Origin of the sequence: Pantoea sp. S62, from assembly GCF_016658625.1 — a bacterium.
In the GTDB taxonomy this organism is placed as follows: Bacteria; Pseudomonadota; Gammaproteobacteria; order Enterobacterales; family Enterobacteriaceae; genus Pantoea; species Pantoea vagans.
On the sequence record NZ_JACVVI010000019.1, the window covers coordinates 55,648 to 108,800 of the forward strand.

The window sequence follows — 53,153 nt, forward strand, 5'->3', positions numbered from 1 at the left end:
CCCGGTGAAAAACCCGCCTGCAGGTCTGTTCCGGAACAGGAAAAAAAAGGCAGTGTAAAAAAAAGCAGACAGAAAAGATTTGTTTTTTTCATTATTTATTCATCCTGTTTAATTAGAAGTTAATAATACATCTGACGAGATCAATAAATAAACAAATTATTTTCACAGCTAAAGAATTTTAATAACTTATAACAATTATCGACTGAAGTAATGAATCCCCGCTCCGATAATCTGAACAACAGATACGGAGAGGATAATATGAACCAGTTTCATGAAATTAATTTACTGACATCACGTGGTGATATTAATGGTGCGCTGTCGCTGATAAATGGCTGGAGCGAAAGTGTTGCGCGCAAGATCATGAAAAAGGCCGGATATCCTGTGCCCTCAGAAAAAGGACGTGCTTTCTGGTTGTGGGTCCAGCAGACGCTGATGCAGGCCGCACGTAATAAACGCTGTGGCTACCAGCACCGGTTCTCACATTCGTTCAGCCGTGTAAGGTCTGAGGCAGAAACTCACTACGAAGATTATGCGAGGATGATGGCTGAACTGAGCGGGAAAAATGAACCTCAATCCCTCTCAGAAAGTCAGCTTCCCGCGAAGGGAAGTGTAGTGCCCGTCGATACAGCTCCGGAAGTAGGCATCCGGATCTCTGGCCCTGCAGAAGGTGTGGTAAACTTTGACCGGAACGCCCAACCAGCGGCGACTGCTTCCGTTAATGTACTCCAGTTCGAGAAGGCCACTGGTTGCATCGTAACGCACAAGACTGAAAATCGAAGAATCAATAGAATGCGGTTTCATGTTACGGCGGATTCCCTCCTGTCATGTCCGGGATTGGTCAAGCGCTCTCAGGACTTTGAAACACAGGCCCGTTCTCGTTTGTCCGTATTACGAATCATTTTAAACGTTGCAGTTATTTCACTCAGCAAATTTCTTTTTGTTTATGGCACATCCCGTGTCACGAGCTCTCACTTATTTAAGGCAAGGTATGACAAAAACAGACTGGTTGATGAAATTCAGGCGTTGCCGTTCGATGGACACGCTGGAGACCGTGTACGAACACCTGAAGTACGAAGGCGATCCAAAAGAAGACTATGCGATGACTTCAGCATACGATCACCGTAAAGCTGAACTGACAGTGGGTAAGCTGTTTGACCGCGTGCCGGTTCATGTCTGGAAATTGGTAAGCTGATAATTCTAAACGGTTATGAGTAAGCCTTTACCGGTAACGGAAATCGCATTCGCAAATTTTTTGCGTGTGCGATTTTCGTTGAACAAGCCGAAGGCGCGTTAGAAAAAACACTTATCCACATATCCACTGGATAGATCAATTCTTTAGTTCATATATAGATCACTTTAAGATCAAATAAGATCACAGAGTCTGTAAGTTACTGTCTTTACTGTCAAAATGTAACTTTTAGGCGGTCACTTTCATAATAAAAGCGGTTATATTCATAAAAAAGGCGTTTACTTTCATAAGTAAGGCGGTTACTTTCATAAATCTGAGGCGGTCACTTTCATAAAACCGGATGTCATTATCATTTTAGGTGTGAGTAAATGGAAAAAGAGCAGGAAAACATACACATAGACAGTCCTTTTTCTATTGTAAAAAAAGAATCAAACACAAGTTATGAACTGGTGCCTACCAGTAATAAATCAGTTCAGCCCGTTGCCCTCCTGCGTTTGAGCGTGTTTACACCGGTTGCTCCAAAAGAAAAGGGGAAACGCGACTTTTTAATAGATGCTTCAGAAGAACTCTCCAGCCTGGAAGTAGCACGGCAGGAAGGGTACACAGACATTAAAATTCAGGGTGCTAAGCTCAGTATGTCAACGGACTTCAAGACTTGGGTTGGAATAATTTCTGCCTTTTCCAAATACGGCTACAACAGTGAAAAGATTACATTACCGTTCTCAGAGTTTGCTCGCATGTGTGGTCTGAAGCCTACTGATATCAACGGCCGTGCCAGAGCGCGTTTACACGATTCACTTTTTAACCTATCCAGTGTAACCCTATCTTTTCGTGGAAAAAATGCAAAGAAATCCCTCGTAACTCACCTTGTACAGCGAGCTGTGCTCAACTATGAAACCGATCAGGTTGAGATAGTTGGCGACAGCAGTCTGTGGGAACTTTATCGGTATGACCATAAAGTTTTGCTTGGTTTGAAAGCTCTCTCAGAACTGTCAAGGAAAGAGGCTGCTCAGTCTCTCTACGTATATCTTGAAAGTATGCCTGGAGGTACGCTTTACATATCAATGAGAAGATTTCGCGAACGCCTGGCGCTTGAATCTCAGATAAAAGATCAAAACGCTATCATACGGCGTGCTTTAGCCGATTTAGTCAGAATTGGATATCTTGATTTCAATGAGTACAAAAAAGGCCGTGAAATCATGTTTGTAATCAATAGCAGGTCACCAAAGCTACAGCGCCTGGCGTTGAACAGCGCAGATTAGGCGGTTACTTTCATAACCAGATTCATTCAGGCGTCTACTTTCATAAGTATCATCTTGCTGGATAGGGTTCTTCCATAAAATTACCCTGCTTTCAGCCCATGTAAGGTGCACTGATTATGAAAGTAGACGCTTATTGCTCTGTCTTTATGAAAGCAGACTACCCTTACATGACATTTGAGCACTGGATTATGAAAGTAGCCACCTGAGCTGAAGGATCTGGGCATGTGAATGCCATAAGTCTCTCTGGCAAGCTAACTGTGGGGGTTGTTATGTGCGGACGATTAGCCCAGTACAGTAGCAGAGATGAATATATAGTAGGAGTAAACGTTGGAAAAACCACCTGAAGAACTCAGCGTATCGCACTTGAGCCATTTGATGGCCGAAGCCGCACGAGCTTTTGCTGATTTAAAGTTCACCCTCGATACACAAGCAAGGTACTCTCGTGGATGTATTCCCGATGATCTTCACGGGCCAATGCCATACGGTGAATATGGCCCGCACTCTGCTACAGATTTCTTTTCAGCTATCATGCCTTTTCTGCCCAGAGATCTGTCATCAAGAAAAGGAAAAATCTGCAAAGTACCGGTCGCAAATACACTGGGCTGCAGCTGGAGATGGTGGCCCGGATCTGATATGTCCGCAGAGGAGGAAGAGAGGATCAGATTGTATATATCTTCTAAACACGATATCAACGACACTGCATACATGTGGATTCCAGAGTTAGGTATCTGTCTTCCCAGCGAGGGGAAAAACCGCGTAAATTTTTGCCGATATCATCGTATCGAAACTATTACTGCATGTATTTATGTTAACCACTATCCTCAACCGGACAGGATCAAGATTTATGACCTGAAAATTGCAGGCGGAAGAGAAACATGGGCAGTTCTTGATGAACAATATGTTCAAAAAATAAGTCACTTTGTTTATGCGCTTCCCTTGCTCCGTGCGTATGGTGTCAAGATTGAGAGCGAGTGGCCGGTAACATCACCTCCGTTGTATAAAGTTCTTAAGTTTGCAAAAGACTGCTCAATTACATCGAAGTTCCACCGCGAAGTGATTGATTTGGTTGCCGTACGTGAAAAGCTTAATGATGCAGCTAGAAAATTAGCTCAGGGTGAAGAATGGGTGAGGGGGAGTATCCTGGATTTGCCTGTCTACAGGAAATATGTATATTTCTCAGCTTTATCTGTAGTTTTAACTGTGTTTTCAGTTTTTGTAATTATCTTCAGACAATCTAATTATTCTGGCGTTTTTGTTTCTATCTTCATGATTTTATTCAGCGTTATTATGTTCTTTATAGTGCCTATATTTAAATTTCGCAGGAAAAGCTTAGCGGGTAAGTCCTGACAATCTGATAGGGAAGGTCTGTTTTAAAAGGAACTTATATTGCAGCTTTTAGTATGATACATAGCCCTAATTCTTGTCCCAAAGCAGCCAGAACGTAACGACTATGACTGTGACCGCAAATATTGCTGTTGAACCCCACGCGTAAGCAGGCCAGTAATTCACAGCAAGTACTCCGAAACCGATAATGAGTATTGCCGGAATAAGCGTGCTTGCAAAGTATGTCAGCTGCGTGCGCAACCATCTTTTAAAAAAACTAATCATCTGATAATCCGTACAATGTCGTCAGCTATGTCCTTGTCTGTTCGCGAGGAATTTATGCTGTGCGCATTTCGGCTTATAACCGGTTCAACAATAAAATAGAACATCTCCAGTTTTTCAGCATAGAGAGCAGAGTAGTATCGCGGATTTTGGTTTTTAAGACGGTTTGCTGCATCTGCGGCCATCTGCACATACCCGTAATAGCTCACCAGGGTTATACTTGCAGCGGAAACTTTTGCGAGGTTTCTAGTTGCGCTCATCCTGATCCCAATACTGTAGCTGGCGGCCATCGCGATAGAATAGGCCAGAGCCTGGTTTGTCAACGAACCTGAAGCTATTGTGACTCCCATACCGATCAGTATCTTCCTGATACGGGTTATGCGTTCTGACGTCAATCCCTGAAGCAGCTGGTTGACGTAAATCTCAAGCATTTTTCTGACAACGTGGTGCTCTTTAACCAGCTGGCCAATGGCTTCCATAAACCGGACATCTTCGTGTTTCTGATCTTTACACACGTCCTGATAGTTATCAGTAAAACATGATGTGTAAAATACCAGACGTCTGGCTCCGAGCTGAATGCGGTTTGCCTGTTCAAGTACTTCATCTTTCACGCCACTCAGAGCCTTATCGAGACGCACTCCGAAAAGACTGTCTGCCTGCATTTTATTGATAATATCTGTGTTGCTGATCATTTAGTCTTTTGCCAGAAGTTATTATGAAATAAAGTCCATTAAAACGTATTTTAGCAGGCAAGAAAAATCTGGCTTAAGTTGGTGGGTCCATCATCTGCTCGATGGCAAAGATGAGAGCGGGTTCAACCTCAGCATCCCGCTCCAGCCGTGTCCTGAGCAAAAGCATAAGATCACGTTTGATCTCTTCGCGGCTGATTACGTCGCCATCACTCGCTTTCCTCAGACAAACCATGCCGGTGAGTCTGCAAGCTTCCCGGTAAGTAGACTGAACTTCGTCATCATCAACGCTCTGCATGAGGATATCTCCTGCACTGAATCAGGTTTTATGCGCGACAGCGCATGAAGGCGCCAGCTGATGCCCGCCGGGGTGAACTGGCCACATGGCGCCGGTAGCCCGGCGAAGCCGGTTACGGTTTGATAGATTCTGCCTGTCGGGCACTTCGTCCTGCAAAGCCAAACCCGCTTCCCGTCGCACGAAAGCCACTGTACGCCGTCGGAGTGGTCACGACAAGGCGAAGCCGCAGTCGGGGCGTATCTCCGCGTCAGCGGGCCGTGAGGGCCGCTTACGGGCGTGTTCACTGTACCCTGAAACGAGACTACACACAGCGACACAAAAGCCATTAGTTACAACACCCATTAATCAGCCACGCCTGTTCCGGCCCGAAGGGCCGGGCGGGGGCGGCTGGTCAGTGGGGGCGATGGGTTGTCAGGTACGTCTCCGATCCCTGCCTGGAGGGGCACGAAGGTCGCAGAACTGCGCCGGTACTGTTTACAGTGAATTAATGTATGCTGTAACTAAAATGACTGAGTTTTGGGGCCCGCTTCAGCGGGAGCTATCTCATAATCTGAGCGGCGCGGCCGCCTATGGCCGCTGCAAGCGAAGGCCTTATTTATCCACACACGAGGTCTGCATGAACACCTTATTTTACTTATGAATATTTCTTTCTGACGTAAGTCAGGAATGTTTTGCGGGTATCTCATGAGTCATGTGCGGCTAACAAATTTTTCACGATTGCGGGTAAATGTGGATAAACATTCCGGCGGTCGTGTTTCTGGCCAGCGCCACTGAATTCAGCGATAAAAACGGGGTGTAGTGTGCGCAAACGTTGCCGCTTTTGCTGCCGGCACAAACGACTTTACCGCCAGTTAAGGCGGTTAAAATGTGGGGGGTGTGTCAGTGTACGACGTCGGGCGGCGCCGGCTCATAGCCGAGGCCCAGCTCCAGCTGGTTGAGGCTCTGCCACACCAGACGGTCGAAGCCGTCAGCATCGAGGTTAAAAAGCTCGTGGTTCGGACGGGAACGGATCAGCCAGCTGGCCATCGTCTGCCGGCGTTCGTCCAGCGGCAGACGACTGAGGCGTTTTCTGCGCTTCTCCTTCACGGCCTTTTCACGCCGGTGAAGCAACGTGGCCATACGCATATTTTCGTACCAGCGTTTACGCGCTGCGCGCACGGATTCATGCGTGCCCGGCTCGATGATGCCTTCCGCCTGGGCTTCAAGGCGAACGTTACGCTGATGAAGCAGCTTATCCATGTTGACGCCGGAGAGCTTCCAGAAGCGATCGGTGAGGATGATGTGCCGGGGCATCCAGTATTTCTCAACCGGGTCCCACTCCAGGCTGGGAAGCTCTATCAGGCCAAAACGTGCCAGTTCCTGAAAAAGCCTGGACAGACGGCACGGCTCAACCCGTGTTTCCGGAATGACGTTGCCGTTTTCATCTTTCGAGCTCAGCTCTCTGGCCAGCCCGCTGCCGTGAACGGTGACAACCGACGTGGCCATGTCAGCCCGCTGAACAAGCAAAGGTGCGATCGCATCGATGAGGTTTCTGCGCTCCGGCCGGAAATCGCGTTCTCGGCCTGCGGCCTTACGGAGTTTCACAAAATAGGGGTGACGGGAAAGGCGCTGGCGCAGCCGCCACTGGCCGGTAACCTTGTCTTTAACGACGTAGTTACGCATGGCATGGCCATACTCGCCCGGCAACGGGCGGTAGTTTTCCGGCGCGAACCAGACGGGTTCAGGGCACTTGCAGGCAACAGAATGGTCGCCACGGCGACGTCTGTCTTCTTTGGGAGTCGGGCAGTTTAACCCGATTAAAATCTGGTCATTCACCCTGTCCCGGACTTATGGCGGGCAGGGCTTGTCTTATGAAATGCATGCGTTATAATCCATCACAGGCCAGCGCCTGCTTTTGACCCCCTGATATCTGACGCCTTCCGCCAAGTTGATGACAGATTTCGGGGGGTTTTTGCATTCAGAGTCCGGTAAATTACCTCGCTCTGTACCCTGGACGTTTTTACGGATACGTCCTATCCGGATAATTCTTTGCCCTAACCGCGCATGACCGGCTCGGGGTAACACTCTACCTGCCATCGACCACCACAGTACCCGGCAAGGACCATACTCGATCGCCGGAACCACCCGGCAAAGTCTGAAAAGCATAACCGCAGCCAACTGCTAAATCCAGTACAGAATGAGCAGTAAGACTTCATGATGGATTTGTAAAGCTCATATTTTGAGCATTCAACTATTTTGATGGCGCAAGCTTTGTACTTGCAATCATAAGACGCATGGCGGAGCGTCCGGGGTTGGAAAAAAATTAAGAACATTAACAAACATGATCGTCATTGAGCCAAAATTGACTAAATCACTGATGAATAAAGCAAGACATATGAAGAAAATAATTCTTCATATGTCATTCCTACAAACTTAAGACCTTCTTCCTAATTCTGCACTTGCACCGGCCGAATTCTCTATTAGAATGATGCAGCAGCAATAAACACATAAAACTCTATCTATCATGGACTTACCTTATGGACGACTTACAGAAATATTTCATTCAATATGCGATTCGCATAGCTTCTGCACCTACACCTCAGTCAAGAGAAGATGAACTATCCAAAATACTGCACGAATTTGATGCAGAAATTGAGGGAAGACCCAAAGTCGTTCAGGATAATTTAAAGAAAAAATTTCTACGCGAACTGAGAAAAGCGCTCATTGAGCACGGTTTTTCGTTTGAAGGCTTTGGACTTGAAGAACGTGGTGGTTTGGAATGGCTTACCAAATCTACCACTGTGGGTAATGAAGAAGTAATTGCCTTGATGAAAATGGTAGCAAGAGGACCCGGTAAATGAGTACAACTAATTATAATGACATAGCAACGCTTTCAATCTCCATTCTAGCTCTAATCGTTTCGGGATATGCAGCCTATCAATACCGTAAGGCAAATACTCTGGCAAAAGATGCGCTTGATAAATCGGAGCAGGCTTTGAATGTTCAGAAATCTTCACTGTCTTTGGCAGAAGCTACTCTGGAAAATCAGCTTCAGGTAAGTATTTCTTCGGCTTTGGATAAGATTCAACAGGCCGTTCTTGCGCTCTCCAACAAAAAAGAAGATGATCCAGATTATGAAATTTTCAGGCAGTCGCTTCGTGTTGCTCAGGAAAACTGGCTTAATGCTCATGATCAGGCTTGTATGAGCTATCTGGAAGGTAAGATCAACAAGGCTACATTTAAAAGAACCTACCATGTCCCTATCAGAAACATAATGAAAGAATTCGGTGATACTAAATTTTTTCTTCCTGCGAATCTCTCACCATACCAATCCATGCTCAAATGCTTTGATGAATGGGAAGTAAAACATCAATGAAAATTCCCCACCGTTTCGTCAGGTTTCATGTGAGCTAATAATTAAGAGAATAGAAATGTCATTTATCTCAAGAGTGAGACTCGACGCAATGATAGAGCGAGACAAAAAGGTAGCGAGTTCAATTGGTGTGGTCTGTGGACGATGTAACACAGCATTCTATTTCAAAACACTGACAAGAGACTTTAATCTTAAAAAAACATGCCAGATATGTGATAAAGAGACTGAAAACGGGGTCCTCATCGAGGATTTCGTTAACTCACTTGTCAGAAATGTTCGTAATCACTACTATCATTCCGATAATAGCTCCTATGGACTTCATCTCAGTGATGTACTTAAGAGATTCACATACAACAACGATTCTTTTATAGAAAAACTTGCTCCTTTAGTATGTGAAGAAGACTCATTCTTTGATGCCCATAGAAAGTACATTGATTATGTAGACGATCAATTCATTAAAGAGTGCATTAAAGGTTCTCAAGAATTATGGGATAAAATTGCATATGAACTCAAACATCAAAAAAGATTTTCAAACAGCTTTGCGGTAGATACCTTTCAAAATATTATCAGCCTATGCCGTATGGAAATTATGGATATAGACGGAAATCCAGTAATACTAAACAGGGCACTGACCATTCAAGTTGAAGACTCTGAAGTTTTTAGAGCGAGAGTTTTGAAAGACGAAGACTCAAAAAAGCTTATTTCTGAAAATCCGGAAAAGCAGCTTAATGCTCCGCCAGAGAAATTCTCACAAAATAACAGAATGAGCCCTAGTGGAATTTCATTCCTTTATGCTGCTGCTAACAGACACACTGCCATTTCTGAAGTTCATCCCTTCGCAGGTGATGAAGTTGCTATTGGCACTTTTAACCTTGAGAAGGATATGCATTTCTTTGACTTCACATTGTTAAGTAGTTTTGATGTACCACAAGCAGATTTATTGACTAAACCCCTTAAAGATAAATTTTTTAAACTTCAGTTTCTTATTAAATACCTTCATGACCTGATAGCCAAACCGTTCAGGTCATCTGATATAAGTTATATTGAAACTCAAGTTTTTGCTGAAGTCATTCGAAATCATCATCATAAATATGACGGAATAATATTTAATTCCACTCAAACCAAAAATAAAAATTTTGTAATCTTCGGGCGTGTGGACGAAGTAACTAACAATAAGACTTATGATGTGAAATTCAACAAAAAAACAGGTGTCGAATTCTACAGAATCAAATCAGTATCAGTAGAAACTGATTAAATAGTACAATCTAAGTTTTTAAGCAAACCCACTAACTAAGGCATAAAAAATGATGAGCACAAATCGTCTCTGCATACATAACAATGATATTTACAAAATAATAAAACGCTTTTACTCATTTAACTTCCCTTTCCCGGTCAAATTTTCAGCTATAGATGCAATTAATATCGTTCTTAAAGATAAAGGCACACTGGGGGCGCCGGGAAAATTTGAGTTGGACCCTAATGGAAATGTTATTTTCATAATAGAGTCTTCTGTAGCACAAGCTCATAACAAATTTAAAAATCCATCTGATTGCCAGGCACTAGTTAAAGATGTCGAACAGTTACAACAGTGGCTTGAAAAATATGGCTTTATAGATGGTATGGTAGCCACCCCAAAATTTATTTCTACTACAGATTTAAATTTCTGATTACTACTGTCTACTTAACATTTTTAATTTTTTTACAAGTACTATTAACCTCCAGGCTTACTAGCTCAAGACCTAAATATGAAGCTAGAAGCCTGGTAGGTCAGGCATGGTTAATGATTTATATTTTCTGCACGGTTCACGATACTGATGTAGTTTCATAAGCTAGTTAATTTCCATATTTGTTTGCCTCCCGGTAGTACAATATCGCATACCGTGTCTTTTCACTTACTTGATGCTTTATTAATAGCCTGCTGCATGACCGCTTCGCTGACAACGCCAGGTATAACGGTTGTGTTCTCCGGGCTGGCATTCTCTGTCGGCATGACAATGATGCCTGGTGTACCCGTCAGCCCCAGCAGCTCTGCCAGAGAATCATTGTTAGCAATCAGACTATCTGATTTTGCATAATCCTCCTGCTTTTCAGGCCCTGCACCCGCTGTTTTTGCAGCAGTTTCTATGTCTTCAGCAGTCAGCTTTCCCTCATTGTGCCCTGTCCGGTAAATGCCGTTGTGATAAGCCATATAGGCCGCAGCGCCCTTCTGCCGGAACACGTCAAGACCACGTCGGGAGGCCTTAGTGGACTCCGGAAAACGGGAGGCAAAGATCGTCCAGTCACGGAATGCAAACCTGACATCCGGATTACTGGCCATCACCTTTTCCATCACCGGCGACATCATGCTGCAGGCAATGCATTCGTAATCAAAAAACTCCGTCACGATCACCTTTGAGTCAGCCGGGCCTGTCACCGGCACGCCGTCGAGTTGCATCAGCAGCCGGTGGGCTTTAACCGCCGCACCGACATAGGCCTTTTGCTTCATCTCTTCCTGGCGCGCCTGAAGTTTTTTACTGACTTCAATCAGGACATCCGGATGCGCAACCAGATAGTCAGCCGCAATTTCGCCGATTCGGGCCTGCTGCGCAGGCGTAAAGTCCTCTGCTGCAGACGCCGGTGCCGCCTGGGCGGCGCTGGAAATGCCGGTGGCCAGCATCACTGCCGCCAGTTTCAGGTGTTTTTTCATAAGATTCTGTTTTCTCTTTCAGGAATTCAGGGAAGTTAATGGCTGGCTGTTTCGCCAGATTTCGGATGCTGCAGGGCTGTGATACTGCCCTGCATGTGTATCAGCGCTCTTTCTGAATGTTGCGGGTAATCTCAGGCACGGGTTCTTCTCGCTCCCGGCCACGTCCTTCTGCCGGCAGAGTCGGCTGACTCTGTCTTTCAAGCTCACGCGCTGCACTGGCAATGGCGCGCTCCGACAGCTCGGCTTGCGACCTGACAGGAGCCTGCACAGACCGGTCCAGTTCTTCTGTCGCCTTCCGGATGACAGATGCCGGTATGGCACCCGCACCGCCCGTCTCAGCAGGCAGACGAATATCACCAGGCAGGCCTCCGCTCGCCAGTGCACTGAGCACCGCACTGGCTGAAGCCGCAGTCAGACCGCCCTGCGACGAAAGCTCACCTGCAGCCTGACCGATAAGGCGTGCGTAGTCAGGTTCCTTTTCCCCTGGCAATGCCGGTATTTGCTGTTTAACCGACTCCACTACGCGTGTCAGAAGTCGTGAATTCAGCGTCTCCTTTTCAGCATCAGTTTCAGGCAGTTTCACCGCAGCCTGAGCCTCAGCCATCAGCTGCTTCGCAAGCTTCTGCATCTCCGCCATTCCGTCCGGCTCTGTTTTTTCGGGTAGCTTTATGTCTTCCCTGGCGGCTTCGGTAGCCAGCTTTCTGGCCAGCGCTTTCATATCGGGCTCTCCTGCCCGCTCTGACCGGTCCGTTTCGGGCAGTGAGAGCGACGCACCCTGCGATTTTTCGAGCGCCGCGAGGGCCGCCTGCAGCAGGGCTGACTCGTCGCGGACGGGACCATCCGGAGGCAGATTTCTGAGCATATCCGTTAACTCGTGCTGCACAAGGCTCACCAGCGCAGCGTCGGATCGGTATGCCCGTTCTGGCTGGCCACCGGCGACTTTCAGCATCCTGTCAGTCGGTGTTTTACGGCCGGTCTGAAGGATAATACCGGTATGTGGATTCGTCCTGGCAGCGTCAAGCCCCTGCCCCAGTGACGTGACTATCATCGTTTCTCCGTTCCGGCTTTTCTGCAGCACAGCTGCCTGCGCTTCGCGGGTGGCCAGCTCCCTGCCCGCACCTGTTGTCATCTGACCAGCGTCTGCACTGATCGGGTAGAGACTGACGCCGGCAGTCTTGCCATTGCCGTCAAAGACGGGCAGGGCCAGGTGGGGTTCCGGATACTTTTTAGTGGGGGGGATAATTCGCACGGTTAACGGACTGTTTTTAAGCCCCTGTTCCCGCAGAAAGGTCCGGCCTATGGCCGTTTTTGACGCCGGTTTTCCCATACCCCAGATGAGTCTCGCCTGAGAGCGTTCAGGCTGAGGATCGATGGCGTCGTGCGCCGTTTCAGGCCCGTTATCCCTGTTGCGAAGCGTGGCCATCCAGTCTGCCATTCCGTCCGTGTAAATCTGCACGTGGTCAACCGCACGGGAGATGCTGATGTAAAAGGCGCGCATACCGCTCATGCGCTGTCGTGCCCCCTCAGTACCTTCGAGCGCAATGACGTACTCTGCACTGGCCCCCTGAGCACCGTATCCCGTTACCGCCCACGCATAGTCAATATGCTGATCTGCAGTTACCTTCCCAGGCTCTATGACCTTTTCCCCTGCTGCACTCCTCAGTACCACCTCGCCATTATCCCGTAGCGCCTGTACCCGATACTGTTCATGCGCAGTGTGTCCGGCCTGTTTCTGCGTTTTGGTCATGCGCAGACTGTCGCCAACCCGCAACTCCAGGCTTTTGCGTTCAAAAACCTCGATCTCCGTGGCATTGAGTTCAGCCGGTGAATAAAACTTTGTCCTGCCGTCTTCATCCCGTAACACGATGCGGTTAATACCCGAATCAACAGCCGTTACACTGAGATAGCTGTCGTTCACCATAACCACCTGCCCTGACTTCCAGGATGACGTGCGGTTAAAGTCATGCCTGCCGCCCGTGACACGCTCCAGAACAGGAACGTTTACGGCTTTATTACCCAGCTCCTTCGCCTCAGACAGCCTGTCATGAATGCCCTGATTGATTGCCCGCCTGTCTTCGTTCAGCTGTGCGATGATCAGGGTCTTTTCCCTTGCCCCTGCCGTTCGCCCCATGTAGTCCGCAACGATGGCCTCCACCGGCGCTTTGGTTTCAGTAACAGAACGTTCCGGCTGTACCACGCCGGCTGCACGCGGAACCGCAGAGGGCTGGACCTGCATGATTTTCTCAATCGCAGCCGCTGCCTTGTTCTCGATAACGCTGTAAACCGCAGACTTGATGTTTTCATCACGCTGACGGACGATTTCTTTCATCACGGCGACGTCGATGGGGCTGCGCTCCTGAACCAGCCTGAACGGTGCGCCACTCTCGGGCGATGTGAACTGCGCGATGTCCCCGACCGACACCGCCCGGCCGTTGCCGGTCGATATGGCCTTGTAAGCCACGGCCGAGTCCTGGTTTCCCAGCATGGAAGACTCATCGATGAGGAAAAGTGTGTTTTCAAAGCGGACGCTTTCACCCGCAGCCGTGCGCTGCTGCCAGTCAACGATGAAAGATTTCAGGGTCTGTGCCTCGATGCCGACGCTTCGCATTTCCTTCACCGCCCGGTGCGTAGGCGCCAGCCCCACTATCTGCGGTCGGGAGCCCTCCGGGAGCGTATCCAGCCCAGCTTTAACTGCCCTGAACTGGGTGGTTTTACCCGTACCGGCATAGCCCTGGATGGCGGTGAACCTGTCCTTACTCTCAAGAATGAGTCGCGTGGCGTCGGTCTGTCCTGCCGTCAGTCCCGCCGTCACCGAACCACTGACGTTCTCCATAAGGGCAGGTACAGCATTTTTTCCGTCCGCGATTTCCCTGACGATGGTTTTTTCCATTTCCCAGGTAGCGCGGGCGACGTAGCGAAACTCACCTCCAACCTGAACACGTATCAGATCCCTGTCGGCTACCTGCTGTTCAAACTGCTTCTGCAGATCGGGAACGCCTGGCCCGAACTTCATTGCCTCTTTGAGCAGTTCGACTTCAGTAAAGGCCACATCACGCATCTGCTCAACCGCGCGCGAAAACGCCTTCTGAACGTCTGTCTGCAGGCCGCTTTTAAGAGCAGTCAGTGCATCTGCTGCGTCATCCCTGCCGCTGGCCTGACGGACCAGAGACAACGGAGAACGGGTTGCTCGCATCCGTGCGATCCGGTCCTCTGCCCGGACAAGAGGCTCTCCCGTAAACACCTCGGCTTCGTGGCCAGAGCGGGCGAGACTGTTCATCATGTTGGCCGTCAGATCGCGACCATTGAGGCTGGCCAGAACCATTCCACGGTCATTGTCCTGGCTTCCCGGGGCGGACACATAGGCATGGGTCAGATAAAGCGGCCGACCGGTTTCAACCCGTACCGGCTTTTTCTGTCCGTCACGCAACAGTGTTATCTGGCCGTCGCTGACGGACTCAACCGTCAGCCGATCGCGCGCCTTAATTCCTGCCGGCTTGTCGCCGGCTACGGCAAAGAGCCGCTCGCCGCCTGCGACCTGCAATGATTCACGCTCAAAGAGCCGCCAGTCACCAGTGAGCTTCCGGATGTCCTGTACCGTCTCAACACCATCGGAGTCAACCAGTGACAGTTGGCGGCTTTTTTCATGAACCCGGTCGATGACGTAATGACGTGTTTCGTTTTTATCCGATCTGTCCTCCAGTACCTGCCCGGGTCGGTAGGTATTGGCAAGTTTTCGGGTTTTAGCGGACGTAAAAACAGGGATACGCGCCTCTACGGTCACCTCTTCCTGGCCGAGTTTACCGACATCTTTAAGCGCCGAGCGGATCTGATCGTTCAGCTGCTGCTGTTCACGTTCGCCGACGACCGTCGCCGTCAGTGCGGTTTCCGGACCGCTCAGTTCTGCATAACGCGTGGCCAACGCCTGATAGCGATCGCGCTTGTCCGCGATACTGATAACGCGGGTTTCCAGGCCGGACGACGTTTCGCTCAGGGAGAGTCGCGGCACACCGGACTGTTCAAGAACCGACAGTGCGCTGGTTGCCGACGTGCGGCCTGCTCCGTCCAGGAACAGCAGCTGCGCATTCTTCTCCAGAGCTTCGCCGGTCAGCACGAGCATTTCTTTCAGGCCCAGTCGCTCGGCCCCCTCAACCACAAGCGTGCTCTGTGGCGTAAGGGTAAAGCTGCTGTCCAGAATTCGGCTGCGATGCATCAGGTTATCTTTCAGTAAATCCGATTTACCGAGTGACAGCGCACGCTCTGCAGAACTGGCCATGACCATCACATCTCGTCCGTGGGCACGTGACAATGTCACCAGCTGTTCAGCGGTTTCACGCTGACGCAGGGCAGATGAGGGGGAATTCAGGATAGCCACCGGTGACTGGAGCGCCTGAACGAAATGCTCAGGTGTTTCACTTTTAGGCGTCCGGAAGCTGGCCACCACGTTTTCTTTGACCGCATCGGCAGCCACAGACTGTAATGACAGCTCGTCCAGCAGGTGGATACGCGACGTAAACACGCCCTTTTGCGCATCCAGAGGGACAAGTTCGCCGCTGCTGATCACCTCATCAAGCGCGCGTTTCAAATCCGGTATTTTTTCTTCGTATTCGCCTGCGCTGAACGCGGTCACCAGAAGGTCGCCGTAGGTAAAACGCGTCTGACTGTCGCTCAGAACTGAAATTGCTTCCTGAACTGACCAGATGGCATTTTTGCTGATATCCGCCTCGGGTTCAGTCTGCTGCACCTCGCGGGACTTCGCCTCACTGATGACTTCCTGAATGTCAAAACCCAGCTTCTCCATCTGGATTTTCCAGCGTTCCTGAAGACGGCTGCGGCCCCGTTCAGTTTCGGGCTTGGCAATGGGCTCCTCATCCTGAACCGGTGTCATGTCGTGGTTCTTTGCATTGCCCGTTCTGCCATCTGACAGCGCGGGTTTAGTCAGCAGAAGTTCGGTTGAATCTGTAATGAAACGTTCTGGCCCGGACGCCTTCTCAGGAGAATCGTTCCTTCTGGCCAGATCGTCGTTAAGCGTGCCTGTAACCTGCCGTTCTTCATTGCCGGCAACCTTATCAGGGAGGCCTGAACCGGAGACGTCCGGCCCGCCGGAATGGCTGATGACTTTACCTGCAGTTTCCGGAGAGACACTGTCAGCTTTTTTAATACCGCCAGCCTCCTTTAAGGCGTCGGCCTTAACCTGCAACGGCGTCCGCTCATCCCGAACGGCCGGTGTGCTGTTTTCAGGCACCGTTTTCGTGTTTACGTCATCCTCACCATAGCGATCGAGAGACTGTTTTCTCTGGCGGGTATCGAGCGCCGCCACATCGCGGCTTTTCAGGCTGGCTTCCTCACCTACACTTTCGTAAATTTCCCTGTGCCGTGATGAGAATTCTTCCAGCACAGTTTCAGTAAAGCCTTTAACTTCCCAGAGATCATGAGGCCCGCCAGTCAGTTCAGTCTCATACCCCAGCGCTTCGGTTTTCCCTTTAAGCGAGCTGCGGTAAATCTGGCCAAACTTCACCTGGTGTTTGTAAATCGTCTCAATAAATCCTGTCCCGTGAATATAATCGGTGGACAGAGCCTTCCATTTGCCGTCCAGCTCAGTGGCGTTAACAATGACGGCGTGGGTATGTATCTGCGGATCAAGGTTACGGGACGTGTCATGGGTAAACAGTGCCGCCACCATTTTTTCTGTGGGTACAATGCGCGTTATGCCGTCCTTTGTATCCCTGGCGCTGATCAGGTTTTCAATCACCCCCAGCGCATCTTTTACTGCCTCATGGTGAGCATCCAGCAGGCGCTTGTCGCCACCGGCCAGAATGAGCATGGATATGCTTTTGGGTGCGGAAAACGTCAGATCATGGCCGGGCCGGTGGACGTGGGAACCCTGAACCTCTTTGCCCAGTTCGACGCCGTTCGGCAGCTTACCGTGCAGGACGTCTGTGAACGTCTGCAGGTCAACCGGTCCCTCCAGTCCCAGCTCTTTAGCCCCCTCGCCCAGCCACTGACTTTCCAGGTCATCAAGAAAATAATAGTTATCTTTGCTGCTGTAGTAGCTGGCAGCATCGGCGGCCGAAGCCACCGGCGCAACGGTCATCATCTTTCATACCCTCCGGGTTCATGATGTTCTCCCATTTCCTGCCAGGCCTCGTAATCTTCACGGTGGCGCAGGATGTTCTTTTCATCGTCAGCCATTTTGTAGTTGGCCTGCCGGTACTGATCCGCGTAAGCCTCTTCCCTGCTGTCGGGACCGGTTTTCTGATGGCCAGCCATATGCACAATCAGCTGACCGGCATCGTCTTTTTCTGCCAGCATTTGCAGATCGGGTGCCTCCCCCTGAGCAGCCTCATCAGACGTCGCTGATTCATCACCTGTCGCAGGCTTGTTTGAACGCTGTGCAAGCAATTCAAGCGCGCTCGCCGTTCTCACCGGTGATTTAGCATTTGCAGGAGAAACGGAAGATTTTGCGGCAGGCAGGACGGTTTTTTCAGCGGCCGGAACGGACGACTGCGGCCTGTCATCGGGACGTTTGGCCGCGCTCTCTGCGCTGACCGGCGCCTGCGGGATACGACCAGGAAAAGCCCTGACGTTGTCCGGCAACCTTCTTCCGGACTCAGGCTCATCAATCCGTTGCGGTATATTGCCTGCGGGTTTACTGGCGTTTACGGCGCCCGCCCGCTGAGGTTCCTCCACAGGCGCTGAACGAGCTATGGTCTGCACTGGCTTAACCGGGGTCTGCATTTCCTGTACGGTCTGCTGCTCACGGGCGTCAGCAGCCGGCGCAGAGGCGACGTTGACTGCATTTGCCGGCACAGGGTATTCAGTTGAAAAAATGTTTTCAGTGGAAGGAGCTGGAGCCTCACCCCTTTCCAGATGTTCATCTCCAGTCGGAAAGTGCAGGCCAAGGTTGACGGCATCCCGCTCGTTCCGGCTGATGATTTTTTCCAGCTCGGGACTGAGGTTGTCCCTGAAATCACGCTCGATGAGCGCAGGGTGGTATTTTTTCTGTTCGCGGTACTTCAGGCTGAGTTTTACTACCGGATATTCACCCGGCAGACGGACGTAAAACCGCAGATTGGGCAGCTTCATGATGTTGTCATAATCAACAACCGGCTCCCTGACCTTGTCCTTGCTGATAGAAATACCGTCACGTTCCTGCGCCAGACCAAAGCTGTTCTGCTCCCGGGCTTCACGCCGGCGTTGATAGCCCAGATCTTCCTCCACCATTTTTGCCACTTCAGAACTGGGAGAGCGGCCGTAAAAGCGCGTGTTCAGCAGGTCAAAAATGGCTCTGGCCATTTCGCGGCCGTAAACGTTAATCAGCTGGGGCATGTTCTGAATACCCAGTACAAAGCAGGCACCGAACTTACGGCCCTCGGCAAGCGTTTCGCCCAGATCCGGGAGTTTCTGCAGGCCCAGAATTTCATCGCCGATAATCCACACCCGTCGCTGGCTGTCCTCGCCCATGCTCTGGATAAACAACGTGGCCAGCGAGAGCCACATCGTTATAAGCGGGCGGACAGATTTACGGTGACGGGCCGTGGTGGAAATAAACAGCCAGCTGTTGTCATACTGCTTTTCAGTCATCCACTCCCGGATGCTGAACTCGGGTTTACCCTCCTTGTCGAGCCCCTGCAGGTAACGCAGCGACTTGGCGTAGTTGGTCAGAACCGAGCGTATCGAGATGGCGGTTTTTTCAATTTTCTCCTCCACCAGGTTGGCGGAGGGCGTGTTCTTCAGGAATTCACGCAGGCTTTTCAGATCGATGGACAACAGGGTTTTCAGAAATTTTTCAATGTTGCGATCCGGGTCCGCTGCAAACTGCATGGCAGTATCGCTGAAGATAGTCCGGGAGGACGAAACCCAGAACGGGTCCGAATCCCCCTCAACCGGCATCAGCGCGGCCGTCATGTTCTCGTAATCAACCACCTCACGCCCTTCACGCCACAGCACCCAGTTTTCGCAGCGTCTGTCATGTGTGTTCAGGATTTTGTCCATGCGTTCGTCATAGTGTGTTTCGACAAACGTACCACCTGAGTCATATATGATGGCGCGATCGCCCCGCTTGCGTATGTAATCAAGCAGCCAGCGGATAATGGTGGATTTCCCGACATTTACGGTGCCGTGAATCAGGTAATTCATGATCTCAGCATTACGGACCATATGAAGCCCGGCCACCTGCAGATTTGATTTTTCTCCGGCCTTTTTGAGCAGCCGGTTAATCTCTTTCAGGTCATCGGTAAGCTCCATACCGGATATAAATTCATCCGCACTCTCTTTTTTGCCTATCCGTCCCACATACCAGAATACGAGGCTGAAAAGGGCCATTGCCGCCACGCCGCACCAGAAGGCACAGTGTTTGAGATTCTGGACAAGCAGCGCCCCCTGCTCCTGCATCCAGGGATTTGCGAGCAACTGAGCGAGGGTAAGGTTAATGGTGCATATTCTGTCGGGTTCGCAGTGCCAGCGGATATCCCACACGGGCGGGCCGTCGTGCTGCATCAGTCGGATAAAGCCCGACTGAACATAGCCCGTCCAGTACCAGAAGCCGTTTCGCAGCGTATCTTCCGGTGTGATGTACCAGAACAGGCCCACCGTCGTCAGAACAAAAAACAACAACATCCAGTGTGATATCCACTGGTTTACCTGTATGAACATTCGCAGGCGGTAGGCCGTTATCTGACCGCCCTGAGTAAGGTTTTTCGGCGTGAAACTCATGGAATGACTCCGACAGACGCGCACAAGCAGCCCGTCCCCGTTAACAGGAGCGGGCTGGGGGTTACAGGGAAACGGAAGCGCCGGTCAGAGGAAACCGGCGCTGGGGCTTACAGGATCAACCCGGGATTTTGCGATTAAAACCAATACGCTTAAGCAACCAGCATACCGCCAGAGCCGGGATGCCGCAGACGGCGAAGAGAACATTCCAGCAGAGCAATGTCAGTACCGACAACACGGCACCGGCCGTCAGCGTCAGCAGTGCCATCAGGAAAGGGATCATTCCCTGCGGTGTCAGGCCGTCTTGTGTGCTTCTCATGGCAACGTCATATGCGAAGAAGTCGCTGTGCGACATGATGTACTGAATCATTGGCTGGCCGAACTGACACAGAACAAACGCACTCCAGGCAAGGAAAAACGTAAACCAGGTAATGAGGGTGCGCGGTGCGCCGTTAAATTGCAGCATAGGTATCACCTTGTTATCAAAGTTGAATGGTAGTCTTGAGATCGTCGTTTTCAATGCAGCGCCTGCCGCAGACGCTGGCTCAGTAAGCCAGCGCGAGGAGGCGAAACGTTTGTGGAACAACATGAGGCACGTACGCCCGGAGTATGAAAATTTGGGCGTTTTGAGTAAGTACAGATGAACTGGCAGGTTCAGGATTAGAACGACATGCGCCCGGTTGTCAGGAGAGACGGTTTATTGTCGTCCACAGACGCATGACGTTGGTCTGATTTAAAGCCGCGGTTAAGGCGGCTTTCACAATTATGATGCAGTTACGCGAACGTTGATTTCACGTGCAGTGCAGTTACGGCAGAATGTTCGTAATTGATTTCGCCAGTTGGGCTTCAAGCACCGGCTTGGCTTCTTCAAACTTCAGGTTAACCTTGTTGGCATTAGAAACCACGCGGGTCTGATATTTCAGGCGGTTGCCCTGCTCGCTGCTGGTCTGCAGTTTGATGCCTGAAGTACCCTGACGCAAAGCGGCAACGTTATCAGTGGTGACGGCGGCTTTACTGCGCTCAGAAATCTGTAGATCGGTCACCATCGTATAGTTAACGTCTTCCACCATTGCATCTGCTGCCATGCCTAAAAGACCTACTGCAAGACCTGCGCCGAGTACAGCGCCACCTGAATTGCCGTTATAAGCAGTGATACCTGCGCCCAGAGCTGCTCCTGCTGCTCCACCTTCATAACCACTGGTCAGAAACCCCTGAGCCTGACGTAAGTCCATTTTATCTGCTTTCAGTACGTTAGCCTGAACCCAGTAGAATGCGGTGTCAGGGCTGCTGGTCAGGCTATAACCTTTTGCCCGAAGGTCGTTGGAGATCATGGTCTGCAGGTCACCCATATCTTTATCAGAAGTATTGCGCACCTGAACCCAGACTGTTTTTTCACTCGAAGGCTCCATCCAGACCGTCTGACTCATCTGAGTCTTCACGTCGAGATTACGCTTTTTAATAGCTGTGCTCATTGCACCGCAACCAGACAGCACAAGACATGCAGCAGCAATTGCCGCCACAAAAAATGAACGGTTTTTCATTTCAGTATCCTTGTTAAACGAAAAAAAGGGCGCAGTTGCCCGTTGGTTATGTCTTCAGAGGGATTCTTTGGTGGTGATCCCTTCCGTCAGAAAGACGGAAGGGTTATCGACTGGATGGTTTGAAACTTAAATCTTTTTGATAATACTCGAAATTTTTTCGAGAGCCAGCCCTGCCCCTAGTCGGTTAATTTCCGCACCAATAGCGATGTTTATTGTAAAGAAAAAAACGACTTCAAGGGCTGTCACTCCAAATGCAAACCACGAATTGAAACCTGCCAAAACAGTGCTAACACACATTAATACTAGAAAAAGTATTATGGTTTTCTTTGCAATTTTTTTTAGGTGGCTCAGTATCAGTGAAGTTTCACGTACATGCTTAGGAATGGACATGTACATTATCATGTTGTTGTAGGTCATGAGAGCAAAGAGCATTCCCACAATTGCTGTAGGAAGAACGACAATCCAACCATCACTTACCAAAAACTCAAAGTAACCTTCCATTGATTTTGACGCTGAGCCAGGCAAATAAACCGACACCGTGCTTAAGAGCGATAGAAAAACTGAAATCGCAGGAATAAAAAAACTTGTCTTAATTAAGCTTGAGTTTGATGGGATTATGCGCTCACCCGACGAAAACCCATTAGTAAGCATCGTTATATCTGCGTTAACTTGTGATGTCGTTAGATTCGCCATAATCCCTCTCATTTAAGCTTATTATGAGGCTTCTTTTTGATGAGCTCTTAATTGCTCAAGCTTAGCCTTAAACAGATCCGTTTCATTGACATCAACAACAGGCTTGGTCTGCCTAATATCTTCTTCAGTACGACCTATTTGCTGGTTGTTGACCGCACCCTGGTGCTCTCTTTTGAGTATATCACTGGATGCCTGAACAGTGCTTTTATTTTTGCTTATTTCTCGGTCAATGTCTCCTATTTTTCCAGTATTTTCAAAGTTTCTGTCTGCCACTTTATCAGCGATGTTTTGTGGCGTATTCAGTGAGCCAGCCTGTTCATTCACACGGCTTACTCCTGAGTTGTAATCCTGTGCGATCGCCGGTGAGGTTACGCTACCTCGGGGAGTAATGTTCCGCTCGTTAACGGCTTGGCTGTTTTCGCCTGGCCCACTATTGCGACCATGAGAGGTGCTCCCCTGGTGAACTGTCCTCGCTGATTCGTTTTGAACTCGCTGATTCACCTCTACCGGATTATGTGACGAGCCCTGACTGTCATTACCCGTGACTGCAGGTAACGAACCTGAGGGGGTCAGAGCCTGTGATGCAGTCTGCTCTGTCCTGCCCGCATAGTTCTGCATGATCTCCGGTTCCAAACGCTCTTTCATGAATTCGGTAGCTGCAGTCTGCGCCGTATTCACGTTTGTCAGGACATGCTGTGCATCGCTGCCGTACTTGGCTGTGGTCCAGTCCACAAACTCCTGATTGTAATTGGCGTCCAGGCTGGCACTCTGGTTCTGCGCGAGCGTGGCCATCCTGCTGAATTCCTGACTCCGCGTGGTGCTGTCGGTGTACTGATGATACTGACTTTTGGAATCATTAAGCGTGGCCGCGAACTGTTGCACTTTCGAATCTGACTCGTTGTTGCTGTGACTTCCCGACTCGCTCAGGCGCGTTGAGGTAACCATGTCCATGCCCTGTCGGAAATCCTTCGCTTCCTGGCTGTTTTTATCCTTACGGTAATCATGACCTTCTGCATGGCTGTCCTGCGTACCGTGTGAGCTGCCAGAAGAATGGCGCCAGTCAGCATTGAGGTTAACTTCCCCTCCCGCGCTGAGGCCTGTTGCCCATTTACCCAGTTTGCCTGCAAGCTGGTCACCCGAATCGAACTTGCCGTATACCCTGCCGCCAGCTCCCGCACTGCCCTGATTGGTGATATCCATGAGCTGGTTGTAAGCCTGCTGCTCAGAAATGTTGTGCGATTTCGCATAGCTTTCTACCGCAGACTGCATCTGGCTGGCCCCGCGCGAAACGTTTGAGGCGACGCTGTTGTCACTACCCTGCGTCAGCGTGTCACTGGAACCACTCTGATGACTAAACTGCTGCATCTGCTGGTAGCCACTGGTTACGCTGTGGTTATAACCGTCCAGAGCCGTCTGCGCCTGTTGCTGCGCCTGACGTGACTGTTCTGAGAAACCGCTGCTCGCCAGAGAACTGAGTTTCAGGTTAACCGGCAGATTTGAGATGGCCCCACTGGTGTCGTAAACGTTGTGGCCATCGGCCGTCTGCGTATGCATTGCGCCATTGCTGGTCTGGAAAGCCTGCTGTCCTGAGCGTTGCATGACGTTGGTGTCGAACTTGTTGGCACTCACGTTATCCATCGACATGTTGTTGAAGGACCAGTTGCCGTCTGCCGTCGTGGATGCCTGCCCGCCCGTTGAGAACGCGCCAGAACTGATAACCCCGCCGACCACCTGAGACGCCACCGAAGCCGCCCCCTTCGTCAGAAAGAACGACATCGCGGGGATCGATGCACTCAGGTAGCCCGCTATGTTGGCCGCATCCGAATGCTGAAGCGCGACCTGATCGGCGTTGGCCAGTACCAGAGGCGTGGCACCGGTTTTCGACTGCAGGTAGAAGTTCATCATTGAATTCAGAATGGCGTACATCACGGGCCACATCTGAAAGTACAGAAAGCCACCGGCATACATCTTCAGCGTGTTTACCCCGAAAATGCTGTGGTTAGTCAGGGCAAGCGCAATCACCAGCGGGAAAAGCCCAATCAGGATCAGCATCATCAGCGACTGGAAAATAGGCAGCGTACGGCCGATGACAACACCGAAAGAGGCCCAGCTGAGCCGCTGTTTGGTCATGCTGGATTCAGTGGCCAGATTCACCAGGTTTGCTGTATCAGACGAACGCGCCGCAAAGCCTTTCCATCCATCACGGATAGCGGCATTGGTCACGTTGTTTCGCATAATCTGCGCTGCGCTCTGGCCACCTGAATAGAAAAAGCCATAGCTGTCGTTCATCGCATTGCCCAGGAGCGTGTCTGCGCTGACGCGGGTACCAAAAATTCGCGTGGCCAGAGTGTGCCAGCTGAGCCCTCCAACACGAATGTCGTCGTTCATCAGCGAACGCATGGTGACAGATGCCTGCTGACAGGTTACAAACTGCCGGCCATTACCGGTATCCTGGAAAATGCCCCGTAGCTGACTTGGGTTACTGGTGATAAGCGTCAGCGGGTCGGTACTGTTGAGCAACTGGGAAATGGTGTACTTGTTGTTCAGCATGATGTCGCCGATCACGCAGTTTTCAACGTAGTCAGTAAGCAGCGCGGCCAGCTGAGGATTCTGCGTACGGAAATCTGATGACTGCGCGACGATTTGCGATCCAAACAGCATGCCCGATTTGGTATACGTCAGGGAATCAGGACGCGCCAGAGTATAATCATACAACTGAGCCATTCCGAAACCTGTGCCTGTCGTCAGGCCCGCAATCATCGCCAGCCCGACCGGCACGTTATCCACTTCATACACCGCTGCAGGATCTGTGATATCGATTATCTGCACACTGCGCTTCGGCACCAGAAGGACGGAAGTTATCAGCATGAAAATACCCAGCCAGTGAAGAAATGCCATCGGGTTGCGCGTTTTAGTGAATGTGACCATTACGCCCAGGATGCTGAACGTGCCCACGATGTGAAGTACCGTGGTGAACGTATCGGAGCCCAGTATGGTGACGACGCCGTTAAACATCTGCCGCCACATGTCTCCGCCGTAAATCGTATAAACCTCAGTCATTGCCGTTTCCCCAGCGATAGTTACTCTGATAGGAGGTTGAGATAATGGTGGACACCTGCTGCTGCAGGTACTGCATGTTCCGGTCGATGCCGTCGAGCGCGTTCTGATCCGCAGCAGACTGCAGCTTCATCTGTGCGAGAAGGGACTGGGCGTTAAGGACGTTTGCGCGGAGTTCGCCTGCCGCCTGTTCCGGATAATTTTTACCCGCAAGGGACTGGCTGGCCTGCTTAACCAGCTCCTGCAGGTACTGGATCATCATGTCCTGCGCAATAAAGTCCGCGACCTGGAGCAGATAGGTCGGACTCATGCCCATGCTCCGGGAGTTGGTCAGATATTTGAATACCGGCACCGACGTCGTGTTGATGAACCCTTTTTCACGGTCAGTCATCGGGGTATCGCTGGTCAGTTTACTGTCGAGTGACAGCATGATGTTACGTACCTGCGTCACCAGTGCAGCATCACTGCTGATGTTGACCGTCCCCACCGTAGGTCCGAGGCAGAGGTCCATCGTGTCACAGCCATAAATTTTTGCGCTTCCGCCCCGCATAAGCACGGTGATGATGTCCCGGTTATCCACCATTGGGGTCAGGATGGTGACCTGCCCCTGCGCGTTAAAAACGATGGAACCGACGATGCTCATGACCAGCTCTTTGAGCTCATTATTGCCGTCGAACAGATGGTTGCGGCCCAGCGCGTCCCAGATAAGGTTTTTGTTTTTCAGTACCTGATCTTTCATCTGGTCGGAGGCGCGGCTTGTCACGCTGTCGCCCTGCCCGCCGACCGTACAGCCTTGCCGGGATGCCGCCCAGTCTGAGAAAATATTGCTCTCACCGGCAATGTCCTGGCAGATCTTCTGGTTTGATACCTGCGACACGGGCCAAAGTCCCCCGATGATGCCCTGCGCTGCCTGACAGGAGCTCATGTTTGCAGAGTTGACGTCAGAGGCCAGTTTCTGCAAAAAGTCCTTAGCCTGCTTGAGTTCAGGGACCATCGTCTGAAGCGCAAGGTCAAAGGCATAACCAGCTGCGTTACTCATGATCTGCTTTACGAAACGCTGCAGTTCAGCGCCGTTGATGTAAGAGAACGCCCCCAGATAGGCATCGATTCCTCCGCAGCCCGCGTTGAGTGAAGGCACCTGCATGGAGATTAGCTGGACCTGTTTAACTGGGTTGCGCAGGTAAATTGAGCCGCCTGTGATATAGCCCGCCGCCTGCCCCTGCCATGCCTGTGCCTGAGAAACATTGCCGTCAAACCCGAGGCTGCTGAAATAGCCATTCAGGTCACCCTGTACGTCGGCCTGAGCCGTACTACTGATTGTCAGCGCTGTTAAGGCTGAAAGAAGGAACTGCCTGATTTTCATGTTCTGCGTTTTCCTTTTACGAGCGGTCCCACTGAGTGATTCATCATCATTTACTCCACTGCGTCATAAACCCGTTCCGCCGGAGGGTGATACTGATTAGCGCGCCACAACCTGATCCCCCGGCAAGGGAAAACAGGAAGAGCAGCGGAAAGTCCCGGACGGCGCTGAGCAATCCGGCATCCGGTCCGGTTGTCAGAATCAGCAAACCGCCTTCTGTGAACTCACAGACAAGCCAGGCATAAAGCCCGGCCGCTGCCAGAAACGAGGCGCAGACAAGAAGCAACGCCGTCTCCAGTCCGGAGAGCGTCAGGGGATGTTCAGTCATGATTTTTTCCGTGGGTGACAGCGCGGCGGGTTACTGAGGCGTCAGCGCTCCGCTGCTGGGAACCGGCCCTAATGTGTCCGGAGAAAGGTGATCAATATCGGCTTCGATCATCAGGGTCAGGCGCTGGCTTATGGTGGCCATGTCTGCCTCGCCCTGATAAAGCGGATAGGCCACGTTAGTGTTCACGTTAACCATGAATGTGGTCGGGGTCGCTATCGGCAGCCCGTTTCCGAAGAATGTCAGAATCTCACCGGCAATCGGCTCGTTCGGTCCGGCCTTACGGGGGATCAGCACGACCGGAAATGAACTGTCACCGTATCCGTCAAGCGTATAGGGATAGACCTTTATGCCTGCGTCGTCCGCCCATGCCTTCAGCAGCGGATCAAATTTAGCGCTGTGCGTGCAGCTGCGCTGCATGAAAACGACCACGGCATAATCATTCAGGTTTGCCGTTCTGCCGTCAGGCAGCGTGATCGGATTTGGAGGCCTGGGCGCGGCACGCCGCAGCGGCGTAGCGGCCGGAAGTCCGAAATCCGGTAGCACGGCACCCCGTTGCGCCTTTGTCTTCTCCATCGCGGCAATCTGATCCGCAACGGTAGTGGCGCTGACAGCAAACGACAGCCCCAGCAGGAGAGAACCCAGCAGAATTGTTCGTCTCATTGTCCGGTTACTCCCGGCCGTTGGTGCGCCTGAGCGCCTGGAAGAGTGAAAAAAGCGCCAGGACACCGGCAATGGAGCCGCAGGTTACGGCTCCCGTCGTCAGCACATCAAGCGTGAGTGCGGCAGAGTAATTCTGGAGCATTCGCAGGCAGTTGCACATTACTGCCGACATGAAAAACAGGGCGATAACTGGCAGATGATTCATGATTTTTTTCCTTTTTCATGTCCCCGATATCCCCACACGAACATGCTCAGGCAGAGAGAAAGTAATACGCCGGACTTGTAGAGCATCCACAACGTGTTGTTGGTCTGTTCAACCCACGCATCACGGTTCACCGGCTCCCTTTTGCACAGAACCGGAACCGGAGCGGGCTTCAGCTCTGGGAACTTTTCAGTAGAGCCTGTTTTCGCTGTGCCGGATAAGTCAGAAGGCATGGGTTTCGGGGACGGGTGGCACCCCCAGACCTGCGAGGCCGGCGCATCACGCACCAGGTTTTCAGCAGAGTTCAGGAGCATCTGGCCGCCGCTGCCGGCGCCCGTCGAAATCTTCAAAAACAACAGAAAGAAAAGCAGCGCAGGATGTATCACAAGCGTCTGCAGGACGAAATTTGCCAGACGACGGACAGCAACGGCGCGCCCGTGCCAGACAGGAGAAAGTGCCAGCATAAAGATGTCCTCAGAAATTGGGTTTAAAGCCAGTGGCCACGTTGAGAAAACGCTTTGCGAGATCGTCCTGGGTCATGAAGCCATAGGCGAGCGGCCGGTAGTTTTTTGATTTGGGGTCAACGAGGAAAAGTGCCGGATAGTGCGTGATCCCCATGCGGGCACTTTGCCCGTCATCCTGACGGCTGTCAGGGACCTGCGGTGAAACATTCCCGTCTACACTGACCGGTATCAGCGAAATGTGTCGAAGTTGCGCGAAATCAGCCACCACACCTGCCATCTGCGCGTCTATCGGGTCACCGCCCCGGTAGAAATAAAACAGACCGTACTGTCCGGAAAGTTTTGCGATGGCCTGAGACTGTTCTTCCTGATCCTTTGCCTGCTGAAGCGGCGCCGTGCTGTTGTAGTGCGGATGCTCCAGATTGTAATCGAGGTCCGGATACTTGAGCTGTGCCACGGCAAAAGACTGGCTGAACATCGAGGCGCGGTCAGTCCAGAACTTCTGCCAGCGCAGAAACGTTGCAGTGTTTTCCGCCGAGGGGTGCAGAATCGCGTTCGCCTTCGCCTCCTTCGTGTACCCCTTCAGCACGTCTGCCTGCTGAGAGGGCGACAGCTTGCTGAAATCTGGTATCCTGGGCGGTGCCGGCGTGAGTCTGGGTGCCGGTGCGTCCGGCTTCTTTTTGGGTTCGTTGTACCAGTGCCATCCGGTAAAGGGTTCAGCGGGCGTCACCACTGCATCAGCAGGGACGTCGTCATCAGCTAAGGCCGGTAAAGTGCCTGCCAGTAACAGGCAGGCCAGCAGCGTCCGTTTCATTTTTGTCCTCCCGTCTGAGACTGAACCTGTGCCGCAATCCTGTCTTTGGCCTGCTTTACCATTGCATCCGCGTTGGGGATTTTCTGGTTGGCCATCAGGTCGCTGTAAAAGTCCTGGAAGTTGATCAGGTCAAAGTTGATGTTCTGCAGTTCAGGAACCGTGATGCCACGACAGTTCGGCGAATCGCCGCTGCCGAAGTCCACGTGCAACTGGTCACGACGGCCCTGTTCCTGAATGATGCGGCTCAGTTTGCCGCCGAACACGCAGTAAACCTGACTTTTTTGCACACAGACACCCAGTACGGCGTGGTCACACTTTTCGCCCACGAACACCGTCACTTTTTTCGCCTTCGCCTTGCCGATGGCCATCTCCTCGCTGTTGCAGTTGGCCAGTCCGGAACTGTTGCCCCAGCCGGTATCCACACAGCAGTTTGAAAAGCCCGCAACGGCCTTACGGCACGACATGGCCTGACCGGTAAAGGCCCGGATGTCGATCTGACTGCCGTTTTTCACGTCATCCCCTGCAGAGGCAAGCCCCGCAAGCTTGGCCACGGCGGTATCGAACCCGCTGTCACCCGCCCCATCTGTATCGCTGCAGTCACCGGTCTGACAGAAATATTTTCCACCACACATCAGTCCCTGCGATGAGTACGTGGTCTGACACTGATACGTGTCGTTTTCATGAATGCAGGCAGTACCGTAAGTCTGTGAGCAGCTTTTGCCTGCCAGCGTGCAGTTTCGGTTGTTAATGAGCTGGTCACAGTTGCCCGTGGAGGTCACCGGTACGACATATGCATCAGAGTATTGCCAGCAGTCGCTGTACTGGGTGTAATCCCGGCCGTTCTGGTTAATGGTGCGGTTACCGCCCGGATCAACGCACTGTGTTCCAGCGTTACCTGTTGACTGTGATTTATCAAACGGACAGCTTTCGGTCCAGACAACCTGTGAGGATGTTGTATCGCGCTCCGCACTCATGGGGAGCGTAATGCGAAGCACGAAGTTGCCATTGGCTAGGGCGTTTTTCATGCCATCGCGCCCCTCATCGTAGTGACCGTCAGTATCGTAGTGAATCCACATTGATATCACCTGGCCTTTAGAGACGCGCTGAGGAGTGATGGAAAACGTACCGGAATAGTTATACTTCGTTGTTACTGACTGATCGAATGCACGAAACGTATATCCGAGCCGGTCTCCGTGGTAATCCGGCGAACGTGGAAGCAGGAACTCCCATGAACCACTCGATAATGTTCCGTCATCCGGTACGGTAAAGTCGTAACGTACCCAATAGTTAGCCTCGTTGTTTCCTGTTGAGTTCTTCGCGTCCATCACAAACTGCGTGGTGTAGGTTTCTTTCGAGCCGGTCACCTGAATGCTGGCCGTTCGGGCACAGGTCTGAATCTGGTTGATATCCCTGTCACAGCTGTAGTTCTCAAACACCGACTTGGATACGACCTTCTGGCTGCAGTTGGCGTTAGAGCCGTCAACAATGCTTCCGCCGTTGGCCTCGGCGTTTTTGCCGTTCTGAATGAAGTCTGCACTGGGATCGATTTTTGTTGCGGGGTTTCTGGTACTGGAATCATTGACCGTCTGTCCGGCTTCGTTCTGGCTGAGTGAACCCTGTCCTTTATCTCCGATACCGCCGTCTCCGCCCCGTACGCCACCGTAATAACCACTCTGGGAAGGGCTCGGCGTGTAACCGGGGATCACCGAAGACGGGTCGGTCCCGCTGACCGCCGACGTACCCTGACTTTTATTGTTCTGACCAAAGTTACTTGCATCGTTGAAGGCGTCACTGTTGGCGTCAGCGAGGACACCCCGGACGCCGGTAAGCAGCAGAAGCGCAACCAGACAGAAGCGTTTCATCGGCCCTTCTCCCCTTCCTGCAGCATCTGCGCCGCCGTGGCGCCGCAGTCACCGCGCAGCTTCACTTCTTCCAGCGCCTGCTTAACCGGCAGGCTGCCATAAAGAACGTCGAATTTCTGGCCACAGGTGACCACCAGGGCCGGCACGGCTTTAATGCCGTACTTCTGATAGAGCGTCGGGTCAATCTGCACGCCCGCCTGCTTATCCTTTTTTGACAGTTCGAACATCGTCTCGGCCGTCTTGCGAAAGTCGTTGTCCAGCAGCCCGCGAAGCGTGGCCGGAATCCCGAAGCGCCGCGCATCCTGAAGCATCGGCAGCAGGCCTTCTTCCGGAATGCCCAGGCTCACGAAATAAACGGCACGCGGCGTCGGGCGATCGGCGCTGTTCTCCTGCGCCTGGGAGGCCGCAATCTCGTTCTGAAACTGATTAACCCGGCCCTGCTGCATATCCGGGAGGGCGATGTTTGCGCCCTGCAGCTGCTGTTTGAACTGCTCCAGTTCCCGCTGCTGCTGTTTCATGTACGCCATGTCGCTGTCTGCGATAACGGGCTGTTCAGCGGCGTGCGCGCAGGTCACTGCGATGCTGAAAGTCAGCACCGTCATCAGTATGTTTTTCATGAGAATTCCTAAAAAATGGAGGTAATTTCTGGCTGGCGCAGCCTTATGCGCGGACGGGCCCGGCCTGCCCGCAGTCCTGATAACGCTCAAACCAGAACACCACCGGTTGCGTCGTTACCTGAATCTGCCCGAACCGTTCTGCGGTCCGGAAATTGACGCTCGTCGCTCTGGCCCGTGCTACCTGCTTAGCGATTTGCTCCCTGAACACCTCGACGCTGTAGGTCGCTTTGAACAGGTTACAGGGTGCGCAGGCGGGAAAATGATTGTCCAGACTGTCCCGCAGCGTAAATGTCACGCTGCCGGTCGCTTTCAGTTTCCACACGCCTTTCTGGCGTGCCTTCTCATCCACCTCGGAAATACGCAGCACCGGCTCCACGTGATCGGCGTGCCATCCCTTTTCGGGTAACACTTCACCGCAGTAGGCGCAGCGGCCACCAAACTTCAGGCGCAGTGCTGCACGCTGCGTTTTAGTCAGTTTCACGGTATTCGGGCTCCTGAACGTCAGAGGTATACGCAGTTGCGCTTTCGCCAGAGCAGCCAGCCAAAGTTCTTCTTCGTGGCAGGTGTGTTGTGGGTGCTCCCCCACAGCTGTGTTGACGTGCCAAAAGGGTGACAGTCGCTGGGTTCGGGATACATGTTGACCATCTGATAGCGCCAGCGCGATTTTGGGATGATCGGGGACGGATATTCATAACAGACTGCGACATCCGCCCCGACCGTCTCCATGACCAGCCCCTCGCGGTGCAGCTTGAAAGCCATTCGCTCCGTCACCAGCAGTGACGCCTCCAGCGGCGAAAACTCGTTACTGGTGTAGCCCGTGAACGGGTACATTGAACCCTGCGCGCCGGCACACCAGAAAAGCGGGTCCAGCGGCAGACCTGCGGTGGAGGAAATGGAATCGGCAGCACACGCCCCCTGCGCTAGCAGGTTATTAAACAGCGCGACTTCCGGATTGATGATCATCGAAAGCGTACTGTCGTTCCAGAGCGGGTCCACTTCCGAGAGATAGGCAATATCCATGTCCCCGGTCTGCATACAGCCGGTACTGGTGATGATATTCAGCCAGAACAGCAACGGGTATTTGTACCAGTGAACATGATAAAAACTCCCTGGCGTGGGGGCGTCACTCTGCCCGGCCCGCCCCGTTCCGGTTTTCCCCAGATTGATTTTAAAGCCCCCCATATTCACCATGACGCCCGGCTCACGGGTCACATCGGCCAGGGCGAGAGGTTCCCAGAATCCGATGGCCAGCCCCAGACGGTAAAAGATGCCGTAGGGGCATAACTGAATGGGTGATGCCGGATTTGGCGTATCCGGATGCGCGCCTGACGCCAGCTGGATACTGCCGAGTGACATCGGAAACAGACACTTCCAGCAGACATCGCTGATGGGGTTCACCCAGCGCCCGTCACCGGCATTATCACCACCTGCAAGGGCCGGTCTGGCTGCAATGACTGACAGCAGCAGGCACAGCGTCAGCAATAATCTTTTCATTCATCCGCCTTTTCAGCCAGCGGACAGAGCCACACACAAACCGGGCCGTCGTCAGTGTCATGAATACTGCCTGTAAACCAGCCCTCCCCGAGCGGTCTTATAGGTTCCCAGTCACTGCAGTTACCGGTTTTCCAGTAGCGTTCCATCTGCGACGGATCGACGTCATTTTCCATCCAGGATGTCGCGGATTTCAGTCGGTGCGCGTTGAGCCAGGCACTGAAATCGTCAAAAGCGGCAAATTCATTCCCGTCAACGGAGGTAAAATAGTCAGGATGGGTCCAGTGTCCCCAGCGATCGCGCACAACATCGCGCGCTGAGATTTCAGCGTGAACTGTCATAAAATGAATTCCGTGATTGTGGCAGCAGCGCTGCCGGCGTCAGTTAATCAGGCCTGCCTGCGGAATGCAGGCTGAGGCGTACCGCAGCAGGGCGAGGAACGAACAGCCTGTGTGCCGCGGGCGGAGGATGTCAGAATATCAGAGGGAGAAAGCTGGCCAGCACGATGAAGCCTGCGCTCATTAATATTGACAGTGTGATTAAAGATTCAATCCTTTTCATAAACCGGCCTCGGGTCTGGTCAGGTCCTGTGATGCGGCTTTGGATGTTTTGAAAGCCCAGCCGCCAGCAGTGTGCTTTTCTGCTTTTTCCGTGATGCCCTGCTCCAGTGCGGTGGCCAGTTCCGTGAAGAGTCCAACAAGCTCCTCCTTCCGGCGCCAGGCATCCGCCTCCAGCACGATCCACAGGTGGTCCTGCTTCATATCACGGCCACCGCTCAGGTTTTCATGCCAGGCCCATGCGACAGGCTCTACGCAACCGTCCTGTGTTTCGGGCAGGAAGAAAGGGGACGTATACGTCATCTCACAGGTGTTGCCTGACCAGAGGACGCGCTCACTTCCGCGTCCACGAGCCTCCTCCTGTTTCCGAAAGGCCTCCAGTGTTTTCCCGAACAGGTGATAGTCCGGACGCGTTTCAGGAAGCCTGCGGGGACCGCCGTACGTGCAGTCAATGCTGCTGACGTGGTCGTTCCAGAAAAAATATTCGAAGAAGTCGAAGTTTCTGAGAAATGCCGGAATGGCCGAATGAAGCTTGCCGGCCGCCACGCTGCAGGTCAGCGTGACCTGACGCAGGGGGTCATGGCCTTCACCTTCCCCCGGCATGGCCGGATAAGCGCAGTAGCACATCCCGCACTTTTCATGCATCACCACGCGGTGGCGTCCGGGGAAGTGGCTCATCCTGACGTTGACCTGATGCAGGAAAAAAGACAGGTCGCGGTCAGGCAGTCCGCTGTCGGTCTGTATCAGTACGACCAGCCAGTCCCGGTCCTGATTTGGCCGGAAATCTTCGAGAGCGTCGATCCAGTTCATCGTCCCGACCATCCAGAAATCATCTTTGCGAAACCTGAACCGCCCCCCTGGCCCTTCCTGCAGCTGCCAGCTCACTCCGCCCTCGCTGCCGCGCTGTTCGCCTTCTGACTCTGCAAGCGGGTGCCCTTCCAGCCTTTCTGACAGCGTTTCAATAACATCCGGAATGCCCCTTTGCAGACCGCCTGGCGCGGCCGATAAAATCAGCCGGTAGTGAGTCAGCCTGCCTGTTTCCTCGCCTTCATTACAGGCGTCATTGTCATTATCCAGTTGAACGCATGTCGCGGTATTACTTACACAGGCATGATGAAGTGAATCGGGTTGTGTCTGAGTCATGAGGGGGTCTCTCCAGAATGGCCTTTAATGCAGGTTAAACAGTCGGGCCAGGGCCGTTGTCCCCGGCGGTCACGCACCATGTCGGACGCTGAGATTTCACCGTGAATTGTCATAAAAGGAATTTCGTGATGGTGACCGCAGCGCTGCAGCAGTCAGTGATTCAGCCCTGTCTGCGGAGTGCAGGCTGAGGCGTACCGCAGCCGGGCGGGGAGCGGACAGCCCGTGCGCAGCGGGTAGGGAAATAGCAGGTGGTCAGAAGAAAAACGGTGTTGTTGGCGTTTTACAGCGCACAGAGAAATTTGTAACGCATGTTGTGATGAACGCAGGGGGTCAGACCATAACCCTAGTCACCACCCCCGCCACCATCACCACCTCCACAGTGGCCACCCATATCGGATGAGCCACAACCTCCGTCATGCCCTCCGGTGTACGTGTCGCTCATCAGAACGGTCGTATTTACACTGCTGTCATCGCCTGTGTTGTTTGTTGAATGCGTCCTGCCCTGTGAGCCGGATTCAGATAACCGGGAGATTAAGTGATGGATTAACCACGGCAGGGTAGCACCACCGAAAAGGACCAGAAGGATTTTTGCTGTATGCATGATTCAGGTTTCCTTTCAGATGCCCGCACTTTATGGCGGGGGAATTAAATGCTGGCCGGCGTTGCGGGATAGGCACGAAAGGCGTAGCCACTGTCATCATCGTGATCGCCTGCGGCTACCTCACCTTTTTCAATGCGGCTGGCCGTCTGCTCCAGAAACCACACAACTTCATTATCTGAAGTATGGCGGGTCAGTTGCAACAGCACCCACAGATTCTCCTGGTCAGGTTCGTCACACTGCTCCCCAAACACCCCGGTCCAGACATCCGGGGCAACGTGACCGCCACATCCCGCAGTGCCAAAGTAAGACGGTTTGTCTGCATTTGTTCTGGCAGTAATGAGTACAGTTACGTTTTGGTCCGAGAAAAAACGCCTCATTTCAATCCCGGGCGAACACAACTGAGAAACCGGAAGGGTGCGCAGCATGGCCGTGACAGACGTCTTCAGGGTTCCGCGCGGCGCTGATATGTTCAGGCTTATCTGGCGAACGGGCCAGGCCTTCTTATACCATCTCAGGTGCGTGCCGAGGCTCTCTGCCAGCCTGCTGAGTTTTTTATCTTCTTCACTCCCCTCAATCCTTGTCCAGTACTCTCGTAAGTGGTTCATTTTTTCCGGATCGCTGTAAAACCCGTAAATCTTCTGATCCGCCCTGTCCAGTGCTGCCCGCAGTGTTCTCACCAACAGGAACAAAAACAGGCAAATTCCTGCAGCCACCAGGATTACCCCGTAGAGCAGATATCGTTCATGTGTCATCGTCATCCCCCTTGTTGTGACATGGCCCCGTCCGTCCAGTCGTCTTTCACACTGGCTGACTGTAAGGGGCGTGCATGTCGTGATGGATAGGTAATAAAAGCCCAGCCGGTATAACCGTCGTTAACGCCATACTGGACGATCCCTTTTTCAATCTGCTCAGCGACAGACCGGAGAAAATGCGGCAGCGTTTCAGGCGCGGTCTGGTGCGTACCCTGCAGCAGTACCACCACCAGTTCCCTGTCCGGCATCGGCATATGAGGGCCAAAAACCTGCGTATAGGCTCCCGGCTGCGCGGCTCCCCCAAAAGAATCAGGACCAAAAAAGGAGGGGCAGTCAGCGGTGATGTCCGACTCCATGTGCCAGCGTAAAACGCCGTCCCCGCCGAGTTTCCCGCCGGTCGTCGTTCCTTTTTCTTTACGGAGGAAGCGGGCCAGCTGACGCAGGCCATCAGGAATGTCCCGCAAAAGCGTGCCCGGCGAGCCCCAGCACATGATGCTGACCTGCTGCAGTGGCCACATATCCTGCAGCCAGCCTGAATGCACATCACGCCGGTTCAAAAACGACTGAGGGGTGATGGCTTTCGGAGTATCAGCGTCCCGCGCGGCATTGCGGCCGTCGGCACGGCCTGACAGCGCTTTTAGCGTCTGCTGACGCACCTTTTTTCCGACGATCACGGCCAGCCACACAGTAAGGGCAAGCGCCCCCGCTGCGTACAGCGCATTGAGTTTATCCACCTTGCTTCTCCCGTTGAGAAGGGCTGTTCCGGTGCACCGTTAATGAGGTGTGTTCTGGAGTTCCTGGTCTGTCATGCATGGCGCTTCTCCTTTCCAGACCACAAACCAGCCCGCTGCTTCTGCCCCCCTCCGGCACATTTCTGTCCAGCCGGTTGCATGACCATCCTCAGTTGCGGAAGCCAGCCGCCTCTCTGCAACTTCATCTGGCTGAAACGGTGCCAGATAGCGCTCCCTTGCCATAAAAACTTCCGCACCTACACGCTGGCGTACATAAAGGGGAAGCTCTGCGGCCGACTTCGCATCGGTTCGCAGCGTATATCCCTCTTTTTCCAGCGCCCCACCAAACGCCGCCAGCAGGAACTGCCAGTAACGAATGTTTTCGCTCTCAGCCATATAAGCAGCCATCTTTCGGCTTCCGAGCTGCGGTGGGGAAAACACGGTGAACGTTTCTTCCGGCTGCGGCGTATTCTCCTTCCGGGGCGGAAATGGCCAGACAAAGCGGCGCAGAAGCAACGCAAACGTCAGGAGGAGCACAAACATACCGGCAGCCGGAAGATGATCGATAAGCGCCCCCAGCGCCCGTATACTTTCCGGCGCGATGACGATTTCTGACCGGCAGCTCTGCAGTGGCTGGACGTCAGCCATCGGGTGACCGCTGACAGGCTCAGCCACCATCGGGACAGGATTTTCAAAGGAACCGTCCGGTACGGCGGTAAGCGTTCGTTCAGTCATCTTCACTGCCCTCAGCAGTCAGATGCGCCATACCCTGCTGACGCATGACCTCCCCTACATCCCTGTCAGTCAGTGACGCCAGCACGATGGCCGAGCGGGCAGTGCCGCTGCACGCGAGCAGGGCCTGTAACGCCGCGCGCAGGATGACGGATTCGGTGTAAAGCGGGTACTCGTCAATCAGTCTGCGAAGACCATTTTTGTCATTATCATCCAGGCGAACCTGAGAGTTATGACGTTTAATTTTTTCAGGGGCCACGTGCCCCCTTGTGATGTGACTCATCTCAGTGCCACCTCCTCCACCCTGAGCGCCCTGTCAGCACGCGTTATCCGCACCGGGGTGTGCTCAAAGCCGAATTTTGTTGTTAACGTTCCGTACTGGTCGAAATACACCGGCTCATCGAGCGCCACGCTGCTGTCGTGAATGTTGCCCCTGACCAGAATGACTTTGAAATTCTGCAGGCCTTTAACCTGCGTTTTAATCCACGCCATCTGTGAAGGGTTATCACCGTCAATGAAATAGAGCGTCTCGCTGTAGGGCACCTTATCGAGCGGGTTAACTTTGTCTCCCGCTCTGGCAATGACGTTTCCGCGCATGTCGCGTACGGTTTCACGAACCGTAAAGGTCGGGTCATAGAGAAAAGCCCGGTCTTTAATGGCGGGCGTCAGCCCGGCAACCGGCGCAGGCCTCACAGCATGTGCTTTCACCCGCGCTTCGGCTTCGCGCTGAATCCGGTCCATTTCGCCGCTGTCCTGCATCGATTTCAGACGCTTCGCGATAAATGTCAGCAGATCCGGTTCCGCTATCTGAAACAGGTGGCCGATGCTGCCTAAATCTTTCGCGCTGGCGGGTAAGGAAGCCAGCGCACAGATCACAAGCGCGACCAGCCGCCTTTTCATTGCGCCCCCTGCATTTGCCGGGCGATCTCAGACTGGATTTCCGGGGTAATGTCGTGCGCACCGCTGACAACAGCACCTTTCACCAGGATTACCCCGCCGTGCTTCTGCTTCCATGCGATCAGGCTGCTTTCAAGGGCCGAACTGAAACGGCGGGTCAGCGCCTCAGCCGCTTCTTTGGTCAGCTGCGCCTGCGCACTCTGCTGTGTAAAGGTGTCGATGGTGCCCTTCATGTCGAACTCGACCGTTTCCTGCTGGTAGTTTGAGGAAATCAGTATGCTGATCCCGGCATTCAGTCCCAGCAGGAGCAATGCAGCGAGCAAAATGACTAAAAAACGCCGCTGTAAGAACGGCGCCATTTTGCTGCCTTTTTTCGCCGAAACCGCTTTTTGTTCCTTTGTGGACAGAGGCGAATCGTCTTCGCCCGCGTCCACCGCTACATCGTTATGCATATTCTTCCTCCTTCAGACCTTCGGATTTCGGCATACCTGCCCAGAGTTTCAGTTTTTCCATCTCGTCTCGGTACATGTCGGGCTCCGAAGCAAGCAGCCACGCGGCTTCTTCACTGGTTGCACCTGCATCCTGAGCATCACTCATGTACTGGTAATCTGAGCCTTTTGTACTGAACATTGCCCGCGTTACCGGATCTACAAACACCCGATAGAAAGAACTCAGCTCACCCGTTGAAATCATCACTGAGCCGTAGCCTGTTCTGCCTGCCTTCTCGAACCCACGAATGATCTCCGTTTCCATATCGCTGAACTGGTCAGGGTTGGCGTTAAGATATGTTGTCAGGGCCTTACGGTCCTGAAGCAGCGTAATCTTGGTGCCGCTGTTGTCCCATGCTGCAGCTGCAGCTGACGGAGCCGGTTTGTCAGGAAGTCCGGTGAAGTCTTTCATGCCCTGAGTGATCGTAATGAACGCACCTTTGTGTCGGCGCACGGTGCGATAACCGGTTTCGATGAAGCGTGCGGCGTGCGGGTTCTGCCCACTGAAAAGACGCCAGGCCTCATCGATAATGGCCAGCTTTTTCAGGTCACGCGGTGAGTTGTACATTTTTTCCTGAATGGCGAGGATCAGGGAGTAAAGCACGGCTGACAGCAGATGTGGCCTGCTTTCAAGGCTTAACAGCTCCAGCACGGTGAAACGCGTTTTACCATCAAGAGTCGGCGCATCGGAGTTAAAGTATTCCCCGTCACTTCCCCAGGTACACCAACGGTCAAGCAGCAGAACCAGCTCATTCATACGGTTCATGATCGTCGGCTGAGTGCCGTACTCGCGCTGGACTTCCTCCGACTTCAGGTAGTTCACGACGTCGTCGATACGTGCACGGTTTTGTCGTAACGCATAGGCCGCGACCACGCCTTTTTGCAGTATGGCCTCGCTAATTTCATCGAGCCTGCCCTGCGGGCTGGCCAGAACGGCCAGCAGGCCGGTGATCCCTTCAGCCGACTCACTGATGTCTGTGACGTTGGCAAACGGGTTGAAGCGCAGTGTTTCTCCGTCAAGGTAGGAACCACCGGCCTGTCTGCAGAAGTTTTTGTAACTGCCGCCCATGTCGATGACGTAGCCGAAACCGCCTGAATTGAGCACCTCGCGCAGCACATTCTGAATAAGGAAACTTTTTCCTGCCCCAGACGTGCCGGTGACCGCCCAGTTATAGTTGCTCGCCTCACTCTCATCGTCATACATGTCCAGAAACGTCAGCTGATTCCGGTAAGTGACCAACGGAATCCCTTTACGGGACATCTTGCGCTCGGCAACGACAGGCATCAGGTTGACGGCATTGAAACTTTTACAGCGCAGCGTGGCGCCCATGTGCTTCATGTCATCCCACAGCCCTTCCTGCATAAGGAAAGGCAACGTGGTGAGCCAGTTGCGCAGCTGCTGATAGCGGGGAGCGGAAATTTCGAGATCGTTTTTACGGAACACGTTGACTGCCGCATCTTCACACCGCTGCTGCTCTCCCGCGTCGTCCGGGGTGAACAGTGTCAGGTTAAGGCTGAAATCACACATGGCAATTTCATTGTTAACCAGCCCCTGTCGCAGTTCGCGCCATTCCTGATAGGCACGTTCCGTACCGGGGAACAGTTTGGCGTAAGAGGTGGCCGCTTTTTTGCCGAGGTCCTGCTCCTTATGGAAAGCGTCATTCTGGCTTTTTACCTGATCCTCCACACAAATCGTCCAGCTCAGAATAAACGGACAGGGAATACCGAGGTCGGGGAAACGCATATTCTGAAGATTGTCTGAGGCCTGCCAAAGCGCAAACCGCGCCGGTGCCTTCGTCAGCTGCATACTGACAATGCGGGTGCTGGCCACGGCGTCATCATCGCCCGCACTCAGTTTTCTGTCCTCGGGCTGACGGGCTGTCGTCATGCGCAGGAAGCCCGGATGGACTTCAAGCTCAGTACTGTGGTCCACGCTCTGACGGTGCAACTCCTGCTCGGTGTTCCAGTGTGAGTCACTGGCCGTCACCTGTCCGGGGCGATAGTTCAGCTGTTCACGCATGACGGACAGGAATTCTTCGGGACCAATCGCCTTCGATTCCATATGCGCAGCCTGCAGCGAAATCCGGAGAGTTTCACGCAGCTGAGTCACCGCATCCATCGCCTGAATCCCGCCTCTTCCCGCCTGGCCGTAAACCAGAAAAACGCGGTAGTTACGCAGATACAGGGGATAGCCACGCCTGTTACTCAGTCCACACAGTGACGCGCGCTCCCAGAACGCTTTCGTTATGCTGTTCAGACGGGGGGCCATGCTGCCTTTCCACATGTCCTTACTCAGCCCCTCATCAAGCATGTCGCCCACACATTTACTGGCCACCATCAGCACGGTGACGGGTGTCTTGCGCGGCAGCTTTTTACGGAGCAGGTCGTCCAGTCCCTGAACCACTTCCTTGTTTGCCCCGGCCAGCGGGGAGAGTTCCATGATGAAACCCAGAGAATGGCTGTTGATGTACAACTCGGTTTTGTCATCATACATCCGCCAGGGGAGCAGGCTGGTCAGTTTGGGATAACTGAAATTCTGACGCAGCATACTTTCCGCGATTTTCGCGCCGCCTTCATGGCGGCCGCTGTCAAGCATGCCGGTCAGGTGTTCAAGAACTTTAGAGAACATGGCGGACCTCCGGTGTGGCCGCAACGTTGCGGTTGTGTGCGGCGAGGAGCCAACTGTTCCGGCCACTTTCCACGGGTAATATGGATAAGGATGCCCAGAACTGAGCGTTTTTGCCGTGGCCGGTCATGCCGATCGCGGCTGTATTCCCGTGTGTCAAGGGCACATCCATACAAATCACCCAGGGATTCCCTTTGTTTACCTGGCCGTTCATGGCCCCTGCGGAAGCCACGCATTCCGGCATATGCTGTGTTATGAATGACCAGTAATCAGAGTCTTTACCGCAGGACATTCCTGCGCGCTCTTGACGTTCCATCGTTAATCCCCCTGGCTTATGACATGGTAATCTTCATCCCAGCGGGATTTTTTCTTCACAAACTCCACGACTGCGGGCTGATGAAAACTGTCCTGCTCATCCACCCAGGGCGCGATCCACAGACGCTGCGTTGCGTCAGGGATACGTTTGGCGTCTACCTGTCCGGGGCCGTTGCTGTCTGCTGCTGTTACGGTGCCGGCAGGCAGCGAAGATGTATGCACGGGAACCGTAGAGGCCCTGATGCTGCCTGACGTCACTGCCTGACCGGAGATCGGACGCGGGGCAAGCGTTGCGACACTGACAGTCCGGTGGGGGTTAACGGCGGGCTTCACATTGCCGGGCGTCGCCAGCGCCTCAGCGGCAGCCTTTGGGGCGGCGTCCTTTTGCGCGCTAAGGTCATCCAGACTTTTACCCTTGTCAGCCAGATGGCTGGCTTCGGACATCGTCAGGCACTGGTCAGTCGCGGTTTTGTTGCAGTCGAAATCAGTGTTCATACCGGCGCAGCCGGTGAGCGCAGCGCACAGCAGTGCGCACGCAAACAGTTTTTGCATGGTGAAGTCCTCTGGTGCGGCAGCGCCGCGGATAAGGGTGTGGGTTTAAAAGTGGCGGTGAGAATGACCTGACGAATTAAACGGGCTCTGCCCAACGCCGCTAACCGGCCTCCTTCTCCCTGATAAGGATCTGGAGCCCGGCCGGGGGCGTCACCGCGTCCGGTCACACGCTACATATACAGATGAAAGATATAGCCCGGCATAAGCACTGACACGTTTACGGAAAAACGCTCCAGCAAAACATGCTAAATTCCTCAGTTGTTTTCCTTGTCCGTGCGTTCATAACAAATATCATTAACACACCAGTATTTACCGATATCCCGACCGTCCGTTGTGAGAGTGGTTATCGGCTGCATCACTGCTGTACCGGGATCGGCATTCACACAGCCGCTGACTGTCACCACGTAGCCACTGGTCATCACCAGCACAGAAACATCGTCATCGTGGTAAAAGAAGCCGCGGCAGTTGTTTTTCACCATCGCCAGCGAACCAACCTGTTGCTGCTTATCTGCGAGTCTGGAATAGACTATCTTCGGACACACATACAGTATGAGCACCGACAGTAACCCGCAAAAAACCATGAGTAAGAGAAATGAGAGCAGGATTTCAATGTTCTTTGATGATCGGTTATTTGACACCTTACTGGTCGTCATATTCTGTCACTCCTTACCGCGTCATATCGCCGCTTATTTATTAACGTCAGGAGTTCGCTGAGCATTCGCTCTTACTCTTTCATGACCGCTGCTGTCTGCTGAAGGCAGGGATTCTGGCTCAATGCAGGGAGCGTTCAGTGACTGGTTAACAGATTCAATGGCCGTCAGCAGCGCAGCCAGGGTGTTACTGTCGGCCTGTGACAGCCATGCTTTACGATACCGGATGCGGAGCGAATAGAGCCGTATCCGCGCTTCACGGGTGCCGTGCGTCGTCATGATGGCGATCCTCTGTTTCATGGCCCATTTTGCGTGACGTGAAAGCGAACTCCCGTCGGTTCAAAGCCTGTTGTTTGTACTGAATTGCACATTCCTCCGCTTTTACCCATTCATCCAGTACCTTTGGGTCAAGCTGGCCATCCTCCAAAACACTTTGCTGTAGTCTGGCAAAAGCGTCCGGATCAGTGGGAAGGTACGAAACCAGTTCATCTGCAATAAGGTCAGCCCAGTTATGCGGTTTATTTCTCCACCGAAGCCATAACACACCCGACAAAACGACCGATGCCAGACCTGCCGTCAGAAGTACGGGGCGGATTTGCTCCGAAAAAAAATCATCCAGATTGATTAACACGATAAAGGCAGTCACAGCCCACACAGCAAGGGTTTCAACATGAGGTGGATGTCTTTCCAGCCATCCAATATTCATCCAACGGATACGATTAAACTGTTTTCGCTGCCTGTCAAAAGTATCCTCAGTCCGGTTCAGGTTCAGATTCACTCTCCCCCCCACTCATTTGAGAAACAGCAAGCAGACGCTGGTCCACCCAGCCCTCTGCCCTGCAGGTTGCCACAGCAGAAAACGTGTTTTCCGGCGTCCAGTTCAGCACCGCCGCGTTGTTTTCCGGCACGCTCTTTACATCGCCGAGTTCACAGGAAGGTAAAATCGCTTTCCCGTGACGAAACGCCGTCACGATGATTTTTACCGGCTGGTCACTCACAATCTGCGCCGGAACGGCCCACTGAAAACTGACGTCAGATTGCCCGGACACGGGCACGGGTTGCTCACTGCTGCTGTCGCTGTCTGCTTCACGCAGCCGGCTGTTTATCCATTCGCGATCGCTGGAAGACAAATCGTGCTGACTGAGTAACCAGACCAGAGCAGCCGTTCCCACCCAGCCGGGACCACTGGCCTCTTTCTCCCTGATGATAGTCTGAAGCCGGGGTGAAGGCTGAGGCCCGTTGCTGCTCAGCAGAGACTGCCGGTTAGTGGGTGAAGGCCGGTATCCCGGAGACGTGCTGTTAACCCGGCCAGCTGGACTGCCGTTTCCTCCGGCAGTTGTCGCGCTGCTGCCCGATTCCGGCCTGAAGCTTTTATAGGTGGGCGCGCTGCCTGTTGAGGAGGGCCGGTACGACGGACTGCGGGCAGCAAAGCCTGGTGAAGATTTAAAAGATGATCGGGAAGAGAAACCGCCCGCCATCACAGGCAGCGTCTGCAGAAGGCAAAGCGCGACAAGCGCCCCCCTGACGAGAATCTTCATTTCGCCTCCCAGTTTGCCTGCCCGTTCACGGTGATAATGCTTCGGTCCTTTGCCAGGGACTGAATGCGCAGAATCTCTCTCGGGCTCAGCGTCGCGGGGTCATCGGCAGTTTCCAGTTTGTCGTAACAGTCGCCAATACAGCGCAAACGCCACAGCAGCGCGCTGGCCTCATCATGCTGCTCGCTGTAAAGACGACTGAGACTGGCGGGTGCCTTCGTATCATACGCAAGCCAGGCCTGAGCAAAAAAAGCAGCGGCACGGACGCTGTCTTTCTGCACCCACTGCCCCCGTTCCAGTACGTGGGCAGCAGTGGCCAGAAGACGCGCTGACGACCTGTCACCAGCCGAATGCGTGGCAAGATTAATCAGTTCTTCAGCGAGTTGGGGCATCCGGGATTGCAGCTCCTCCGGCGGGTCATCCCGCATGAACAGGTCAATGAAGGCAGCGGGAGAGCGCCGGTTTAACGCTGTGCGGTAAACTGAAAGTGCGAGCTGCTGATACGCAGTATGGACTTCCTCTGAGCATGTCGCTCTGAACACTCCGGGATGGCAGTTTTTTTCCGCGTCCTTGTTCAGCTGCTGATAGGCCTGAAACGCATCAGGGTTCTGCAGTGCTTTTGTCCGGTCTTCATCAAACTGCCTGTCACCATAGTCACAGCCGGCCAGCAGCATCACGGACAGCAGCACGAGCGTTCTGATTACCTTCACTGCGGGTATGGATTTGTTTAGCAACACAAAAAATCTCCTTTCTAACGACAGCGCGATGCATACAGTGCTGCCATCACAGTGAAGGCAAACGTAACCATGACGCTTACGGACAGTGCAAAAAACAGAAACCCAGGGCTGTGTGTCAGCGAATGGTTCCCCGAAACGGCATCAAAAATGTAGATTCCGGCTATCACCAACCAGCACCAAAAACCATACTGAGTCGCAGAAGAAACCCTTTCGCTGTCAGGGTTTGCCAAATGCAGGAGCAGCGTCACAACCGAGGCTAACGTCATCACGCCCCACGTTGACCATGTCATGCCGAACCCGTGGCACATAAGCCAGGCCATCACGCTCAGGTTCACAGTCAGCAGCGCGACTGTCGTCAGAAACACGGCCCGCTTTTTTTTGATTACGTTCATGTCCTGTACTCGCTGCAGCTTTTGTGGCGGAACCTGACGCCTTCCTTACGCAGTTTCCGCAAATCCAGTTCAACGATGCGGCCCATGAGGGTGACCAGCATGACTGCCCGCTTTGTGCCGTTTGGCTCATGCCATACGGCTTCAAACCCCTCAAAAACGCCGCTTTCCAGAATGACCGTGTCGCCGTGAGCCGGGGGTTTTTCCTTTGTTTCCACAACCTCGCCCGTCATTTCCTTCAGCGCGTCCATCTGCCTGTCACTCATGACGGCCAGACGCTCACCGAACCGGACAATCTGCGAGACGCCACGCGTTGCCTTAATGGTTGTGGTGTGGATTTCCTCCGGATCGAAGCGCGCAAATCCATAGCCAGGAAACAGCGGCGTCGGCTTAAGGGAGGTCACTTTTCCCTCAGCCAGTCGTCTGCCGGTGTAAAGAGGAAACCAGCACTCCACTTCCTGATTAACCAGATGCGCTTCAGCCCGTTTTTCCTGGGCAAAGAGAGTTTTCAGTACGTACCACTGTTTCATCGCGAGTCCTTTCAGTTGATGGTGTCGCCGAGCCGCAGCTGGCTGGCCTGCCTGAGCACTTCATCCGGGTTCAGAACGGTAGAGTCAGAACCCCCTTTTGAGCTGTTAGCCGCAGTGGTGGCCGCCGTCTGCTGGACCTGATTTGCCGGGGCCTCTTTCTTGTCTTTCTCAGCCTCTTCCTGCTCGATCGTTTTCAGCCGGAAACCCTGCTGGAAGACCACGGTGACCGCGTTACCCGCCCCGATATCGATAACCGGGTGATACTGCTCGGCACGCTTGATGTAATACTGACTGAGCGTATCGGCCGCTTTGCTGGCACCGCCGCCGAGGCCCTGTTTGAAAATGTCACCGGCACCAATCGTTGTCGCACCACCCAGTCCGACCATAGGGGTGGCGGCAGACTTGAAGCCGTCGCCCAGGCCAGACAGGAAGCCCGCCCCGCCCGCATTCATCAGAATTTGTCCGTTACGCATCACCGGTTTTCCCCGAATGCCGACCTTGCCCTGATAGGACACATGCCCTTCAAAAGGCATATCGATGTGGTCGCCGTTTTTCAGGATACAGCTGATGTTTTTGGTCCGGACGTCACCGCGCTCGCTGGAGATGTCACCGTAGATTTCACCGGTCACGCGGCACTTGTCCATGTTGTAGGTGCGTCCGTTCGGCATGGAAACGTCGCCGAGCAGCGTAATGACCACGGGCGAGGTGTTCTGCTGACCGGTCACGCTGGCGTTGGCGTCAGCCCCCTCAATCATGGTTGCCTCGGAGAAGGAACCCGACGGAATCCACGGCAGGGTGTACTTTGGCTTCTGCAGCACGGCATAGGTGAACGTGTCACGCTTCAGCCCTCCGGGGCGGACGGTTCCGCTGCCGGGATAAAAGCCCTGACGTTCCTTTGAGGGATAGAACTGACCACCCTGACCGGATGCCGGACCTTTGGCCGGATCGGTCACCTCCCACCGTGCAGGGCCTGCGGGCCCTGTAGACAGCGGGCCGTTTGCGGGCATCCCGGCACTGCTTTGTGTGCCTGTGTTGCTGCCGGCTGAAGGTGCTTTGTCCGCCTGATTCTGGAGCTTTTCAAGCGTGCTGCTAATCTGCTCCAGCTTCCGTGTCAGGGCTTCATTCTGCGAACTGACCTCCGTGGACAGTGAGGACAAGCCCTTTTCCAGCGTGGCCGTTTTGTTCTGCTGCTGCGTCAGGACGGAGTTGGTCACGGTTTCGGTAAAGTTGGAGGTGACCAGCCCGTGTCCGGTCAGGTCCACCTTCACCGGCGCAGGTTTTTTCAGCTCCTCCTGATGATGTCTGTACCACCAGACACCCGTGCCGATGGCCGCAGCAACGGCCATCGTAATCCCCGTTATCACCCACTGACGGCGGCGGGTTGCCGTGTTGATGTTGCTCATTGCGAACCCTCCGCGTCAGTGGAGAAAATCACCCAGGCGTAGCCCTGCCCACCGGCGTACAGCGTGCGCGTGGACAGCATCACGGCGCGTACCCCTTTCTGCCAGAACTCCCTTTCGCTCAGCTCGCGCGTCACATAGCCGGTGTTGCTCATGCGATAGCGCATGACGCGCAGATGGGAACCGGCAAGCTGGCGCTCGGGCGTCAGCGTCACGCCGGCAGCGGGCGTGTATGCCGGTCCCCGGTCGGCGCTCAGCTCGGTATAGGTATCCGGTACGCCACCGTTCACGACGGTACGGGCGACGCTGACAAGCGTCTTCTCCCACGGCTGACTTTCTTCCCAGGCTTTCGCGTCAGGATTGGCTTTGAATTTTGTCACGGCAGGAATGAGGCGCAGCGTGCGCCCGTTCCCCGGGCGGGGTGACACATCCAGTGAGGCGCTGATGCCGCTCGCCGTTTCCAGGAAAATGGTAAAGTCCTGGCCGGTCGTGGGCGTAATCAGCAGCGCGCCGTCCGCGGTGGTGTCGCGGTTGTAGGCATTCTCAGGGCCGGTCACGCCCGTGATGAGTTCGCCGTCGATAATGACTTTATTGGGACTGGTGTTGCTCATCTGCGCCTTCAGGTGGGCATTGTTTTCAAACACCGTACCCGTGGGGCCGCTGACGGCTGCCATCGCGCTGCTGGTCAGGCAGGCTCCGGCAACGAGTAGCGCGGTAAAGGTCAGTTTCATGATTTTTTCCCTGAGTCGTCAGCGTCAAAGGCGGCTGGCCACTTCACTTCGGAGAAGTCTGTCAGGCGGATAAGACCGTCAACGTAGTGAAGATTAAAGCGGTAGGCCTTTCTGGCATCCGGAAGGTCAATCCTGTCCTTGCCACTGGCGGCTCTGACGCGGTGTGCATCAGGCGTGACGAGGTCAAGAGTGCCGTTGGTGGTGCTGGCGTGAAGCGTGCCGCCGACTGTGATTTCACCGGTGGTGGTGTCGGTGAATTCGTGTTCGATGCTGTACACGCTGGAAATGCCGTTGTTCTTGATGTAATCGGACTCAACCGCAAGGGTTTTCTTCATTTCGGAGCGCTGCTCCGGGGGAACCCAGCTGAGTAAACGCTTGTACTGACTGTCTACCGTTTCTGGCGTCACGTTCAGGCGGAGGCTGGCGAGAGAGCGAACCAGCATGCTGTTCAGGTTCGCATCGCCTCCGGTGGCCGTTGAGCTGAATGCACGGTCAAACATCATCGGAACGGTGATGGTTTTCTGTGTGCGGTAAAAATGCCACGCAAGACCGCCGGTAATACAGTTGCCGGCGACACTGAGCGCCAGAAGGCCGCCCAGTCCACCCAGCAGTGCCACCGTCAGTCTGTTTCGCGTCTCTTTTACACGAAGTTTCATTATCCCTCCCACGCGGGGAAAAGGTGCCGCCCCGAAGGGCGGCAGGGTCATTACTGCATCCAGTGCCGGTTGGCTGAATCAGGCACGCGCCGGAACTGCACCCGAAACAGCACTGTCGGCAGATACCAGTACAAAAGGTTCAGAAGCCACCAGGAGCCCTGCCCTTTTTTGAGGTGCCGGATAAAAAGCCAGAGCACCGCCCCGACAACGAGCATCACGATGAACATGTCGATGTAAAAGCCGAGCAGACCACAACCGAGGAGGATAAAAGCCTCTTCAGGCGGTAGCCCGAGCCATCGTTTCTGCTGGTTCAGTGTTTCCGGGAAGCGGTATTTGGATGATTCCCGCTCGTCCACGATTCAGTTCGCAATCAGTGGGTAGAGCGTACGGGTGGCGATAATCAGGAGGACCAGGCCGCCGAGGACCATCGGGTTGCGGGTTTTGATGTAAAGCCACAGACAGGACAGGAACTCAACGATATACAAAATCCACTCAACCGTACCGCCGTGGCCGAATGTGTCGTTGATGTCGGTTTTCTGCCCCTTCAGCAGGTCTTCCGCAAATGAAATCTGGGGGAATGCTGAGAGAAGAAGCATTACTCCGGACAAAATGAGAAGACGCTGCATGGCTGGACTGGATTTAACGAGCAGGAAAAACGGGGAGGACTTCAGTTTAAAGCGGGCGGAGAGCTGGCCGATAACACTGCGTTCAGGTGGTCTGACACCGTCCGGTAATGCTACCGCCACCGCCCCTTTTTCAAGGGGGGTTAAATCATCTGGCTTCATTGTAATTAATCCTTGATTTGAGTTAAGGAAATGTCATTGCGCGTAAACGGATGTAACGCTGCGTAAGTGTACATTTTCTCAAAAAAAAAAAATCTGTGACGCATGTCACACTTTTACATGACTGTTCAGTTAATTTTAAGATTAATCCTGAATGCCACTGGCGTAGGCTTGGGCCCTGACAAGGGAATACCTCGCAAGGAGGACCAGCAGCATGAAAGTGAAAGAAAAAATGGGCGACGGCAGGGGAAGGCCGAGGAAGTATGCTCAGGGTGAAATGCAGTACCGGAAACTGTGGCTGCCTGAGAACTTACTGACCGAGCTGCGCGTAGCAGCAAGAGTTCGCGGATATACCACAAATGATGAAATCATCAGCAGATTAATTAGCTCCCTCCAGTTCTCTCCCCGAAGACCGGTAATTAAAACAGGCGAAGGTCAGAGGCTTGTTGCACTGGCCAGGTTGTTTGATGAATTTATACAAAGCAGACTGGAAGTTATCCGGCAACAATATGCAGCAGAGTCACAGAACCAGGAGAATAAAAAAGTATTTGTAGCCGGACAAAAGCGCGCCTTCAGCAGCAGCTTCCCGGTTAATTTAAGGAGGGATATTGGCATAAGCGCCCGGTTTAATAAGCAGAGCATGAACGAGGAAATTATGCAGCGGCTGTTGGGGTCGCTCAATTACCTGACTGAACACCAGTTACCCGAGAATGAAGAAGTTCACAGGCTGAGAGAACTGGCCGTTTTGTTTGATGAATTTATAACGGAAAAAGTCAGCCGGGCAGAGAACCCACTTAGTTCCAATTAGACCTGCATTCTTATCACGCCGGCTTATTTTAACCTTAACGATTAACTGATTTCTGTACACTGATATTCTGTGTGCGCAGCACAGTTGTATCCCTGAAGCAGTGAAAAGGCATATCGCGGGTGATTTGAATCAGCTCGGGTTTCCACCTGAAAGAGAAACAGACTTAACACAGCGGAGATTAAGGGCGAACCAACAGGACTTTCTGTCTTAATGTATTCGCCCTTAAATCACTCCAGATACTTTTACCGTGTATACCTGATGAACCCACAAATTACATCATCCGCCCTGCCGGTGATTATCCCGCCTGCGCAGAAAGCGTCACAGACACTCCGTGTTAAAGTCTACTGATTCAGGACGAGATACCAGACAGGAAAGAAACAATATGACTTAACGGGATGGACCTGAATTAACGGGTTGCGAAAAACAGGAAGGTTGAGGCAGAGAACGGTAGCAGTCAGAATACAACCGGAAAGAAACGGAGCCGGGAATAACCCCGACTCTCTCAGCAAAGCGATTACTCTTTGTGGATGAAGTGCTTGCTCTCCGCGTCATATTCCGCCTGACTGATTGCCGAAAGATTTTGATTCAGCAACTCGCCCAGTCTGTCGTCAGAGTTTTCACCGCGCATATGCAGATACATTTCCGTCATCATGGCCGTCATAATGCTGATACCTTCACGCACGCCAGCCACTTTCCGGATCAGGTCACGGTTAAAACCTTCTTCATCAAAAGTGTTCCCCTCCCCCTGATGTTTTTTGATAATCAGACCAATCCCGACCAGTTCATTAACCATTGAGGAAAAGTTAATTTCTCCGTGCGTGGCGCCGTTCTGAATCTCAATCTCAACGAGCTCCTGAACATCCCTTTCCGTTTTTTCTTTAAAGTAAATATTTCTTCTGGCCATGTCTCATTCCTGAATGCCGCTGATTTAAATACGGGCAAAACGTTAGCTGAATGCGGATTTAAGTTTTTCTGTTCCTGACCACGAGAGTGGTGTAAAACAGGTGTGGGTTTCTTTTTATTATTCGGCTGTTTTTAACTGTGTGTCAATCAGGCACTGTAATTTTATTTTTGAGCTGATTCTCATCATAAAAGACACCTCCGTGCGGAGCACCGTTTTACAGAAAAACAGGTGCTTTTTAGCCGGTTTTCAGTGTGTTAATCCGGCACTGCGTCCAAAAAAACAGCGTAAAGAGAGCCCTTAAATTCACGTTTCAGGTGTGTTAATCCGGCACTACAGGGCCATTTTGTGTGTGTCAATCCGGCACTACAGGGGTGTTTCAGGTGTGTTAATCCGGCACCATTGCAGAATAAAATCACCCTAAGTTAATGATTAAATTTAATAACCACAATTAACACACACGACAGTGCCGGTAGCAGTGCCAGATTCACACACAATCCGGCACTGGATTAACACACAATCCGGCACCTTAAAAACACACAATCAGGCACTGCAATAACACACAATCCGGCACTTCTCTGTCATCTAATCCGGCACTGCAAAGTGTGTTAACTAACACACAATTTCGTTTTAACCTCAAAAAAAACATAATATTTAAAGCCTAACTCCATGTTTTAAAAAAACAAAACCGCAAGATGAAATCTTGCGTGGGGTGTGATGAAATTCTACCTTTGAAGAGCGGCTTGTTAATTAACCCTGTCTTGCTGAATTCTTTATATCCCGGCCGAAGTTCGTCACATGCCCGTCAGCGCACTGTGCGCGTCTGTAACGAATTTTCTTGCAAGTGATGATCTGAGCGCGTATTTTCCACCCGAACCCGCCTGGCGCATTACGCGCACGCAAGTGAGATTATCAGAATGAAATGGTCAGCTATCTTCGGGCTTGCCGCTGTATTCAGCGCGCAGGCCGCGCCGGAAATGTGTTTCACAAAGGCCGGTCAGGATTTCGGTATTGATCCGCGTCTGCTGATGGCGCATTCCATTCAGGAATCACGTATGCGTAACAACGCACTGAATACTAAAAGCAGCGGCGGCACGCATGACGTCTGCAATATGCAGATAAACAGCTCTCACTTTAACCAGCTGAAGAAGTTCGATATTACGCGGGAAAGGCTGCTGAAAGATCCGTGCATCTGCATTTATACCGGTGCATGGATCGAGGCGAGAAACTTCAGGCAGTACGGCAGGAACTGGGACAGCGTCGGGATGTACAACACCGGCCCGAACCCGAAGCTGATCAGACAGCGTCGTGAATATGCGGCCATTATCAAAAGTATTTACCGCGTGCTGATTGCACGGGATGAGGTTTATACCGCAATGGCGCAGCGGAATAAACAAGCGCCCGCGCCGGAAACGTTTCTGGCTGCGGACGTGATGCCTGACAAAAAATAACCCCGGCGCGCCGGGGTTATTTTCATGATTTGAGTTTTGCGAACTCCTCCGCCATTTTCCACAGCGCCTGATTCAGCTTTATATCGCCGTCAATGCCGGTTACCGGACGGGTGGTAGTTCTTTTTCCCTTCGCCGTTCTGCCGGGCACCCCCCCTTAATCAGATTCTCCTGCACGATATTAAACGCGGTCCACAGGTCGGTGCCTTTGTCATACCAGGCACGTGGCTGAATAATACGCTCAGCGGATACCGGCGGCTCTTTTCCGTCATATTTATATTCCAGCGCCAGCTGCCCCAGCAGGCGGCGTTCTTCG

General features: G+C 52.9%; 55 protein-coding genes and 1 pseudogene (1 of these 56 running past the window's edge). 9 read left to right on the forward strand and 47 right to left on the reverse strand.

Going from position 1 to position 53,153, the window contains the following annotated elements:
• Window positions 1–92 carry the 5' portion of a phospholipase D family protein gene (locus tag IBT54_RS21295; protein ID WP_201252974.1) on the reverse strand. The gene continues 427 nt to the left of window position 1, outside the view, so only the first 92 of its 519 coding nucleotides appear in the window; its start codon is at window positions 90–92; its stop codon lies off the left edge, out of view.
• Between the two features lie 487 nt (window positions 93–579).
• The gene (locus tag IBT54_RS21300; RefSeq protein ID WP_201252975.1) at window positions 580–801 is read right to left on the reverse strand and encodes a KTSC domain-containing protein; all 222 of its coding nucleotides are present in this window, start codon (window positions 799–801) and stop codon (window positions 580–582) included.
• 187 nt (window positions 802–988) lie between these two features.
• On the opposite strand from IBT54_RS21300, the gene IBT54_RS21305 reads away from it, so the two are divergent.
• From IBT54_RS21305 to IBT54_RS21315, 3 genes are all read left to right on the forward strand, one after another.
• A complete protein-coding gene (locus tag IBT54_RS21305) occupies window positions 989–1,192 on the forward strand; it encodes an Hha/YmoA family nucleoid-associated regulatory protein (RefSeq protein ID WP_201252976.1) in 204 nt (67 codons plus the stop codon).
• Between the two features lie 365 nt (window positions 1,193–1,557).
• Entirely contained in the window at window positions 1,558–2,451 is an 894-nt protein-coding gene (locus IBT54_RS21310) for a RepB family plasmid replication initiator protein (RefSeq protein ID WP_116585305.1), read from the forward strand.
• 327 nt (window positions 2,452–2,778) lie between these two features.
• Window positions 2,779–3,798, forward strand: a complete 1,020-nt coding sequence (locus IBT54_RS21315) for a hypothetical protein (RefSeq protein ID WP_201252977.1) — start codon at window positions 2,779–2,781, stop codon at window positions 3,796–3,798.
• A gap of 257 nt (window positions 3,799–4,055) precedes the next feature.
• Here IBT54_RS21315 and IBT54_RS21320 read toward each other — a convergent pair whose 3' ends face one another.
• The 3 genes from IBT54_RS21320 to repA form a co-directional block, all read right to left on the reverse strand.
• Window positions 4,056–4,748, reverse strand: a complete 693-nt coding sequence (locus tag IBT54_RS21320) for a hypothetical protein (RefSeq protein ID WP_201252978.1) — start codon at window positions 4,746–4,748, stop codon at window positions 4,056–4,058.
• 73 nt (window positions 4,749–4,821) lie between these two features.
• On the reverse strand, window positions 4,822–5,043 hold the full coding sequence (locus IBT54_RS21325) for a hypothetical protein (RefSeq protein ID WP_201252979.1): 222 nt from the start codon (window positions 5,041–5,043) through the stop codon (window positions 4,822–4,824).
• Between the two features lie 879 nt (window positions 5,044–5,922).
• On the reverse strand, window positions 5,923–6,858 hold the full coding sequence (gene repA / locus IBT54_RS21330) for a plasmid replication initiator RepA (protein ID WP_201252980.1): 936 nt from the start codon (window positions 6,856–6,858) through the stop codon (window positions 5,923–5,925).
• A 701-nt stretch (window positions 6,859–7,559) separates the two neighbouring features.
• Here repA and IBT54_RS21335 point away from each other — a divergent pair.
• From IBT54_RS21335 to IBT54_RS21350, 4 genes are read left to right on the forward strand one after another with little or no spacing between them, the layout of a single operon-like run.
• A complete protein-coding gene (locus tag IBT54_RS21335; RefSeq protein WP_201252981.1) occupies window positions 7,560–7,883 on the forward strand; it encodes a hypothetical protein in 324 nt (107 codons plus the stop codon).
• Window positions 7,880–8,398, forward strand: coding sequence for a hypothetical protein (locus IBT54_RS21340; RefSeq protein WP_201252982.1), 519 nt, complete (start codon window positions 7,880–7,882; stop codon window positions 8,396–8,398). Before IBT54_RS21335 ends, IBT54_RS21340 begins: the two co-directional genes overlap by 4 nt.
• Window positions 8,399–8,453: 55 nt before the next feature.
• Window positions 8,454–9,650: an RES family NAD+ phosphorylase gene (locus IBT54_RS21345; RefSeq protein WP_201252983.1), complete on the forward strand. Its 1,197-nt coding sequence runs from the start codon at window positions 8,454–8,456 to the stop codon at window positions 9,648–9,650.
• Between the two features lie 49 nt (window positions 9,651–9,699).
• Entirely contained in the window at window positions 9,700–10,062 is a 363-nt protein-coding gene (locus tag IBT54_RS21350) for a hypothetical protein (protein WP_201252984.1), read from the forward strand.
• Between the two features lie 221 nt (window positions 10,063–10,283).
• Here the strand turns inward: IBT54_RS21350 and IBT54_RS21355 are convergent, their stop codons facing one another.
• From IBT54_RS21355 to IBT54_RS21550, 40 genes are all read right to left on the reverse strand, one after another.
• On the reverse strand, window positions 10,284–11,081 hold the full coding sequence (locus tag IBT54_RS21355; RefSeq protein ID WP_201252985.1) for a thioredoxin domain-containing protein: 798 nt from the start codon (window positions 11,079–11,081) through the stop codon (window positions 10,284–10,286).
• 100 nt (window positions 11,082–11,181) lie between these two features.
• A complete protein-coding gene (mobF, locus tag IBT54_RS21360; protein WP_201252986.1) occupies window positions 11,182–17,175 on the reverse strand; it encodes a MobF family relaxase in 5,994 nt (1,997 codons plus the stop codon).
• Window positions 17,172–19,793 (reverse strand): type IV conjugative transfer system coupling protein TraD, encoded by a 2,622-nt coding sequence (gene traD / locus IBT54_RS21365; RefSeq protein WP_201252987.1) that lies wholly within the window; start codon window positions 19,791–19,793, stop codon window positions 17,172–17,174. The genes mobF and traD overlap by 4 nt, the downstream gene beginning before the upstream one ends.
• A 115-nt stretch (window positions 19,794–19,908) precedes the next feature.
• On the reverse strand, window positions 19,909–20,256 hold the full coding sequence (locus IBT54_RS21370) for a hypothetical protein (protein WP_201252988.1): 348 nt from the start codon (window positions 20,254–20,256) through the stop codon (window positions 19,909–19,911).
• A 340-nt stretch (window positions 20,257–20,596) separates the two neighbouring features.
• A complete protein-coding gene (gene traT / locus IBT54_RS21375) occupies window positions 20,597–21,331 on the reverse strand; it encodes a complement resistance protein TraT (RefSeq protein ID WP_201252989.1) in 735 nt (244 codons plus the stop codon).
• A gap of 126 nt (window positions 21,332–21,457) precedes the next feature.
• The gene (locus tag IBT54_RS21380) at window positions 21,458–22,024 is read right to left on the reverse strand and encodes a hypothetical protein (RefSeq protein ID WP_201252990.1); all 567 of its coding nucleotides are present in this window, start codon (window positions 22,022–22,024) and stop codon (window positions 21,458–21,460) included.
• Window positions 22,025–22,045: 21 nt separating this feature from the next.
• Window positions 22,046–25,084, reverse strand: a complete 3,039-nt coding sequence (gene traG / locus IBT54_RS21385) for a conjugal transfer mating-pair stabilization protein TraG (protein ID WP_201252991.1) — start codon at window positions 25,082–25,084, stop codon at window positions 22,046–22,048.
• A complete protein-coding gene (gene traH / locus IBT54_RS21390; protein WP_201252992.1) occupies window positions 25,077–26,444 on the reverse strand; it encodes a conjugal transfer pilus assembly protein TraH in 1,368 nt (455 codons plus the stop codon). The genes traG and traH overlap by 8 nt, the downstream gene beginning before the upstream one ends.
• A 46-nt stretch (window positions 26,445–26,490) precedes the next feature.
• Window positions 26,491–26,769 carry a hypothetical protein gene (locus IBT54_RS21395; protein WP_201252993.1) on the reverse strand — a complete coding sequence of 93 codons (279 nt, stop codon included), beginning with the start codon at window positions 26,767–26,769 and terminating at the stop codon, window positions 26,491–26,493.
• Window positions 26,770–26,799: 30 nt separating this feature from the next.
• The gene (locus tag IBT54_RS21400; protein WP_201252994.1) at window positions 26,800–27,429 is read right to left on the reverse strand and encodes a conjugal transfer protein TrbB; all 630 of its coding nucleotides are present in this window, start codon (window positions 27,427–27,429) and stop codon (window positions 26,800–26,802) included.
• 7 nt (window positions 27,430–27,436) lie between these two features.
• Window positions 27,437–27,634, reverse strand: a complete 198-nt coding sequence (locus IBT54_RS21405) for a hypothetical protein (protein ID WP_039343410.1) — start codon at window positions 27,632–27,634, stop codon at window positions 27,437–27,439.
• Window positions 27,631–28,095 carry a hypothetical protein gene (locus tag IBT54_RS21410; protein ID WP_201252995.1) on the reverse strand — a complete coding sequence of 155 codons (465 nt, stop codon included), beginning with the start codon at window positions 28,093–28,095 and terminating at the stop codon, window positions 27,631–27,633. Before IBT54_RS21410 ends, IBT54_RS21405 begins: the two co-directional genes overlap by 4 nt.
• Window positions 28,096–28,105: 10 nt before the next feature.
• On the reverse strand, window positions 28,106–28,906 hold the full coding sequence (gene traF, locus IBT54_RS21415) for a type-F conjugative transfer system pilin assembly protein TraF (RefSeq protein ID WP_201252996.1): 801 nt from the start codon (window positions 28,904–28,906) through the stop codon (window positions 28,106–28,108).
• Window positions 28,903–30,768, reverse strand: a complete 1,866-nt coding sequence (gene traN, locus IBT54_RS21420) for a type-F conjugative transfer system mating-pair stabilization protein TraN (RefSeq protein WP_201252997.1) — start codon at window positions 30,766–30,768, stop codon at window positions 28,903–28,905. Before traN ends, traF begins: the two co-directional genes overlap by 4 nt.
• Window positions 30,765–31,385, reverse strand: a complete 621-nt coding sequence (trbC, locus tag IBT54_RS21425) for a type-F conjugative transfer system pilin assembly protein TrbC (protein ID WP_201252998.1) — start codon at window positions 31,383–31,385, stop codon at window positions 30,765–30,767. Before trbC ends, traN begins: the two co-directional genes overlap by 4 nt.
• A gap of 43 nt (window positions 31,386–31,428) precedes the next feature.
• Window positions 31,429–31,866, reverse strand: coding sequence for an HNH endonuclease (locus IBT54_RS21430; RefSeq protein ID WP_201252999.1), 438 nt, complete (start codon window positions 31,864–31,866; stop codon window positions 31,429–31,431).
• A gap of 20 nt (window positions 31,867–31,886) precedes the next feature.
• Window positions 31,887–32,879: a conjugal transfer pilus assembly protein TraU gene (traU, locus tag IBT54_RS21435; protein ID WP_089517965.1), complete on the reverse strand. Its 993-nt coding sequence runs from the start codon at window positions 32,877–32,879 to the stop codon at window positions 31,887–31,889.
• Window positions 32,876–33,217, reverse strand: a complete 342-nt coding sequence (locus tag IBT54_RS21440; RefSeq protein WP_201253000.1) for a hypothetical protein — start codon at window positions 33,215–33,217, stop codon at window positions 32,876–32,878. Before IBT54_RS21440 ends, traU begins: the two co-directional genes overlap by 4 nt.
• A gap of 216 nt (window positions 33,218–33,433) precedes the next feature.
• Entirely contained in the window at window positions 33,434–34,576 is a 1,143-nt protein-coding gene (locus tag IBT54_RS21445; protein WP_201253001.1) for a hypothetical protein, read from the reverse strand.
• A gap of 645 nt (window positions 34,577–35,221) precedes the next feature.
• Entirely contained in the window at window positions 35,222–35,929 is a 708-nt protein-coding gene (locus tag IBT54_RS21450; RefSeq protein ID WP_201253002.1) for a hypothetical protein, read from the reverse strand.
• A gap of 2 nt (window positions 35,930–35,931) precedes the next feature.
• Window positions 35,932–36,663 (reverse strand): hypothetical protein, encoded by a 732-nt coding sequence (locus IBT54_RS21455; protein ID WP_201253003.1) that lies wholly within the window; start codon window positions 36,661–36,663, stop codon window positions 35,932–35,934.
• A 39-nt stretch (window positions 36,664–36,702) separates the two neighbouring features.
• Window positions 36,703–37,395 (reverse strand): hypothetical protein, encoded by a 693-nt coding sequence (locus IBT54_RS21460; RefSeq protein WP_201253004.1) that lies wholly within the window; start codon window positions 37,393–37,395, stop codon window positions 36,703–36,705.
• Entirely contained in the window at window positions 37,388–37,675 is a 288-nt protein-coding gene (locus tag IBT54_RS21465) for a hypothetical protein (protein ID WP_201253005.1), read from the reverse strand. The genes IBT54_RS21460 and IBT54_RS21465 overlap by 8 nt, the downstream gene beginning before the upstream one ends.
• Complete coding sequence (gene traW / locus IBT54_RS21470; RefSeq protein ID WP_201253006.1) at window positions 37,672–38,292, reverse strand: type-F conjugative transfer system protein TraW; 621 nt, start codon at window positions 38,290–38,292, stop codon at window positions 37,672–37,674. Before traW ends, IBT54_RS21465 begins: the two co-directional genes overlap by 4 nt.
• The gene (trbI, locus tag IBT54_RS21475; protein ID WP_236263594.1) at window positions 38,289–38,741 is read right to left on the reverse strand and encodes a type-F conjugative transfer system protein TrbI; all 453 of its coding nucleotides are present in this window, start codon (window positions 38,739–38,741) and stop codon (window positions 38,289–38,291) included. Before trbI ends, traW begins: the two co-directional genes overlap by 4 nt.
• Window positions 38,734–41,406 (reverse strand): type IV secretion system protein TraC, encoded by a 2,673-nt coding sequence (traC, locus tag IBT54_RS21480; RefSeq protein ID WP_201253007.1) that lies wholly within the window; start codon window positions 41,404–41,406, stop codon window positions 38,734–38,736. Before traC ends, trbI begins: the two co-directional genes overlap by 8 nt.
• The gene (locus IBT54_RS21485; protein ID WP_201253008.1) at window positions 41,396–41,719 is read right to left on the reverse strand and encodes a hypothetical protein; all 324 of its coding nucleotides are present in this window, start codon (window positions 41,717–41,719) and stop codon (window positions 41,396–41,398) included. Before IBT54_RS21485 ends, traC begins: the two co-directional genes overlap by 11 nt.
• 2 nt (window positions 41,720–41,721) lie before the next feature.
• Complete coding sequence (gene traV / locus IBT54_RS21490; protein ID WP_201253009.1) at window positions 41,722–42,270, reverse strand: type IV conjugative transfer system lipoprotein TraV; 549 nt, start codon at window positions 42,268–42,270, stop codon at window positions 41,722–41,724.
• A 254-nt stretch (window positions 42,271–42,524) separates the two neighbouring features.
• Entirely contained in the window at window positions 42,525–42,923 is a 399-nt protein-coding gene (locus IBT54_RS21495) for a hypothetical protein (protein WP_201253010.1), read from the reverse strand.
• Between the two features lie 33 nt (window positions 42,924–42,956).
• Window positions 42,957–43,199 (reverse strand): hypothetical protein, encoded by a 243-nt coding sequence (locus IBT54_RS21500; protein ID WP_201253011.1) that lies wholly within the window; start codon window positions 43,197–43,199, stop codon window positions 42,957–42,959.
• Window positions 43,177–43,698, reverse strand: coding sequence for a hypothetical protein (locus IBT54_RS21505; RefSeq protein WP_370585196.1), 522 nt, complete (start codon window positions 43,696–43,698; stop codon window positions 43,177–43,179). The genes IBT54_RS21500 and IBT54_RS21505 overlap by 23 nt, the downstream gene beginning before the upstream one ends.
• The gene (locus tag IBT54_RS21510; RefSeq protein WP_201253012.1) at window positions 43,673–44,458 is read right to left on the reverse strand and encodes a hypothetical protein; all 786 of its coding nucleotides are present in this window, start codon (window positions 44,456–44,458) and stop codon (window positions 43,673–43,675) included. The genes IBT54_RS21505 and IBT54_RS21510 overlap by 26 nt, the downstream gene beginning before the upstream one ends.
• A complete protein-coding gene (locus IBT54_RS21515; RefSeq protein ID WP_336732057.1) occupies window positions 44,455–45,192 on the reverse strand; it encodes a hypothetical protein in 738 nt (245 codons plus the stop codon). Before IBT54_RS21515 ends, IBT54_RS21510 begins: the two co-directional genes overlap by 4 nt.
• 14 nt (window positions 45,193–45,206) lie before the next feature.
• Window positions 45,207–45,584 carry a hypothetical protein gene (locus IBT54_RS21520; protein ID WP_201253013.1) on the reverse strand — a complete coding sequence of 126 codons (378 nt, stop codon included), beginning with the start codon at window positions 45,582–45,584 and terminating at the stop codon, window positions 45,207–45,209.
• Window positions 45,581–46,111, reverse strand: coding sequence for a transcription/translation regulatory transformer protein RfaH (rfaH, locus tag IBT54_RS21525; protein WP_201253014.1), 531 nt, complete (start codon window positions 46,109–46,111; stop codon window positions 45,581–45,583). Before rfaH ends, IBT54_RS21520 begins: the two co-directional genes overlap by 4 nt.
• An 11-nt stretch (window positions 46,112–46,122) precedes the next feature.
• Window positions 46,123–47,514 carry an F-type conjugal transfer pilus assembly protein TraB gene (gene traB / locus IBT54_RS21530; RefSeq protein WP_201253015.1) on the reverse strand — a complete coding sequence of 464 codons (1,392 nt, stop codon included), beginning with the start codon at window positions 47,512–47,514 and terminating at the stop codon, window positions 46,123–46,125.
• The gene (gene traK / locus IBT54_RS21535; protein ID WP_201253016.1) at window positions 47,511–48,242 is read right to left on the reverse strand and encodes an F-type conjugal transfer protein TraK; all 732 of its coding nucleotides are present in this window, start codon (window positions 48,240–48,242) and stop codon (window positions 47,511–47,513) included. The genes traB and traK overlap by 4 nt, the downstream gene beginning before the upstream one ends.
• Window positions 48,239–48,898 (reverse strand): type IV conjugative transfer system protein TraE, encoded by a 660-nt coding sequence (locus IBT54_RS21540; RefSeq protein ID WP_201253017.1) that lies wholly within the window; start codon window positions 48,896–48,898, stop codon window positions 48,239–48,241. The genes traK and IBT54_RS21540 overlap by 4 nt, the downstream gene beginning before the upstream one ends.
• Before the next feature lie 50 nt (window positions 48,899–48,948).
• Complete coding sequence (gene traL / locus IBT54_RS21545) at window positions 48,949–49,254, reverse strand: type IV conjugative transfer system protein TraL (protein WP_201253018.1); 306 nt, start codon at window positions 49,252–49,254, stop codon at window positions 48,949–48,951.
• A gap of 3 nt (window positions 49,255–49,257) precedes the next feature.
• Window positions 49,258–49,683: a conjugal transfer protein gene (locus tag IBT54_RS21550; protein ID WP_201253019.1), complete on the reverse strand. Its 426-nt coding sequence runs from the start codon at window positions 49,681–49,683 to the stop codon at window positions 49,258–49,260.
• A gap of 211 nt (window positions 49,684–49,894) precedes the next feature.
• Here IBT54_RS21550 and IBT54_RS21555 point away from each other — a divergent pair, with 211 nt between their 5' ends.
• Window positions 49,895–50,488, forward strand: a complete 594-nt coding sequence (locus IBT54_RS21555; RefSeq protein WP_201253020.1) for a hypothetical protein — start codon at window positions 49,895–49,897, stop codon at window positions 50,486–50,488.
• Between the two features lie 514 nt (window positions 50,489–51,002).
• Here the strand turns inward: IBT54_RS21555 and IBT54_RS21560 are convergent.
• On the reverse strand, window positions 51,003–51,392 hold the full coding sequence (locus tag IBT54_RS21560; protein ID WP_201253021.1) for a conjugal transfer protein: 390 nt from the start codon (window positions 51,390–51,392) through the stop codon (window positions 51,003–51,005).
• A 914-nt stretch (window positions 51,393–52,306) separates the two neighbouring features.
• Between IBT54_RS21560 and IBT54_RS21565 the strand changes: the two genes are divergently transcribed.
• Window positions 52,307–52,840 carry a lytic transglycosylase domain-containing protein gene (locus IBT54_RS21565; RefSeq protein WP_201253022.1) on the forward strand — a complete coding sequence of 178 codons (534 nt, stop codon included), beginning with the start codon at window positions 52,307–52,309 and terminating at the stop codon, window positions 52,838–52,840.
• 22 nt (window positions 52,841–52,862) lie between these two features.
• On the opposite strand, the pseudogene IBT54_RS21570 reads toward IBT54_RS21565, so the two are convergent.
• Window positions 52,863–53,153 (reverse strand): annotated as a pseudogene (locus IBT54_RS21570) (DUF932 domain-containing protein); the annotation flags it as partial.

Bases quoted from the DNA above. Each gene is read 5' to 3' on its own strand.
- IBT54_RS21300 (WP_201252975.1), bottom strand. From the start codon at position 801: ATGAAACCGCATTCTATTGATTCTTCGATTTTCAGTCTTGTGCGTTAC.
- IBT54_RS21305 (WP_201252976.1), top strand. From the start codon at position 989: ATGACAAAAACAGACTGGTTGATGAAATTCAGGCGTTGCCGTTCGATG.
- IBT54_RS21310 (WP_116585305.1), top strand. From the start codon at position 1,558: ATGGAAAAAGAGCAGGAAAACATACACATAGACAGTCCTTTTTCTATT.
- IBT54_RS21320 (WP_201252978.1), bottom strand. From the start codon at position 4,748: ATGATCAGCAACACAGATATTATCAATAAAATGCAGGCAGACAGTCTT.
- IBT54_RS21325 (WP_201252979.1), bottom strand. From the start codon at position 5,043: ATGCAGAGCGTTGATGATGACGAAGTTCAGTCTACTTACCGGGAAGCT.
- IBT54_RS21335 (WP_201252981.1), top strand. From the start codon at position 7,560: ATGGACGACTTACAGAAATATTTCATTCAATATGCGATTCGCATAGCT.
- IBT54_RS21340 (WP_201252982.1), top strand. From the start codon at position 7,880: ATGAGTACAACTAATTATAATGACATAGCAACGCTTTCAATCTCCATT.
- IBT54_RS21345 (WP_201252983.1), top strand. From the start codon at position 8,454: ATGTCATTTATCTCAAGAGTGAGACTCGACGCAATGATAGAGCGAGAC.
- IBT54_RS21350 (WP_201252984.1), top strand. From the start codon at position 9,700: ATGATGAGCACAAATCGTCTCTGCATACATAACAATGATATTTACAAA.
- IBT54_RS21355 (WP_201252985.1), bottom strand. From the start codon at position 11,081: ATGAAAAAACACCTGAAACTGGCGGCAGTGATGCTGGCCACCGGCATT.
- mobF (WP_201252986.1), bottom strand. From the start codon at position 17,175: ATGATGACCGTTGCGCCGGTGGCTTCGGCCGCCGATGCTGCCAGCTAC.
- traD (WP_201252987.1), bottom strand. From the start codon at position 19,793: ATGAGTTTCACGCCGAAAAACCTTACTCAGGGCGGTCAGATAACGGCC.
- IBT54_RS21370 (WP_201252988.1), bottom strand. From the start codon at position 20,256: ATGCTGCAATTTAACGGCGCACCGCGCACCCTCATTACCTGGTTTACG.
- traT (WP_201252989.1), bottom strand. From the start codon at position 21,331: ATGAAAAACCGTTCATTTTTTGTGGCGGCAATTGCTGCTGCATGTCTT.
- IBT54_RS21380 (WP_201252990.1), bottom strand. From the start codon at position 22,024: ATGGCGAATCTAACGACATCACAAGTTAACGCAGATATAACGATGCTT.
- traG (WP_201252991.1), bottom strand. From the start codon at position 25,084: ATGACTGAGGTTTATACGATTTACGGCGGAGACATGTGGCGGCAGATG.
- traH (WP_201252992.1), bottom strand. From the start codon at position 26,444: ATGAAAATCAGGCAGTTCCTTCTTTCAGCCTTAACAGCGCTGACAATC.
- IBT54_RS21395 (WP_201252993.1), bottom strand. From the start codon at position 26,769: ATGACTGAACATCCCCTGACGCTCTCCGGACTGGAGACGGCGTTGCTT.
- IBT54_RS21400 (WP_201252994.1), bottom strand. From the start codon at position 27,429: ATGAGACGAACAATTCTGCTGGGTTCTCTCCTGCTGGGGCTGTCGTTT.
- IBT54_RS21405 (WP_039343410.1), bottom strand. From the start codon at position 27,634: ATGAATCATCTGCCAGTTATCGCCCTGTTTTTCATGTCGGCAGTAATG.
- IBT54_RS21410 (WP_201252995.1), bottom strand. From the start codon at position 28,095: ATGCTGGCACTTTCTCCTGTCTGGCACGGGCGCGCCGTTGCTGTCCGT.
- traF (WP_201252996.1), bottom strand. From the start codon at position 28,906: ATGAAACGGACGCTGCTGGCCTGCCTGTTACTGGCAGGCACTTTACCG.
- traN (WP_201252997.1), bottom strand. From the start codon at position 30,768: ATGAAACGCTTCTGTCTGGTTGCGCTTCTGCTGCTTACCGGCGTCCGG.
- trbC (WP_201252998.1), bottom strand. From the start codon at position 31,385: ATGAAAAACATACTGATGACGGTGCTGACTTTCAGCATCGCAGTGACC.
- traU (WP_089517965.1), bottom strand. From the start codon at position 32,879: ATGAAAAGATTATTGCTGACGCTGTGCCTGCTGCTGTCAGTCATTGCA.
- IBT54_RS21440 (WP_201253000.1), bottom strand. From the start codon at position 33,217: ATGACAGTTCACGCTGAAATCTCAGCGCGCGATGTTGTGCGCGATCGC.
- IBT54_RS21445 (WP_201253001.1), bottom strand. From the start codon at position 34,576: ATGACTCAGACACAACCCGATTCACTTCATCATGCCTGTGTAAGTAAT.
- IBT54_RS21450 (WP_201253002.1), bottom strand. From the start codon at position 35,929: ATGACACATGAACGATATCTGCTCTACGGGGTAATCCTGGTGGCTGCA.
- IBT54_RS21460 (WP_201253004.1), bottom strand. From the start codon at position 37,395: ATGACTGAACGAACGCTTACCGCCGTACCGGACGGTTCCTTTGAAAAT.
- IBT54_RS21465 (WP_201253005.1), bottom strand. From the start codon at position 37,675: ATGAGTCACATCACAAGGGGGCACGTGGCCCCTGAAAAAATTAAACGT.
- traW (WP_201253006.1), bottom strand. From the start codon at position 38,292: ATGAAAAGGCGGCTGGTCGCGCTTGTGATCTGTGCGCTGGCTTCCTTA.
- trbI (WP_236263594.1), bottom strand. From the start codon at position 38,741: ATGCATAACGATGTAGCGGTGGACGCGGGCGAAGACGATTCGCCTCTG.
- traC (WP_201253007.1), bottom strand. From the start codon at position 41,406: ATGTTCTCTAAAGTTCTTGAACACCTGACCGGCATGCTTGACAGCGGC.
- IBT54_RS21485 (WP_201253008.1), bottom strand. From the start codon at position 41,719: ATGGAACGTCAAGAGCGCGCAGGAATGTCCTGCGGTAAAGACTCTGAT.
- traV (WP_201253009.1), bottom strand. From the start codon at position 42,270: ATGCAAAAACTGTTTGCGTGCGCACTGCTGTGCGCTGCGCTCACCGGC.
- IBT54_RS21495 (WP_201253010.1), bottom strand. From the start codon at position 42,923: ATGACGACCAGTAAGGTGTCAAATAACCGATCATCAAAGAACATTGAA.
- IBT54_RS21500 (WP_201253011.1), bottom strand. From the start codon at position 43,199: ATGACGACGCACGGCACCCGTGAAGCGCGGATACGGCTCTATTCGCTC.
- IBT54_RS21510 (WP_201253012.1), bottom strand. From the start codon at position 44,458: ATGAAGATTCTCGTCAGGGGGGCGCTTGTCGCGCTTTGCCTTCTGCAG.
- IBT54_RS21520 (WP_201253013.1), bottom strand. From the start codon at position 45,584: ATGAACGTAATCAAAAAAAAGCGGGCCGTGTTTCTGACGACAGTCGCG.
- rfaH (WP_201253014.1), bottom strand. From the start codon at position 46,111: ATGAAACAGTGGTACGTACTGAAAACTCTCTTTGCCCAGGAAAAACGG.
- traB (WP_201253015.1), bottom strand. From the start codon at position 47,514: ATGAGCAACATCAACACGGCAACCCGCCGCCGTCAGTGGGTGATAACG.
- traK (WP_201253016.1), bottom strand. From the start codon at position 48,242: ATGAAACTGACCTTTACCGCGCTACTCGTTGCCGGAGCCTGCCTGACC.
- IBT54_RS21540 (WP_201253017.1), bottom strand. From the start codon at position 48,898: ATGAAACTTCGTGTAAAAGAGACGCGAAACAGACTGACGGTGGCACTG.
- IBT54_RS21550 (WP_201253019.1), bottom strand. From the start codon at position 49,683: ATGAAGCCAGATGATTTAACCCCCCTTGAAAAAGGGGCGGTGGCGGTA.
- IBT54_RS21555 (WP_201253020.1), top strand. From the start codon at position 49,895: ATGAAAGTGAAAGAAAAAATGGGCGACGGCAGGGGAAGGCCGAGGAAG.
- IBT54_RS21560 (WP_201253021.1), bottom strand. From the start codon at position 51,392: ATGGCCAGAAGAAATATTTACTTTAAAGAAAAAACGGAAAGGGATGTT.
- IBT54_RS21565 (WP_201253022.1), top strand. From the start codon at position 52,307: ATGAAATGGTCAGCTATCTTCGGGCTTGCCGCTGTATTCAGCGCGCAG.